General features: G+C 72.5%; 36 protein-coding genes and 4 pseudogenes (1 of these 40 cut by a window edge). 27 read left to right on the forward strand and 13 right to left on the reverse strand.

Features of this window, described 5'->3' with window-relative positions:
* On the forward strand, positions 1 to 251 hold the 3' portion of the coding sequence (locus ABT360_RS06700) for an RICIN domain-containing protein (protein WP_351811757.1). It extends 1636 nt beyond the left edge of the window; 251 of the gene's 1887 nt are visible here — the last part of the coding sequence; its start codon lies beyond the left edge, outside the window; the stop codon is at positions 249 to 251.
* 564 nt (positions 252 to 815) lie between these two features.
* Here the strand turns inward: ABT360_RS06700 and ABT360_RS06710 are convergent.
* Positions 816 to 1775: a trypsin-like serine peptidase gene (locus ABT360_RS06710; RefSeq protein ID WP_351811760.1), complete on the reverse strand. Its 960-nt coding sequence runs from the start codon at positions 1773 to 1775 to the stop codon at positions 816 to 818.
* A 172-nt stretch (positions 1776 to 1947) separates the two neighbouring features.
* Positions 1948 to 2427 (reverse strand): GNAT family N-acetyltransferase, encoded by a 480-nt coding sequence (locus tag ABT360_RS06715; protein ID WP_351811763.1) that lies wholly within the window; start codon positions 2425 to 2427, stop codon positions 1948 to 1950.
* Between the two features lie 59 nt (positions 2428 to 2486).
* Here ABT360_RS06715 and ABT360_RS06720 point away from each other — a divergent pair, with 59 nt between their 5' ends.
* Together ABT360_RS06720 and ABT360_RS06725 are read left to right on the forward strand one after the other, a co-directional pair.
* Positions 2487 to 3284, forward strand: coding sequence for an exodeoxyribonuclease III (locus tag ABT360_RS06720; RefSeq protein WP_351811765.1), 798 nt, complete (start codon positions 2487 to 2489; stop codon positions 3282 to 3284).
* Between the two features lie 468 nt (positions 3285 to 3752).
* Positions 3753 to 4358 (forward strand): annotated as a pseudogene (locus ABT360_RS06725) (DUF6528 family protein); the annotation flags it as partial.
* 41 nt (positions 4359 to 4399) lie between these two features.
* On the opposite strand, the gene ABT360_RS06730 reads toward ABT360_RS06725, so the two are convergent.
* Entirely contained in the window at positions 4400 to 5101 is a 702-nt protein-coding gene (locus tag ABT360_RS06730; RefSeq protein WP_351811768.1) for a TetR/AcrR family transcriptional regulator, read from the reverse strand.
* Positions 5102 to 5164: 63 nt separating this feature from the next.
* Here ABT360_RS06730 and ABT360_RS06735 point away from each other — a divergent pair, with 63 nt between their 5' ends.
* On the forward strand, positions 5165 to 5551 hold the full coding sequence (locus ABT360_RS06735; protein ID WP_351811771.1) for a DUF6463 family protein: 387 nt from the start codon (positions 5165 to 5167) through the stop codon (positions 5549 to 5551).
* On the opposite strand, the gene ABT360_RS06740 is transcribed toward ABT360_RS06735, so the two are convergent.
* On the reverse strand, positions 5541 to 6167 hold the full coding sequence (locus ABT360_RS06740) for a MerR family transcriptional regulator (protein WP_351811871.1): 627 nt from the start codon (positions 6165 to 6167) through the stop codon (positions 5541 to 5543). The two genes, ABT360_RS06735 and ABT360_RS06740, sit on opposite strands and share 11 nt — an antisense overlap.
* A gap of 303 nt (positions 6168 to 6470) precedes the next feature.
* Between ABT360_RS06740 and ABT360_RS06745 the strand changes: the two genes are divergently transcribed.
* From ABT360_RS06745 to ABT360_RS06760, 4 genes are all read left to right on the forward strand, one after another.
* Positions 6471 to 7988: a flavin-containing monooxygenase gene (locus ABT360_RS06745; RefSeq protein WP_351811774.1), complete on the forward strand. Its 1518-nt coding sequence runs from the start codon at positions 6471 to 6473 to the stop codon at positions 7986 to 7988.
* Entirely contained in the window at positions 7985 to 8863 is an 879-nt protein-coding gene (locus ABT360_RS06750; RefSeq protein ID WP_351811777.1) for an alpha/beta fold hydrolase, read from the forward strand. Before ABT360_RS06745 ends, ABT360_RS06750 begins: the two co-directional genes overlap by 4 nt.
* Complete coding sequence (locus ABT360_RS06755) at positions 8860 to 9741, forward strand: SDR family oxidoreductase (RefSeq protein ID WP_351811780.1); 882 nt, start codon at positions 8860 to 8862, stop codon at positions 9739 to 9741. The genes ABT360_RS06750 and ABT360_RS06755 overlap by 4 nt, the downstream gene beginning before the upstream one ends.
* A 112-nt stretch (positions 9742 to 9853) precedes the next feature.
* Positions 9854 to 10060 (forward strand): hypothetical protein, encoded by a 207-nt coding sequence (locus tag ABT360_RS06760; protein ID WP_351811783.1) that lies wholly within the window; start codon positions 9854 to 9856, stop codon positions 10058 to 10060.
* A gap of 241 nt (positions 10061 to 10301) precedes the next feature.
* Here ABT360_RS06760 and ABT360_RS06765 read toward each other — a convergent pair whose 3' ends face one another.
* Entirely contained in the window at positions 10302 to 13658 is a 3357-nt protein-coding gene (locus ABT360_RS06765; RefSeq protein ID WP_351811786.1) for a S41 family peptidase, read from the reverse strand.
* A 141-nt stretch (positions 13659 to 13799) separates the two neighbouring features.
* On the opposite strand from ABT360_RS06765, the gene ABT360_RS06770 reads away from it, so the two are divergent.
* Positions 13800 to 14372 (forward strand): TetR/AcrR family transcriptional regulator, encoded by a 573-nt coding sequence (locus tag ABT360_RS06770; protein WP_351811789.1) that lies wholly within the window; start codon positions 13800 to 13802, stop codon positions 14370 to 14372.
* 127 nt (positions 14373 to 14499) lie between these two features.
* Positions 14500 to 16696, forward strand: a pseudogene (locus ABT360_RS06775) (MMPL family transporter).
* A gap of 140 nt (positions 16697 to 16836) precedes the next feature.
* Here the strand turns inward: ABT360_RS06775 and ABT360_RS06780 are convergent.
* On the reverse strand, positions 16837 to 17193 hold the full coding sequence (locus ABT360_RS06780; protein ID WP_351811792.1) for an SsgA family sporulation/cell division regulator: 357 nt from the start codon (positions 17191 to 17193) through the stop codon (positions 16837 to 16839).
* Positions 17194 to 17353: 160 nt separating this feature from the next.
* Here ABT360_RS06780 and ABT360_RS06785 point away from each other — a divergent pair, with 160 nt between their 5' ends.
* From ABT360_RS06785 to ABT360_RS06800, 4 genes are read left to right on the forward strand one after another with little or no spacing between them, the layout of a single operon-like run.
* Positions 17354 to 18424, forward strand: coding sequence for an energy-coupling factor ABC transporter permease (locus ABT360_RS06785; RefSeq protein WP_351811795.1), 1071 nt, complete (start codon positions 17354 to 17356; stop codon positions 18422 to 18424).
* Between the two features lies 1 nt (position 18425).
* Positions 18426 to 19187, forward strand: a complete 762-nt coding sequence (gene cbiQ, locus ABT360_RS06790; protein ID WP_351811798.1) for a cobalt ECF transporter T component CbiQ — start codon at positions 18426 to 18428, stop codon at positions 19185 to 19187.
* Positions 19184 to 19957, forward strand: coding sequence for an energy-coupling factor ABC transporter ATP-binding protein (locus ABT360_RS06795; protein WP_351811801.1), 774 nt, complete (start codon positions 19184 to 19186; stop codon positions 19955 to 19957). Before cbiQ ends, ABT360_RS06795 begins: the two co-directional genes overlap by 4 nt.
* Positions 19958 to 20002: 45 nt before the next feature.
* Positions 20003 to 21169, forward strand: a complete 1167-nt coding sequence (locus ABT360_RS06800) for a serine hydrolase domain-containing protein (protein ID WP_351811804.1) — start codon at positions 20003 to 20005, stop codon at positions 21167 to 21169.
* Here the strand turns inward: ABT360_RS06800 and ABT360_RS06805 are convergent.
* The gene (locus ABT360_RS06805) at positions 21159 to 21584 is read right to left on the reverse strand and encodes a hypothetical protein (RefSeq protein ID WP_351811807.1); all 426 of its coding nucleotides are present in this window, start codon (positions 21582 to 21584) and stop codon (positions 21159 to 21161) included. The two genes, ABT360_RS06800 and ABT360_RS06805, sit on opposite strands and share 11 nt — an antisense overlap.
* Positions 21585 to 21683: 99 nt before the next feature.
* Between ABT360_RS06805 and ABT360_RS06810 the strand changes: the two genes are divergently transcribed.
* On the forward strand, positions 21684 to 22460 hold the full coding sequence (locus tag ABT360_RS06810; protein WP_351811809.1) for a hypothetical protein: 777 nt from the start codon (positions 21684 to 21686) through the stop codon (positions 22458 to 22460).
* Positions 22461 to 22474: 14 nt separating this feature from the next.
* Here ABT360_RS06810 and ABT360_RS06815 read toward each other — a convergent pair whose 3' ends face one another.
* The 3 genes from ABT360_RS06815 to ABT360_RS06825 form a co-directional block, all read right to left on the reverse strand.
* Positions 22475 to 22675, reverse strand: a complete 201-nt coding sequence (locus tag ABT360_RS06815) for a type II toxin-antitoxin system VapB family antitoxin (RefSeq protein WP_351811812.1) — start codon at positions 22673 to 22675, stop codon at positions 22475 to 22477.
* Positions 22676 to 22798: 123 nt separating this feature from the next.
* The gene (locus ABT360_RS06820) at positions 22799 to 24442 is read right to left on the reverse strand and encodes a penicillin-binding transpeptidase domain-containing protein (RefSeq protein ID WP_351811815.1); all 1644 of its coding nucleotides are present in this window, start codon (positions 24440 to 24442) and stop codon (positions 22799 to 22801) included.
* Positions 24443 to 24855: 413 nt separating this feature from the next.
* On the reverse strand, positions 24856 to 25431 hold the full coding sequence (locus ABT360_RS06825) for a TetR/AcrR family transcriptional regulator (protein WP_351811818.1): 576 nt from the start codon (positions 25429 to 25431) through the stop codon (positions 24856 to 24858).
* A gap of 105 nt (positions 25432 to 25536) precedes the next feature.
* Here ABT360_RS06825 and ABT360_RS06830 point away from each other — a divergent pair.
* Positions 25537 to 26103, forward strand: a pseudogene (locus ABT360_RS06830) (DUF2867 domain-containing protein); the annotation flags it as partial.
* A 501-nt stretch (positions 26104 to 26604) separates the two neighbouring features.
* Here the strand turns inward: ABT360_RS06830 and ABT360_RS06835 are convergent.
* Both ABT360_RS06835 and ABT360_RS06840 read right to left on the reverse strand, forming a co-directional pair.
* Positions 26605 to 26793 (reverse strand): annotated as a pseudogene (locus tag ABT360_RS06835) (transposase); the annotation flags it as partial.
* Positions 26794 to 26911: 118 nt separating this feature from the next.
* Positions 26912 to 28645: a dolichyl-phosphate-mannose--protein mannosyltransferase gene (locus ABT360_RS06840; protein WP_351811821.1), complete on the reverse strand. Its 1734-nt coding sequence runs from the start codon at positions 28643 to 28645 to the stop codon at positions 26912 to 26914.
* Positions 28646 to 28697: 52 nt separating this feature from the next.
* Here ABT360_RS06840 and rsmI point away from each other — a divergent pair, with 52 nt between their 5' ends.
* From rsmI to ABT360_RS06875, 7 genes are all read left to right on the forward strand, one after another.
* Positions 28698 to 29597, forward strand: coding sequence for a 16S rRNA (cytidine(1402)-2'-O)-methyltransferase (rsmI, locus tag ABT360_RS06845; RefSeq protein WP_351811824.1), 900 nt, complete (start codon positions 28698 to 28700; stop codon positions 29595 to 29597).
* Between the two features lie 128 nt (positions 29598 to 29725).
* On the forward strand, positions 29726 to 30136 hold the full coding sequence (locus ABT360_RS06850; protein ID WP_351811827.1) for a hypothetical protein: 411 nt from the start codon (positions 29726 to 29728) through the stop codon (positions 30134 to 30136).
* A gap of 28 nt (positions 30137 to 30164) precedes the next feature.
* The gene (locus ABT360_RS06855) at positions 30165 to 31064 is read left to right on the forward strand and encodes a TatD family hydrolase (RefSeq protein ID WP_351811829.1); all 900 of its coding nucleotides are present in this window, start codon (positions 30165 to 30167) and stop codon (positions 31062 to 31064) included.
* 98 nt (positions 31065 to 31162) lie between these two features.
* Positions 31163 to 32680: a ubiquitin-like domain-containing protein gene (locus ABT360_RS06860; protein WP_351811833.1), complete on the forward strand. Its 1518-nt coding sequence runs from the start codon at positions 31163 to 31165 to the stop codon at positions 32678 to 32680.
* Positions 32677 to 33540 (forward strand): 16S rRNA (adenine(1518)-N(6)/adenine(1519)-N(6))-dimethyltransferase RsmA, encoded by an 864-nt coding sequence (rsmA, locus tag ABT360_RS06865; RefSeq protein WP_351811836.1) that lies wholly within the window; start codon positions 32677 to 32679, stop codon positions 33538 to 33540. The genes ABT360_RS06860 and rsmA overlap by 4 nt, the downstream gene beginning before the upstream one ends.
* On the forward strand, positions 33537 to 34442 hold the full coding sequence (locus ABT360_RS06870; protein ID WP_351811839.1) for a 4-(cytidine 5'-diphospho)-2-C-methyl-D-erythritol kinase: 906 nt from the start codon (positions 33537 to 33539) through the stop codon (positions 34440 to 34442). Before rsmA ends, ABT360_RS06870 begins: the two co-directional genes overlap by 4 nt.
* Positions 34443 to 34490: 48 nt before the next feature.
* Positions 34491 to 35777: an acyltransferase family protein gene (locus ABT360_RS06875; RefSeq protein ID WP_351811841.1), complete on the forward strand. Its 1287-nt coding sequence runs from the start codon at positions 34491 to 34493 to the stop codon at positions 35775 to 35777.
* Between the two features lie 354 nt (positions 35778 to 36131).
* Here the strand turns inward: ABT360_RS06875 and ABT360_RS06880 are convergent, their stop codons facing one another.
* On the reverse strand, positions 36132 to 36782 hold the full coding sequence (locus ABT360_RS06880; protein ID WP_351811844.1) for a lipoprotein: 651 nt from the start codon (positions 36780 to 36782) through the stop codon (positions 36132 to 36134).
* 106 nt (positions 36783 to 36888) lie between these two features.
* Here ABT360_RS06880 and ABT360_RS06885 point away from each other — a divergent pair, with 106 nt between their 5' ends.
* The 4 genes from ABT360_RS06885 (at position 36889) to ABT360_RS06900 (ending at position 44434) form a co-directional block, all read left to right on the forward strand.
* A complete protein-coding gene (locus ABT360_RS06885; RefSeq protein ID WP_351811847.1) occupies positions 36889 to 38691 on the forward strand; it encodes an ABC-F family ATP-binding cassette domain-containing protein in 1803 nt (600 codons plus the stop codon).
* Between the two features lie 245 nt (positions 38692 to 38936).
* Entirely contained in the window at positions 38937 to 40871 is a 1935-nt protein-coding gene (locus ABT360_RS06890) for an outer membrane protein assembly factor BamB family protein (protein WP_351811850.1), read from the forward strand.
* Positions 40872 to 40887: 16 nt separating this feature from the next.
* Entirely contained in the window at positions 40888 to 42411 is a 1524-nt protein-coding gene (locus ABT360_RS06895) for an outer membrane protein assembly factor BamB family protein (protein WP_351811853.1), read from the forward strand.
* A 247-nt stretch (positions 42412 to 42658) separates the two neighbouring features.
* Positions 42659 to 44434, forward strand: coding sequence for an outer membrane protein assembly factor BamB family protein (locus tag ABT360_RS06900; protein ID WP_351811856.1), 1776 nt, complete (start codon positions 42659 to 42661; stop codon positions 44432 to 44434).
* The last annotated feature ends 73 nt before the right edge of the window (positions 44435 to 44507 follow it).

Raw genomic sequence — 44507 nt, forward strand, 5'->3', positions numbered from 1 at the left:
GCCCGTCACCGGACCGGCCGTCCGGCCCGCCGACGGCCGCCCCCGGGCGCGGAGCACCGCCCGGGACGCCCTCCGGCGAGCGGTACGGCGTCCGCGGCGTCAGCGACCAGGCCCCCGGCCCGCAGCCAGGACCGGACTCAGGCCCGGCACCCGCGCCGGACTCCCGTCAGGGCCCGGAACCGGTGCCCCTGGAGGGTGTCGCGGCATCCGTCCTCGCCCTCGTACCGGGGATCGTGGTCACCGCGGGCTGAGGACCGATGGCGTCCGGGCCGCGTGCCGCAGGATCGTCCCGATCGCCGCCCGTGACGGTGTGAGCCGGACCGCCGTGTTGCGCAGGGCGACGGCCACCGGGTGTGCCGGCTGCCGGCCCGTCCGCCCCGCCCCGCAGGGCCGCCAGGGCCACCGCCTGGCTGCGCGGGCGCCGTTCCGCGTCGTACCGGGCCGGGGCCCCAGGTCGGTGGATGCCGTGGCGGCCGGCGAGAGCGCGGCCCCCCGCGTCGGCCGGGGCGGCGGCGGTCCCTCGCCCGGTACGCGTGCGCCGTCGAGAGCGTGCGCCACTCGGAGCCGAGGGGAGATCCTCCTCCCGCGAGAACGCCGCGAGGGACGCCGTACGGAATCTCCTCGCCGTGCACGGGGTGCCCGACCCGGACGGGCGGACCGTGACGCTGCCCGCCCGCGTGGACGGGCTGGTCTTCGACCGGCTGATCGGGGGAGCGGGAGGGGGCTCCACCAGGACATCCGCGGCGTGGTGGACACGGCGCTGCCGCCGTGAGCCCGGCGGGTACGCGAACCCCCGCCGGGCACCGGGGCTCAGGTCAGGAGACCTGGGCCTTGTCGTACAGGGCCTTGGCCTCGTTGCCGAAGTACGGGCCGAACATCCGGTTCGGCAGGAACGTGTAGCCGAAGCTGTTCACCGAGACCTGGAGGCCCGTGCCGGCCGTCTCGCTGAATCCGGTGAACCAGGGGCCGCCGCTGGAGCCGCCCGTCATGTTGCAGCCCAGGCTGTGGTCCTGGGAGAAGAGGAAGTCCTTGGAGGAGTTCCCGCTGCAGTAGATCAGCTTCGAGCCGTCGTACGGGGACGCGGCCGGGAAGCCGAAGGCGTACATCTGCTTGTTGTAGCCGCCGTTGAACTGGATGCCCTGGGCGCCGGTGACGGAGGTGAGTTTCTGACCGTTGAGGGGGGCGACGACGGCCGCGCCGATGTCGTGGTTGATGTCCTCGCTCGCCTCCCACTGCGGGGTGGTCAGCGTCTTGGTGGCGGTCCACTGGCCGTAGGGGGCCTGGCCGTTGTTGTACGCGGGGACGAAGACCCAGTTGGTGTGCCAGCTGCCCTGGTACTTCACGCAGTGCCCGGCGGTGATGACCGTGCTGGCGTTCTGGCTGGTCACGGCATTGCCGGAGCAGGAGGCGGTACGGCCCTGGAAGGTGAAGAACACCCGCCCGGACGTCTTCACGACCGCTCCGCCACCACTCCAGGCCCCGCCCGCCTGCGGGAAGGCGGTGGGCGCGATGGTGGTCGGCGCCGAGCCGTTCGGCTTCGGGGCCTTGAGTTTCTTGACGGCCTGCGGGGTGAGGAGCAGGTCGAGCGGCGCGGCGCCGCGCATCCGCTCGGCGGTCCAGAAGGTCCGTGCCTTGTGCTGTTCGGCGGCGGTGACGGTCCTGGTGTCAGGGGCGGGTGCCGGCCCGGCCGCGGTGGCGGTGGTGGTCGACAGGGCGCCGGTGAGCAGGGCTCCGACGGTCAGCAGGACGCCCATGGCGGTGCGTTGGCCTCTCACGCATGTCTCCTTCTGCCGTGCCCGGGGCGCGGTCGGCGCGGCCGGGCAGGGTGGGGGAACGAAGAGCGGTGCGGATCGACGTGCGTGAGGCAGGGTGCCACGGGCGGCGGTACTTTGTCAGGAGCGCGTCACGATGACTTCTGTTGTCCGCCGTCACGGGGGGCGTGCGTCGTCACGTGAGTGGCTTCGCGAAACAGCGGCTGCTCTCGTACTCGCGGTAGTAGCCGAACTTGGCGCACGGCTCGTATCCGCTGGACGTGTAGAGCGCGATGGCCTCCGGCTGGGCGTCACCCGTCTCCAGCACCATGCGGGTGCGGCCGGCGGCCCGGGCGTCGTCCTCCAGGGCGGCGAGGATGCGGCGCGCGAGGCCCAGGCCCCGCGCCTCGGGAACCACGTACATGCGCTTGAGCTCGGCGTCGCCGTCCGCGTACCCCTCGTCGTTCGCGTCCTGGGTGCGCCAGCCGCCGGTGGCGACGGGACGGTCGTCCGTGTCGTACGCGATGAGGTACAGCCCGCGCGGCGGGCGGAACATCGTCGGGTCCAGCGGCGTGAGGTCGCCCTCGTCGCCGTACCGCTCGGCGTACTCCAGCTGCACCATGTCGTTGAGTTTGCGGGCGTCGGGGTGGTCGAACGGCCGAGACTGAATAATCATGCGAGGTGTCGTACAATCATGCGAAGCGATCTTCGAGGCGTTGTCGGTAGGGTGCGCGGATGCTCATTGTGACGTCCGTGAACGTGAACGGTCTGCGCGCCGCCGCCAAGAAGGGCTTCGTGGAGTGGCTGGCCGCCACCGAGGCCGACGTGGTGTGCCTCCAGGAGGTACGGGCCGAGGAGTCCCAGCTCCCCGAGGCGGTCCGGGCGCCCGAGGGGTGGCACACCTTCCACGCCCCGGCCGCCGCCAAGGGCCGCGCGGGCGTCGCCCTCTACACGCGGCGTGAGCCCGACGCCGTACGGACCGGGTTCGGGTCGAGCGAGTTCGACGGCACCGGCCGGTACGTGGAGGCCGACCTGCCCGGCGTCACCGTCGCCAGCCTCTACCTCCCCTCGGGCGAGGTCGGCACGGAACGGCAGGACGAGAAGATCCGCTTCATGGGCGAGTTCCTGCCGTACCTCAAGGAGCTCAGGGAGCGCGCCGCCGCCGACGGCCGCGAGGTGGTCGTCTGCGGCGACTGGAACATCGCCCACCGCGAGGCCGACCTGAAGAACTGGAAGGCCAACCGGAAGAGCTCCGGCTTCCTCCCCGAGGAGCGGGAGTGGCTGACCCGCGTCTTCGACGAGGCGTCGTACGTGGACGTCGTGCGGGCCCTCCACCCCGACCTGGAGGGGCCGTACTCGTGGTGGTCCTACCGGGGCCGCGCCTTCGACAACGACGCGGGCTGGCGCATCGACCTCCAGGTGGCGACGCCCGGCCTCGCCGCCCGCGCGGTCAAGGCGTGGGTGGAACGCGCCGCGACGCACGGCGAGCGGTGGAGCGACCACGCCCCGGTGACGGCGGCGTACGACCTGTAGGGCAGGCGGGCACGCGGGCAGCGGCAAGCGGGATGGCGTGATCCGGAAGTGAGGGTGTGTCACTGCTTGTGTGGCGAGCCCGGGTTCGGGGGAAACCTTCTGGCAAGGTAAGGCGGTGTGCGCATCACCGCCGTACGTACGCCGCTGAAGTCCGTCCTGATCGCGGCCGTCACGTGCGGACTGCTGAGCGCCGCCACCGTACCGACGTCGGCCACCGTCCCGGTTCCCGCTGCCGAGATCCCCGCCGGGACGCCCGACGTCCTCCTCACCGATCAGGCCTCCAGGCGCGTCCTGCTCCTCGACGGCCGGCGTCGCGACTGGGACCCGGGCGCTGATCCGGCGGTCGTGAAGTGGGCGTTCTCGCCGGTCGGGGACGCCCGGTACGCGGACCTGGAGCCGGACGTCAGCTGGGTGCACCCGAGTGAGGCCAAGGTGCGGACGTGGCGCGGCCGGACGTATGTGCTGACCGTGGCCTCGTACGGCTTCGCGGCGGTGGTCGCCCACCCGTCGGGCGAGCGGTACTGGGGCGCGACGCTCTCGCCGGGCACCATCCGCGACAACCCGCACAGCATCGAGCTGCTGCCGGACGGCAATGTCGCCGTGGCGGGCAGCACCGGCGGCGTCGTACGGCTCTACGCGGCCTCGGCCTCCCGGGGGCGCGCGGACGTGCCGTATGCGACGTACCGGCTGAAGGACGCCCACGGGCTCCAGTGGGACGCCGGGCGGCGGGTGCTGTGGGCGCTGGGCGGGGACCGGCTGGTGGCGCTGAGGGTGGGCGGTACGGCGGCGGAGCCGACCCTCGACGAGTCCTACGAGGCGCGGCTGCCGAGTCCGCACGGCCACGACCTGGGGCAGGTGGCGGGCGACCCGGACCGGCTGTGGGTGAGCAGCGGCTCGGCCGTGTACCAGTACGTGAAGAGCACCGGGCAGTTCCTGCGGGACTTCCCGGGCGCGGCGGGGATCAGCCGGGCGCGGGTCAAGGCGGTGGGGGACGACCCGGCCACCGGCCAGGTGATCTCGACGGTGCCGGAACGGGGCCTGGGGGAGACCTGGTGGACCCGGCACGTGGCGGTGCACCGGCCGGCCGGGAGCTACCGGCTGGCGGACGGGGGCATCTACAAGGCGCGGTGGTGGCGGCCCTCGCCCTGCGCCCGGCCGGGCGTGCCGGATGCGGCGGGTGCGGCGGCCGTGTCCAGCGCGGTGCCGGGGTCGGTACCGGCGTCCGTGCCGCCGTCAGCCGCAGCGTCGGCGTCCGCTTCTGCCAGGAGCGCGTGTGCGACGAGCGAACCCAGCCGTGCCGCCACACCGTCCGGCCGGCGGTGCTGTACGTAGAGCGTGGTGAACACCGGGCCGGTGAGCAGCGCGTGGACCAGCGCCACATCCGGAACGGCGGGCAGCTCGCCCCGCTCCACCGCGCGCTCCAGGACCGCGGTGACGACCTCCTGCTCGCGCACGACGAAGGTGTCGTGGATGCGGGCGGCGAGGTCCGAGGAGGCGCCCACGTCGGCGAGCAGGCCCGGCACGGCGGCGGCCGCGGCGGGGGTCGCCATGTGGTCGACGATCTCCTGGGCGAGGGCCGCCAGGTCGCCTCGCAGGGAGCCGGTGTCCGGGGGCGGCGGGAGGTCCGGGGTGTGCACCGCCGCCGCGAACACCATGTCCTGTTTGGTGCTGTACCGCCGGTAGATCGCCGCCTTCCCGATGCCCGCGCGCTGCGCCACGGCGTCCACCGTCAGTCCGCCGTATCCGTGGGTGGAGAGAAGTTCGCGGGTGGTGCGGAGGATCGCTTCGTCCACCCTGCTGTCCCTGGGGCGTGCCATGTGCCCCATGATACGGTACTTACAGTTCCGAAACTATCGGTACCGTAAAGGGGGATGGCGGACATGGCTGCTCTGTGGGCGGGACGGATACTGGTGGCGCTGGGTGCCCTGCACCTGGTCGTCACGGGTGCGCAGAACACGCGGTACCTCGACGAGTGGTTCACCGGCGCGCTCTGGGGTTTGCCGCGCGACGAGTTCGTGCACCCGGGCGGTGCCGTCGGTGCGTTCTGGTTCGTCCTGGGGAGCTTCGCGGTCCCGATGCTCCTGCTGGGTGTGCTCGTCGCCCACCTGGCCCGCCGCCGGGTCGCGGTGCCGCGGTCGGTCGGCTGGCTGCTGGGCGCCTGGTGTCTGGTGGCGGCGGCGATCCTGGAGCCGACGCCCATGCTGCTCGGCCTCGTACCGGCGGTGCTGCTGATCCGGGCGCCCCGCGCGCCGCGCGCTACTGCCTGAGGGCGCGCAGGCGGCGGTCCAGGGCCATCGAGACCTCCGCCTCCACCACGCTCTTCGCCAGCGGGCGCAGCCGTACGACATCGGCGTCACTCACCGCGTGGGTGTGCAGCAGCTCGGCGAAGAGGGCTGCGAGGCCGTCGGCGTGTTCCCGGACACGCGCCGCGGCGGCCAGGACCGCGGACAGCGGGACGCCCTCCTTGACGAGGGCGGCCGAGACCTCCAGCAGGCGGCGGCTGACGTGGACGATCTCCTCGCCGTCGGTGGCCAGGTAGCCGAGCTCCAGGGCGGCGGCGAAGTTCTCGGGTGTGACCTGGTCGCCGAAGTGGTCGGCCAGTTCCTCGGGGGTGAGCCGGACCGGCTCCTCCTCGGTCGGTTCGCCGAGCCCGAGCACCTCGCCGACGTCGCGTCCGCTCTCGAAGGCGGCGGCAAGGTCGGCGATGCCGTTGAGGGTGTGGCCCCGTTCCAGCAGGGCGGCGATCGTCCGCAGCCGGGCCAGGTGGCGGGGCCCGTACCAGGCGATGCGGCCCTCGCGGCGGGGCGGTGGTATCAGGCCGCGCTCGCGGTAGAAGCGCAGGGTGCGGGCGGTGATGCCGGCCTCTTCGGCCAGCTCCTCCATGCGGTACTCGCGGGTGTCGGCGGCCCGGTGGGCCGGTCCGTCCCCGTCGGCGTGCGTCGGTCCCTGTGCGGGGCGGTTGCTCTTCCGGTCGTTCGTCCGGCTGTTCGTCCGGCCGTCCGCAGGTTCGTCCGCCCGCCCGTTCGCCCGCTGGTTCGTCACGTCCGCAACCTTATGTCGTACCGCCGGTAACTTCCTTGGCCCGACCCCTACCGCTCGGTAAGGACCTGCTCTACTCTCCCAACAACCGTGCCAGTGATTGCTGGCAGAGTATTGCGGATCTCGGATTTCCGATGCGGAGGCGGCATGAGCCAGCACGAGCATGTACGAGTGGCGGTGATCGGATCCGGATTCGGCGGCCTCGGAGCCGCCGTCCGGCTGCGCCGCGAGGGGATCACCGACTTCGTCGTCCTTGAGCGGGCCGACTCCGTCGGCGGCACCTGGCGCGACAACAGCTACCCCGGCTGTGCCTGTGACGTACCGTCACACCTCTACTCGTTCTCCTTCGCGCCCAACCCCGACTGGCCGCGCACCTTCTCCGGGCAGCGGCACATCCGCGCCTACCTGGAGCACGTCACCGACACCTTCCAGTTGCGCCCGCACATCCGCCTGAACCACGAGGTGCTGATGATGCGCTGGGACAACGACGAGCTCCGGTGGGAGATCGAGACCTCCGGCGGGACGCTCACCGCCGACGTCGTCGTCTCCGCGACCGGTCCGCTGTCCGACCCCAGGATCCCGGACATCCCGGGGCTCGCCGCCTTCGAGGAGGCGGGCGGCAAGGTCTTCCACTCCGCCCGCTGGGACCACGACTACGACCTGACCGGCAAGCGCGTCGCCATGATCGGCACCGGCGCCTCCGCCATCCAGATCGTGCCGGCGATCCAGCCGAAGGCCGGCCGGCTGACGCTGTTCCAGCGCACTCCGGCCTGGGTCATGCCCCGCATGGACCGCCCCATCAGCGGCGCCGAGCGGTGGCTGCACCGGCAGCTGCCGTTCACCGGGAAGGCGCGGCGCGGACTGCTCTGGGGTATCCGGGAGTTGCAGGTCAGCGCGTTCACCAAGCGGCCGAACGAACTGCGGCTGGTCGAGTCGATCGCCAAGTCCAACATGGCCAGGGCCATCAAGGACCCCGCGCTGCGGGCCAAGCTGACCCCCTCGTACCGCATCGGCTGCAAGCGGATCCTGCTGTCCAGCGAGTACTACCCGGCCCTGGCGCAGCCCAATGTGGACGTCGTCGCCTCCGGGCTGGCGGAGGTGCGCGGCTCGGCCGTCGTCGCCGCCGACGGGACGGAGGCCGAGGTCGACGCCATCATCTTCGGCACCGGGTTCCGCGTCACCGACATGCCGATCGCCGAGCGTGTGGTGGGCGCGGACGGCATCACGCTCGCCGAGGCGTGGAAGGACGGCATGGAGTCGCTGCGCGGCGCGACCGCAGCCGGGTTCCCCAACTGGATGACGATCATCGGGCCGAACACCGGCCTCGGGAACTCCTCCATGATCCTCATGATCGAGTCACAGCTGAACTACATGGCCAGCTACCTGCGGCAGCTGAACCTGCTCGGCGAGCGTGCCGCCCTCGCCGCCCGTCCCTCGGCGGTCGCCGCGTGGAACCGGCGCGTACAGGCCCGGATGGAGCGGACGGTGTGGAAGGCGGGTGGCTGCGACAGCTGGTACCTGGACGCCAACGGACGCAACACCACGCTGTGGCCGGGCACGACGTCCGAGTTCCGGCGGGCGACACGGGCGGTGGACCTGTCGGAGTACGAGGTCGTCCGCGCCCGCTCGCTCCGGGCCGCGAAGCCGAAGGAGGCCGCGGCATGAGGATCGTCCCCGCCGTCTCCGCCGACGGATCGACGCTGCACGTCGAGGTGTACGGGCCCGACGGCGCCCCGGCGGTGGTGCTGGCCCACGGCTGGACCTGCTCGACGGAGTTCTGGGCCGCCCAGATACGGGACCTGTCCGCCGACCACCGGGTGATCGTCTACGACCAGCGCGGTCACGGGCGCACGCCCGCGGTGGGGCGGTCCGGGTACTCGACGGACGCCCTCGCCGACGACCTGGAGGCCGTGCTGGCCGCCACGCTGGCGCCGGGTGAGAAGGTCGTGCTCGCCGGGCACTCCATGGGCGGTATGACGCTCATGGCCGCCGCAGGGCGACGGGGGCTGCGCGAGCACGCGGCGGCCGTCCTGCTGTGCAGCACGGGCCCCTCGCGGCTGGCCGCCGAGTCGCTGGTGCTGCCGCTGCGGGCCGGCCGGCTGCGGACCCGGCTGACCCGTGCCGTGCTGGGCGCCCGGGCGCCCCTCGGGCCGGTGACCCCCGTGTCGAAGGCCCTCCTCAAGTACGCCACGATGGGCCCCGGTTCGGCCGCCGAGCGGGTCGCGGAGTGCGCCCGGATCGTGCACGCCTGCCCGCGCGCGGTGCGGGTGGCGTGGTCGCACGTGCTCGCCGAGCTCGATGTCGAGTCGGGCGTACGGGAGTTGACCGTGCCGACGGCCGTGCTCGTCGGTACCGCCGACCGGCTCACGCCGCCCGTGCACGCGCGGGCTTTGGCCGCCGCGCTGCCCGAGTGCGTCGGGCTGGAGGAACTGGCGGGCGTCGGGCACATGACGCCGGTCGAGGCGCCGGAGGCCGTGACGGCCCGGATCCGCGCCCTGGTGACGACGTACGCCCGTACCGAGCAGGAGGAAGTGGCATGAGCAGGGTGAGCCTGGAGGGACAGGTCGCCGTCGTCACGGGCGGGGCGCGGGGTGTCGGCGAACTGCTGGCGCGCAAGCTGTCCGCGCGGGGCGCGAAGGTCGCGCTGCTGGGCCTGGAACCGGAGTTGCTGAAGGAGGTCTCCGGGCGGCTGCACACCGAGAGCGACTGGTGGCACGTCGACGTCACCGACCACGAGGCGATGGCCCAGGTGGCGAGTGAGGTGAAGGAGCGCTTCGGCAAGGTGGACATCGTCGTCGCCAACGCGGGCGTGGCGGCGGGCGGTCCGTTCGTGGACTCCGACCCCGTCGCATGGCGGCGGGTCATCGAGGTCAATCTGATCGGCGGCGCGGTGACGGGGCGGGCGTTCCTGCCGGTGCTGATGGAGAGCCGGGGCTACTTCCTCCAGATCGCGTCGCTGGCGGCGATCACCCCGGCGCCGATGATGACCGCCTACTGCGCGTCCAAGTCGGGCGTGGAGGCGTTCGCGCACAGCCTGCGCGCGGAGGTCGGCTACAAGGGCGTGCGGGTCGGCGTGGGCTACCTGTCGTGGACCGACACCGACATGGTGCGCGGCGCCGACGAGGACGACGTGATGCGGGAGTTGCGGCAGCGGCTGCCGTGGCCGTCGAACCGTACGTACCCGCTGGGCCCGGCGGTGGACCGGATCGTCGCGGGCATCGAGCGGCGCTCGGCCCACGTGTACGCGCAGTGGTGGCTGCGGGGCATGCAGTCGGTGCGCGGCTACCTGCCGGGGCTCATCGCCACCGTCGGGCAGCGCGAGATGCGGCGCTTCGAGCCGCGGCTGGCGAATGTGCGGAAGGGGCTGGTCGGGGCGGGCGGCGCGGCGGACGAACTGGCGCGTACGCAGAGTGACTGAACCGTCACCGCTTGATCGAAATGCGCGCTATGTCCGGGCGTGTCAGGCTGGTCGACGCCGGGAGCCGATCGCGGCTCCCGCAGTCCCCCACACCCTTTCAGGAGAAACCTCGATGGGTATCGCAGACCAGTTCAACGACAAGGCGCAGGAGATGAAGGACCAGGCCAAGCGCCGGGCCCAGGACGCGAAGCGCGAGGCGCAGGAGCGTACGCAGAAGGGCCAGCAGAAGGGCCAGCAGAAGGACCGCCAGCCGCGCGACGAGCGGCGGCAGGGCCTGCAGGACGCGCAGGGCATGCCGCGGGACCCGATGGACGTCTGACGACGCGGCCACTGTGAGGGCGCACCCGGGACGCCGGGTGCGCCCTTGCGCGGTGGGAGCTGCCGCGCCCCGGCGCGGTGGGGGTCGGGGCAAGGTACCGCCGGTGCTCCTGATCAGCTCCTTGAGGCCGGCGCGCGCGTCGTCCGGTTCACCCGGGCACAGCAGGCCGCGCCGGGCTTCACCCCGCCCCGAATACCGGCGGCTGTGCGACCTCTCGCTGTCAGGGAAGGCGCCCCGGCCCTCAGGAGTTCGGCCTCGGGGGGAGCTTCGGCCGGGCCAGGGAGGGGACCTGGGAGTAGTCCGGGGGGCGGGAGGCCGGGTGGGTGGACAGCAGGTCGAGCGCGACCTCCACCGCGTCCGCGAGCTGGCGGTGGCGGCCCTCCGCCCAGTCGAGCGGGGTGCGCAGGATCTCGATGTCGGGGGCCACGCCGTGGTTCTCGACGGACCAGCCGTACTCGTCGAACCAGGCCGCGTTCATCGGCACCGTGATCACCGTGCCGTCCCCCAGCCGGTGGCGGCCCGTCATGCCGACGACACCGCCCCAGGTGCGCTGCCCGACCACGGGGCCGAGGCCCAGCAGTTTGAACGCGGCCGTGATCATGTCGCCGTCCGACGCCGTGGCCTCGTCCGCGAGCGCGACGACCGGGCCGCGCGGGGCGCTCGACGCGTACGAGACGGGCTGGGCGCCCCGCGTGAGGTCCCAGCCCAGGATCCTCCGGGTGAGCTTCTCGACGACGAGCTCGCTGATGTGCCCGCCCGCGTTGCCCCGGACGTCCACGATCAGGGCGGGCCGGGCCACCTCCATCCGCAGGTCCCGGTTGAACTGGGCCCACCCCGAGCCGCCCATGTCAGGGATGTGCAGGTATCCGCACTTGCCGCCGCTCAGCTCCCGCACCACCTCCCGGCGCTTGGCGACCCAGTCCTGGTACCGCAGCGGCCGCTCGTCGACCAGCGGCACGACGGCCACCCGCCGCGGGCGGCCCTCGCCCCCGGCGGGGCGGAACGTCAGCTCGACCGTCGTCCCGCCCGCCCCGGCCAGCAGCGGGTACGGGCCCGCCACGGGGTCCACCGGGCGGCCGTCCACGTGGGTGAGGACCGCGCCCTCCCGGATGCCCGTACCGGCCAGCGGGGAACGCGCCTTGGAGTCGGACGACTCGCCCGGGAGGATCCGCTTCACCACCCACCCGCCGTCCCGGCACACGAAGTTGGCCCCCAGCAGGCCCTGGGCGCGCTGGTAGTGCGGCGGGCCCTCGTTGCGGCGCGCGGGCGTGACGTACGCGTGCGAGGTGCCCAGCTCGCCGAGCACCTCCCGCAGCAGGTCGGCGAACTCGTCGGGCGAGGCGACCCGTTCGACGAGCGGGCGGTACTGGTCGAGGACGGCGTCCCAGTCGATGCCGCTCATGCCCGGGTCCCAGAAGTAGGCGCGGATGATCCGCCCCGCCTCGTCGTACGCCTGGCGCCATTCCGCGCCCGGGTCCACCTCGTGCAGGATGCGGCGGGAGTCGACGTACACGGTGGAGTCGCTGTCGCCGGGCTCGGTCGCCGGGACCGCCCGCAGGTCGCCCTCGTCGACCACGACGAGCCGTGTCCCGTCGCCGCTCACGGCGTACCAGTCGAGGTGGTCGACCAGCTCGGTCCTGCGGGCCTTCGCGAGGTTGAAGTGTTCGAGGGTGGGCCGCCCGGAGGTGTCGGCCGGGTTGACGAACGTCTCGCCCAGCGCGCCCGAGATGGGCCACCGCAGCCACACCAGGCCACCGCCGCTCACCGGGTGCAGGGACGAGTACTTGGAGGCGGCGACCGGGAAGGGCGTCACCCGGTTCTCCAGCCCCTCGAACTCGACGACCACCGTCCCGTCGCCCTCCGTCGCCTCCTCCGCGAGGTCCAGTCCGCCCGCCGCCGGCCGCCCCTCGGGCGACAGCGCGAACGGGGACGGCGTGGTGGAGGCGAGGGGCACGAGGTAGGGGCGGCAGCCGAGCGGGAAGGACAGGTCCCCGGTGTGGACGTCGTACACCGGGTCGAAGCCCCGCCAGGACAGGAAGGCGAGGTAGCGGCCGTCCCTGGTGAACACCGGGCTCTCGTCCTCGAAACGGCCGTTGGTGACGTCCACGATCGTCCGGTCCTTGATCCGGGCGATCTTGATCTGGCGCAGCGACCGCCCGATGCCCGGGTGCGACCAGGTGAGCCAGGCGCCGTCGGGGGAGAACGCCATGTCCCGCACGGGGCCGTTGATCGAGCGGATCAGCTCCGTCAGCCCATGGGCCGGCCCGCCCTCCGGCCCGCTGCCCGGCTCGGCGTCCGGCTGACCCTCCGGCCCGCTGCCCGGCTCGCCGTCCGGCTCCTCGGAGCCCCCGGGCTCGCCGGACTCCTCCGGCACGTCCAGCAGCAGCAGCCGTCCGTCGTTCGACGCGATGGCCAGCCGCTCGCCGTCCGGGTCGGCCACCATCTCCGTGACGTGCCCCAGTCCGCCGGCCGCGAGCCGCCTCGGCCGGCGGTCGCCGCTCGCCCGCGGCAGGTGGGCCACCTCGACGGCCTCCTCGCCCTCGGCGTCGGTGACGTACGCGATCCGCCCGCTGCTGCCGAGCATCTCCGGCATCCGCACCCGCACGCCCGGGGTGTCGGCGATCGTCCGGGCGGGCCCGTCCCGGTGGGTGAGCCAGTACAGGCTGCCGCGTACGGAGACGGCGCTGGCCCGGCCCGTCTCGTCCACCGACACGGCGTCCACGTTGTTCGCCGCGGGCACCTGGTACGTGCGCCGCCCGGCGCGGGGGCCGCCGAGCCGTACCGCCAGCTTCCGGGGCTCGGAGTCGGGCGTCAGGGCGTCCACGATCCACAGGTCGCCGGCGCACTGGTAGACGACGCGGCGCCCGTCGGAGGAGGCGTGCCGGGCGTAGAAGTCGTCGTGGTCGGTGTGGCGCCGGAGGTCGGTGCCGTCCGGGAGGCACGAGTAGAGGTTGCCGACGCCCTCGTGGTCGGAGAGGAAGGCGATCCGGCCGTCCACGAACATCGCGCAGTCCAGGTGGCCCTCGAGGTCCGGCAGCAGCCGCTCCCCGTGCAGCCACAGCCGCCCCGTCGCCCCGCCCCAGTACCGCTTCCACGCGGCGGGCTCGTGCGGCGGCTTGCCGGTCAGCAGGAGGGTGAGGTGCTTGCCGTCGACGTCCGCGACCGCGATGTCGGAGACCGGCCCCCAGGGCAGGCGCCCGCCGGGGGAGCCGTCGACCGGGACCTTGTAGGCCCACGAGAAGTGCGAGAACGGCTGACCGTGCGAGGCGACGGCCAGGATCTCGCCGTCCGGCGTCCAGCCGCACACGCGCGTGTCGAGCGATCCCCAGTAGGTCAGCCGGCGCGCGGGCCCGCCGTCGACCGGCGCCAGGTGGATCTCCGGGTCCAGGCTGCGCCAGGTCGTGTACGCGATGTGCCGCCCGTCCGGCGAGAAGCGCGGGTGTCCCACGCGCGTCCGGTCGACCGTCACGCGCCAGGCACGGCCGGGCGGATCGCCCTCGGGGGCCAGGGGCGCGACCCACAGGTCGTCCTCGGCCGCGAAGCACAGCAGGCCGTCGTGGAGGTGGGGATAGCGGAGGTATGCGCCGTCGCTGCTCACACAGTCATGCTTTCCGCGCTCGGGGGGCCCGGCAACCCGATCACGTGATCCAGTCCACGTACGAAACAGTTTCGTTTCGCAGCGGGCTGTCGTAGGCTCGTATGTGTACGAAACCGTTTCGTCTCGATGGGAGCCGAAGGCATGGCACGCGGCAGGCTCACCCCGGAGCGCGAGGCCGAGCTGTACGAAGCCGTGCTCGCCCTGCTCCGCGAGGTCGGTTACGACGCCCTCACCATGGACGCCGTCGCCGCCCGCACCCGCTCCAGCAAGGCCACCCTCTACCGCCAGTGGGGGAGCAAGCCCGAGCTGGTCGCCCACGCCCTGCGGCACAACAAGCCGGTCGACATCTCCGGGATCGACACCGGCTCTCTGCGCGGCGACTTCCACGAGATCCTCGCGCGCTCCGACGACTGCCAGATGGAGCGGGACTCCGCGCTGATGCGGGGCCTCGCCCATGCCGTCCACGACAACCCCGACCTGCTCCAGGCGCTGCGCGAGCTGCTCGTCGAACCCGAGATGACCGGGCTCGCCGAGGTACTGGGCCGCGCGGTGCGGCGCGGTGAGGTCGCCGCGGACAACCCGGCGCTGAAGCTCGTCCCGCACATGGTCATCGGCGCCTTCGTCGCCCGGCCCTTCATCGAGGACCGCCCGGTCGACCAGGCCTTCCTCACCGATTACGTCGACGCCGTGGTCCTCCCCGCCCTGGGCGTCTGACACTCCACCGCACCACCAGCGCCACCACGTACACCCCGTACGACCCAGCAACACCTGACACGTACCGCTCACGCTGTCGGGCCGACTCCCCATGTCCTTGTCCCACTCATCACCGGGAGACGCCCCCGTGGCAACGTTCCTCTACCGACTCGGCCGGTCCGCCTTCCGGTGCCGCCATCTCGTGGCCCTCATATGGGTCGCACTGCTGGCGCTCGCCGGCGTCGGCGCCGCCTCCGCACCCGTCGCGACGTCCAGCTCCTTCTCCATACCGGGTACGGAGGCGCAGAAGGCCTTCGACCTGCTCGAAGAGCGCTTCCCGGCCGCCGGTGCCGACGGCGCCACCGCCCGTGTCGTCTTCAAGGCCCCCGAGGGCCGGAAGATGACCGACCCGGCCAACAAGGCCACGGTCGGCAAGGCCGTCGGTGAGCTGAAGAGCGGCTCCGACCAGGTCGCGAACGTCACCGACCCGTACACCGTCCAGGCGGTCTCGCGGGACGGCGCCATCGCCTACGTGCAGGTGTCCTACAAGGTCAGCGGCATGGAGCTGACCGACGCGACGCGCCAGGCGCTGAAGGAGGCCGGTGAGGAGGCGCGCAAGAGCGGGCTCACCGTCGAGATCGGCGGCGACGCCCTGCAGACCGCCCCGGAGACCGGGGCGGGCGAGATCATCGGCGTGATCGTCGCCGGGATCGTCCTCGTCATCACCTTCGGGTCCCTGGTCGCGGCCGGGCTGCCGCTGCTCACCGCGATCATCGGCGTCGGCATCGGCGTCTCCACGATCACTGCTCTCGCCTCCGTCCTGGACCTCGGCTCCACCACCTCCACCCTCGCGATGATGATCGGCCTCGCGGTCGGCATCGACTACGCGCTGTTCATCGTCTCCCGCTACCGCGCCGAGCTGACCGAGGGCCGCGAGCAGGAGGAGGCGGCCGGACGGGCCGTCGGCACGGCGGGCTCCGCCGTCGTCTTCGCGGGCCTCACCGTGGTCATCGCCCTGGCGGGCCTCGCCGTCGTCAACATCCCGATGCTGACGAAGATGGGCTTCGCGGCGGCCGGTACGGTCCTCATCGCCGTCCTGATCGCCCTCACCCTCATCCCGGCGCTGCTCGGCTACGCGGGCATGGGGGTACCTCCCAGCGGTAGCTGGGGGAGCGTCGTCGGCCGCAAGGCCCGCAGGAACCCCCGGCCGGCCGGCGAGGACAAGCCCAACATGGGCACCCGCTGGGCCCGCTTCGTGCTGCGCCGCCCGGTCGCCGTACTGCTCGTCGGCGTCCTCGGCCTCGGCGCGATCGCCGTCCCGGCGGCGTCGCTGGAGATGGGCCTGCCCGACGACGGCGCCCAGCCGACCTCCACCAGCCAGCGCCGCGCCTACGACCTGCTGTCGGACGGTTTCGGGCCGGGCTCCAACGGCCCGCTGATGGTCGTCGTCGATGGCGACAAGGCCGCCGCGGACCGTACCGTCACCGACATCAAGGGCCTGGACGGGGTCGCGGCCGTCACCCCGGCCACCCCCAACAAGGCCCGGCGACACCTCGATCATCACCGTCGTACCGAAGGACCGCCCCTCCTCCGCCGAGACGGAGAACCTGGTCCGCTCGATCCGCGACACCACCGGTGACGACGTGCTGGTCACGGGCGCGACCGCGATGAACATCGACTTCTCGCAGAAGATGAACGACGCGCTCCTTCCCTACCTGGCGCTCGTCGTCGGCCTCGCCTTCCTGCTGCTGATGGTGGTCTTCCGGTCGGTGCTGGTGCCGCTCAAGGCCGCGCTCGGCTTCCTGCTGTCGGTGGTCGCCGCCCTCGGCGCCGTCGTGGCCGTGTTCCAGTGGGGCTGGCTCGGGTCGCTCTTCGGCGTCGAGCAGACCGGCCCGATCATGAGCATGATGCCGATCTTCATGGTGGGCGTCGTCTTCGGCCTGGCGATGGACTACGAGGTCTTCCTCGTCACCCGGATGCGTGAGGCGTACGTCCACGGGGAACGGCCCGGCGAGGCGATCGTGACCGGCTTCCGGCACGGGGCGCGGGTCGTCACGGCCGCCGCCGTGATCATGATCGCGGTGTTCGCCGGCTTCATCGGCTCCAGCGAGCAGATGGTGAAGATGATCGGGTTCGGACTCGCGGTCGCCGTCTTCTTCGACGCGTTCGTGGTGCGGATGGCGATCGTTCCCGCCGTGCTCGCCCTGCTGGGCAGCAAGGCCTGGTGGCTGCCGCGCCGGCTGGACCGCGCCCTGCCGAACGTGGACGTCGAGGGCGAGGGCCTGCGCAAGGAACTGGCCTCCGAAGCCCCCGAGGGCGGCGAGCGGGAGCTCGTCCGCGCCTGAGGAGAACTCCGGGGCGGCCGCTCGATCGGAGCCGCCGCCCCGGGCGGGCCGGAGACGGCCTACGCGCCCGGGACCGCCGTGGGGACGGCGGCCCCGGGCGCATCCATGTCACAGCGCGCCGACCGCGCCCGGCGCGTTCGTCAGCGGGTGACGGGCGACGAGGTGGCGGCGTACGAGCGCCGGAGGAAGCGCAGCAGCGCCGAGGAGTCGAACTGCACCACGGCCACGCCCTCCGGGGCGTGGAACTCCACGATCGTCTGCACGCGGCCGCACGGCCAGATCCCGATGTCACCGTCCCGGGCGGGGGCGCGCAGGCCGGTCTCCAGCAGCGCGCGGGGGAAGCTCCACTCGGTGCCGCCCGGGAAGCACAGCTGGACGACGGGCTCAGGGGTGCTCGGCTCGTAGCGGATCGCGACGGGCACAGGGCGGGAGAGAGGACCGTCGGTCACGATCAGGGCCTTGGTGTGGACTACGACACCTTCCTCAGCGGGATACATCGGCCGACTCCTCACGATCGCCTCGTTTGTCTCTAATGTCCCACCATTCCGCAGTACGCGCCCCCGCCCGCTTCTGTGATGTGGACGCTCTTGCAAGTCGTTCGCAAAAGGACCCATCATCGAAGCCGTTCCTGTCCGCCTGTCCGAAAGCGGTCCCCGCATGCATGTCCCCGACGGATTCATCAACGCGCCGGTCTCCGCGGCCGCCGGTCTCGTCGCCGCCGGCGCCGTCGCGGTCAGCCTGCGCGGAGCGCGGAAGGAGCTCGGGGGCACCAGCCGTGCCGAGGGCCACGGGGGAGAGCGGACCGCGCCGCTCGCCGGGCTGGTCGCGGCGTTCATCTTCGCCGTGCAGATGCTGAACTTTCCCGTGGCGGCCGGAACCAGCGGGCACCTCCTGGGCGGCGCGCTGGCCGCGATCCTGGTGGGGCCCTGGACCGGGGTGCTGTGTATCGCGGTGGTCCTGCTGATGCAGGGCGTCCTGTTCGCGGACGGCGGGCTCACCGCGCTCGGCGTCAACATCACGGTCATGGGCGCGGTGACCGTCCTCGTCGCGTACGGGCTCTTCCGCGGCCTGGTGAAGGTCCTGCCGCGGACCCGCCGGTCGGTGACCGTCGCCTCGTTCGTCGCCTCGCTGGTGTCCGTACCGGCCGCGGCCGCCGCGTTCACGGCCGTCTACGCGGTCGGCGGGACCACCGACGTACCCCTGGCCAAGGTCCTCACCGCCATGGTCGGCGTCCATGTCCTGATCGGTATCGGCGAGGCGCTGATCACCACGGCCACCGTCGGTGCCGTCATCGCCGTCCGGCCGGACCTGGTGTACGGGGCGCGCGGCCTGACCACGCCGCTGAAGCTGCGGGTGGGCGGCGAGCTGGTCGACGCGACCCCGGCGCCGGTGGAACCGGTGACCGCCCGGTCCACGAAGAAGGTCTGGGCCACCGGCCTCGCCGCCGCCCTCGTCCTGGCCGGATTCGTCTCCTTCTACGCCTCCGCCAGCCCCGACGGCCTGGAGAAGGTCGCCGCCGACCAGGGCATCGACCGGAAGGTCGAGGAGCACGCCACCGCCGACTCGCCGCTCGCCGACTACGGCGTCAGCGGCCTCACCGACGCCCGCCTGTCCGGGGGGCTGGCGGGCACCATCGGCGTGGGCGCGACCGTCCTGGCCGGTACGGGCGTCTTCTGGGCGGTACGCCGCCGCCGTACGGACGACGCCCGTACCGAGGAAACCGTCTGACATGGGCGCCGGCCACTCCCACAAGCTCTACCGGCACGGGCACTCGCCCGTGCACCGGCTGCCGCCGCACTGCAAGCTCGCCGCCGTCTTCTGCTTCGTCGTGGTCGTCGTCTCCACCCCCCGCGAGGCGGTGTGGGCCTTCGCCGCGTACGCCGTGCTGCTCGGCGCGGTCGCGGCGGTGGCGCGGGTGTCGCCGGGGTTCGTGCTGCGGCGCCTGGTGATCGAGGTGCCGTTCGTCGCGTTCGCGTTCCTGATGCCGTTCGTGGTGCCCGGCGAGCAGACGCAGCTCCTCGGCGTCTCCGTCTCCGTACCGGGCCTGTGGGACGCCTGGAACGTGCTCGCCAAGGGCACCCTGGGCGTCGCCGCGTCCGTGCTGCTCGCCGCCACCACCGAGCTGCGGGCCCTGCTGCTCGGCCTGCAACGGCTGAAGCTCCCGCCCCTCCTCGTGCAGATCGCCTCCTTCATGATCCGGTACGGCGACCTCATCACCGACGAAATGCGGCGCATGTCGATCGCCCGGCGCTCGCGCGGCTTCGAGGCGAAGGGCGTACGGCACTGGGGGGTGCTCGCGAAGTCGGCGGGCGCCTTGTTCATCCGCTCCTACGAGCGCGGCGAACGCGTCCACCTGGCGATGGTGAGCCGGGGGTACGCCGGTTCCATGCCGGTCATCGACGAGGTCACCGCATCCCGGGCGCAGTGGTCGTCGGCCGCCGCCCTCCCGCTCACCGCCCTGCTCATCTGTCTGCTGGGATGGACGCTATGAGTCTCAGTTTCGTGCCGTCGCTCGACGTCCGCGGCCTCGCGTACGCCTACCCCGACGGCCACCAGGCGCTGTTCGGCGTCGACCTGACCGTCGAACGCGGCGAACGGGTCGCCCTGCTCGGCCCCAACGGCGCCGGCAAGACCACCCTGGTGCTCCACCTCAACGGCATCCTCACCGGCGGCGCCGGGACGGTGACCGTCGCCGGGCTGCCCGTCGCCAAGGCCAACCTCGCGGAGATCCGCCGCCGGGTCGGCATCGTCTTCCAGGACCCGGACGACCAGCTGTTCATGCCGACCGTGCGCGAGGACGTCGCCTTCGGCCCGGCGGCGGCCGGACTGCGCGGCCCCGAGCTGGAGGCGGTCGTGCACCAGGCCCTCGCCCGGGTCGGCATGGAGAGGTACGCCGACCGGCCCCCGCACCACCTGTCCTTCGGCCAGCGGCGGCGGGTCGCGGTGGCGACCGTCCTCGCGATGGAGCCGGAGATCCTCGTCCTCGACGAGCCGTCCTCCAACCTGGACCCGGCCTCGCGCCGCGAACTCGCCGACATCCTCCGCTCATTGGACGTGACCGTCCTGATGGTCACCCACGACCTGCCGTACGCCCTCGAACTGTGCCCCCGCGCGGTGGTGCTGAGCGAGGGCGTGATCGCGGCCGACGGACCGACGAGCGAACTGCTCGGGGACGAGGAACTGATGCGCCGGCACCGCCTGGAGCTGCCCTTCGGCTTCGACCCGGCCGCGAGGCCCACCCGGAAGCCGGCCGCGCGGTAGCGCGTTGCACCATGGGGTGAACGAACGGGTAAGGAGCGTGGGAGCGTGGACGTCCAGGACATCCAGGGCACGGTGCAGGCGGGTTTCGAGCCGGTCAGGGACGCGTTCCTGCGCAACTTCCAGCAGCGCGGCGAGCGGGGCGCGGCGGTCGCCGTCTACCGGGACGGCCGCAAGGTCGTCGACCTGTGGGCGGGCACGCGTGACGTCGACGGGACCGCCCCATGGGCCGTGGACACCGCCCAGGTCGTCCGCTCGGCCACCAAGGGCGTCGCCGCCGCCGTACCGCTGCTGCTGCACCAGCGCGGGCAGCTGGACCTGGACGCCCCGGTCGGCACGTACTGGCCGGAGTTCAAGGCGGCGGGCAAGGAGCGGGCGCTGGTGCGCCACCTGCTGTCGCACCAGGCGGGCGTCCCGGTCCTGGACCGGCCCCTGACCCTGGCGGAGGCGGCCGACCTCGCCGTGGCGTCGGACGCCATCGCCGCCCAGGCACCGGCCTGGGAGCCGGGCACCGACCACGGCTACCACGCGCACACGTACGGCTTCCTGCTGAGCGCCCTCGTCCAGCGGGTCACCGGCCGCTCCATAGGCCGCTGGGTCGCCGAGGAGATCGCCCGCCCGCTCGGCCTCGACCTGTGGGTCGGCCTTCCGGTCGACGAGGCCCACCGGGTCGGCCGTACCGGCCCGGTCGGGGAACCGGCCGACGGCGGGGCGCTCAAGCTCCGACCCAAGCGCTCGGTCGCCGACGCCTACGCCGACCCGGACTCGCTCACGCGCCGCGCCTTCCGCGTCATCGACCCGGCACCGGACGAGAACGACCCGGCGTACCGCGCCGCCGAACTCCCCGCCTCCGCGGGCATCTCCACCGCCCGAGCCCTGGCCCGCTTCTACGCGGCGACGCTCGGCCCCGTGGACGGGCACCGCCTCTTCGCGCCCGCGACCCTCGCGATGGCCCGCACCGAGGAGTCCGCCGGCCCCGACCGGGTCCTGGTGGTCTCCACCCGCTTCGGCCTCGGCTACATGCTCCACGGCCCCGCGTCCCCGCTGCTCGCCCCCGGCTCCTTCGGCCATCCCGGCCGGGGCGGCTCGCTCGGCTTCGCCGACCCGGAGTCCGGCATCGCCCTCGGCTACGTCACCAACGGCATGCGCAAGGGCGTCACGGCGGACCCCCGGGCCCAGGCGCTGGTGCGGGCGGTCAAGGCCTCTATCGGGTAGGCGTCTGCCGGCCCGTCAGCAGACCGAGCAGGTGATCCATCTCGCCCCGCCAGATCCGGTGCACGTTCATCCGCGTCGGCTTCGTCTGCCCGGGCAGCAGCACCCGGAACGAGCTCCACATCGCGTTGCGCCGCACATCGCCGATCGTCGCGCCCACCTGGGCGGGCGGCAGGGCGAACGCGATCTCCTGCGGGCGGTTGCTCATCCGGCTCGCCTTGTGGATGACGACGCTCTGCTCGGTCAGGGTGATGAAGTAGTACGTCAGGAACGCCTGCCCGATCAGCCCCAGCATGCTCATCAGCCATACGCTGGGCCCGGCGACGGCCTGAAGGGTGACGATCGGCCGGTCGGCCGGATTGGCCTGCGCGATGGCCTGTGCCACCTGCTGTTGAATGGTCGCCTTCTTGATGGCCATGAGAGCCCTCCCCAGGATGCGGAATGTGTGCCCCCGCTTTGGGAGCACCGCAGAATACCCATGCGCCGGGCCCGGGTGAACATCCGTACGATGTCGCGCATGATCCCCCAGTACGTGGACACCACGTCGGAGAGTTACGCCTCGGGCCAATCCTTCGGCGTCCTCCTCGTCACCGCCGGCGTGGCGGCCCTCGTGTGGCGCCTGTCGGCCGGGTGGCGGCGCGCGGCCGGCCCGGACGCGTCACGGGCGCGGCGGCGCCGGACCGTCGTCCTGGGGGTGCTGGCCCTCATCGGGGCGGGCGGGTTCACCAAGGCGATGACCGTGTACGACCCCGAACCACGCGCCGCCGAGACCTCCCGTCCCGCGCCCGGGAACGAAAACGGGACGGGGACCAAGGACGGAGCACCGGCGTGGGCGGCCGACGAGCCGGACCCGCCCGCCGGGCCCCGTACCGTCGTCGCGCCCGCGAAGGTCGGGGACTACCGGCTCCTGCCCACCCCGGCACCCGGCCCGAAGGCGGCGGGCAAGCGGTGGCTCTACGGCAAGGGCGAGGACGAAGGCACCGACGCCGTCCTCCACGTCAACACCGTCGACTGGGATCCCGGACTCGCCGAGGAGAAGCGCCGTGACTCCATCACCCAGGAGTTCCGCAACTTCTTCGCGGGGGCGAAGGCCCTCGAGGCGTCCTCGTTCGAACCGGGCCCCCTGGGCGGCCGCATGAGCTGCGCCTACCTGGACCGCTACGGCACCAAGCCGGCCCTCTGCGCCTGGAGCGACGCCACCACCTTCGGCTCCCTGCTGCTGAGGACACCCACGACCCTCGACGCCGCCGCCGACACGGCCCGCGACTTCCGTACGGCCGCCGAACGCCCCTGAGCCACCGGACTCCCTCAGCCCTGCGGTTCCTGCGGCCGTGCGTCCACCTCACGCAGGCCCTGCTCCTTGAGCTCGGACCGGGCCTCTGTGCGGTGACCCCGGGCGATGTAGTCGCGTACGACGAGCTCGACGGCGTCCTGCGGCGAGCCGACGCCGGCCAGCACCATCACCTCCACCACCAGTTCGGCATCCAGACTGATGTTGACCTTGGCCACGCCGGCCCCCTTCGTCGCGTCGTACCCGGACCACCCGGACCACCCGGACTCCCCGGACCCTAGCGGTTCGTGACCCGGCGACCGCGGCTGCCCCGTCACGGCCGCCACCGGCAGCGCGAGCGCTCATCGGGCGTTGAGCACGGAGGCGACGAGCGGGCCCGCCGCGTCCCCGCCGTGGCCGCCGGACTGGACGACCGCCGCGGCCGCCAGGTCGTCGGCGAAGCCGGCGAACCAGCTGTTGGAGTCGGCCTGGCCGCCGACCTCGGCCGAGCCGGTCTTGGCGCCCTTGTCGCCACCGACCCCGCTCATGGCCTTCGCGGCCGTCCCGCTGGTCGCGGTGGCGCGCATCATCTCGCGCAACTGCTGGGCCACGGAGGGCTCCAGGCTCCGGGAGGCGGTGGCGATCTGCCGGTCGTCCAGGTCGCGCGGCACGATGACCGGCTGCTTGAAGCTGCCGTTCTTCGCGGTCGCGGTGATGGACGCGACGTTGAGGACGTTCATCTGGATGGTGCCCTGCCCGATGTACTGGGCGGCCGCCTCGCCGCCCGTCGCCTCGGGCACGGAACCGTCCTCGGTGGCGACGCCCGTCTGCCAGTTCAGGCCGATGCCGAAGACGTCCCGGGCCGTCTTGCCCAGCGCCGCGTCGTCGCCGACGTCGTCGATCAACTTGATGAGGGCGGTGTTGCAGGACCTCTTGAAGCTCTCCTTGAAGGTGCTTCCCTCCGGGAGGTCGAAGTGGTTCAGGTTGTGGAAGGTACGGCTCTGGTACATCACGTTCTTCGGACACGGCGTCGGGCGGTCCGCGCTCACCAGGCCCTTCTCCAGCAGCATGGCCGCCGTCACGATCTTCATCGTGGAGCCGGGCGCCTGTCGGCCCTTGAGTGCCGCGTTGAACGCGTCCTCGCGGTTGTTGGCGACCGCCCGTATCTCCCCGGTGCTCGGCTTGATGGCCACCACCGACGACTCGGCGTACCGCTTCACCGCCTGCTCGGCCGCCGCCTGCACATCCGCGTCCAGCGTCGTTCGCAGTTTGCCCGGCTCGCCCTTGGTGAGCGTCAGCAGCGTCCGGGCCGCACCGCCCTCGCCGCCCGTGGAGTCGATCCACGTCTCGATGCCGGGCTTCCCGCCCGCTTCGGAGCCGTACTTCTCGCGCAACTGGTCCAGGACCGGCGCGAGCGACGGGTACTTCTCGGCCGTCAGCTCCACCCCGTTGCGGTCGACCGCCAGGACCGGCGGATCGGGCGCCTCGCCCGTGCGCAGCACCGACTGGTCGGTCAGCTTCGGGTGGATCACCGACGGCGCCCAGTCGACCAGCGGCTTCCCGGTGGTGACGCCCCGTACGACGGTGAGCTCGGAGGCGTACTTCAGATGCTTGGTCCGCCCCTCGTACGTCACCGTCGCGTCGACCGTGAACGGCACCTTCGGGCCCACCGGTGTACCCGAGGTGATGACCGCCTTCGAGACGTGGGCGTCCTTCCGGAAGCCCGCGACGGCCGGGGTCGCGGTGGCCGCGTCGTTGGTCAGCTCGCCGGCCGCCGCCTCGTCCCCTTCCGCCCACGCCGCGAGGAAGTCCTTCGCCGTCCCCGCGACCTCCTCGGCGGTCACCGGCCCGCTGCCCGCCTTCCGCGGCGCCGCGGCCGACGTGGTGGTGACCCCGTCCGTCCCGCCCGTGATGCCGTTCCAGAGGTTGTACCCCCCGTACCCCACGACACCCGCCACGACGGTGAACACCCCGCCGACGACGGCGACCTTCGCTCCACTGCGCATCGTGCAGTCCCCCTCCCCAGGAGCCCACTTGAACACGTTCAAGCACGTAACTGGAGCCACCCTACGGGACGGTAAAGACCGGAGGGACGACTGTTACCCGACCGGAACGTCAGCGGGCGGTACCTGCCATCACACCCACGTATCCAGCCACATCCGGTCCCGCCAGTCGTCCATCGGGATCGACTCGCCCGTGTACAGGGCCGGAAGTGGACGAAGTCTGCGAGACGGGCCCGGCGAGGTCCCGACCAGGGCTTCTGCCCGTAGTTGGGGCAGGATCAGGCGGCTCGGGCCGCCTCTGGGCCGTGATCTTGTGGGTTCCGTGCAGACGGAAGCTCTCGACGGCCTTCCTGGCGCGCTCGCCCGCCGAGGTGTACCGCTCCCGGCTCCTGTTCGGGAGGCCGTGGCCGCGGCCCTCAACTGGTACCGCCACGGCTGGGGCGGTCGAGCAGTAGATCGCCGGCGCGGGCGAGGACCTGGGCTCGGGAGCGGCCGTCGTGGTCGGCAACGAGGAAGTGCGCGCCGATCGCCACGCAGAAGGCGAGCAGGCTGCGGGCCTCGACCTCGTCGGGATCGGCGCAGAAGGTGCCGATCATCTCGCGCAGCAGCGCCATGCGCCGGTTGTCCACCCGGCGCAACCGTTCGGCGACCGCCTCGTCGCGGCGGGCCCAGTCGCGGATCGCGAGGTCGATGGGGAGCAGGCGGTCGCTGGAGAAGGTGAGCACGCCCGCGCGATGGATCTTGGTCTTCGGGTCGCCGCCCTCACGCTCGACGCGATCGATCACCTCGTCGGTGCTCTCCCGCTCCCAGCTGTCCAGCATCGCCCCGAGCAGCGCGTCACGGTCGGCGAAGTAGCCGTAGAAGCCGCCCTTGGTGACGCCCAGCCGCTTCGCCAGCGCCTCCACTCGAACGGCGTCCGGGCCGCCGGCGGCCAGCATCCGCAGCCCCTCCTCGACCCATCGCTCACGAGGGGTGCGAACCGCGCCCACCATGTGCGTCACCTCACTTCCCGGCCATATATACGCCACCGCATAATGCGGGCTAACCTCGCCTTATACGCCAGCGTATATCTTGAGGTAGGGAAGGCTGCAGTGGCAATGAGGCTCCCTGACACAGCCCACACCGATCAGCCGTGGCGGATCCACGAGCTCACCCCCGACTTCCGGCTGGAGGATGTGTGGGCCTTCCGCACGCCCGGAGCCGGGCCGGACGACTTCCCGGTGATGCTCGCCGCGATCAAGGCGGCCGGCGGACCGGGGACCGGCTCCTGGCCGGTACGGTTCCTGTTCGCGGCGCGCTGGAAGCGTGGTGCCCTCTTCGGATGGGACGAACCCAGGGCGGCGCGCGTGGCGCCGCTGCGCGACCGTCTGCCGCGCGATCTCCGCGAGACCCCCGGCGGCTCGGTCGCCGGGGACTCGCCGTTCACCTCGGTGTACGAGCTCGGCAACGAGTGCGCCCGCGAGCTGGCGAACAAGACCGTCCACGCGGTCATGCACCTCGGCTGGGCCCCGGATGCCACCGGCGGGCACGAGCTGCGCATGGCCGTCCTCGTCAAGCCCAACGGCCTGCTCGGACGCCTGTACATGGCCGCCATCGCCCCGTTCCGGCATCTCGTCGTCTACCCGGCGCTGACCCGCCAGTGGGAACGCGCGTGGCAGAACCGCAACGGCTCGGCCACGGTCGACGGCGCCGTGGGGACGCACAACGTCGCGGCGTCCGTCCTCGCCCTCAGCTCGCTGCCTGACATCGACTACGTCGACTTGTTCACCCTCGAAACCGACCTCGAGGCGACCCCGGAGCAGTGGGCCCGGGCGATGTTCGGCGATGTCCCCAGCGCCGCCGAAAAGCTGATCTGGCGCGGGTTTCTCGGTCTCCGCCTCAGCCCGGGCCGTTCCCCGCACACGGTGGCCGGCTGGCGCATCGCCGAACGCGGCGACAACTGGATCCGTCTCGAAACCGCCTCCTGGTTCCTGAGCTGCAACCTCGTGGTCCACACCGCCGAAGGGCAGGTCTCGCTGGCCACCTACCTGCACTACGACAAGCCGGTCGGCCGCCTCATCTGGCCCCCGCTCTCTGCCATCCACCGCCGCCTGGCCCCGGGCCTGCTGCACGAGGCTGCAGCAAAAGTAGCCACAACGGCAGAGCCCAACCAAGAAGTCGTAACGGAATGACTTCAGGCGTCGCCGGTAGATGAGTGCACATCCGAGAGTGAGGAAAGCTTCATGGATGTCGTCGCGTATCTCCCAGCGGATCCGTAGGCGGCGGAACCAGTGCAGGTGGGCGAACGCACGTTCCACGACCCAGCGTTGGGTGCCCAGGCCGGAGCCGTGCTCAGTGCCACGGGCCACGGCGGGCGATCAGCGGCTTCCCGCCGAGCCCCCGGACCAGGCGGCACCAACGACGGCCACCGATGACCAACAACGACCGGCATGGCGTGACGTGGTCCGTCACGCCATGACGGTGTCAACGCAGCTACACCCAGGTGTCCAGCCACATCCGGTCCCGCCAGTCGTCCATCGGGATCGACTCGCCCGTGTACAGGGGCCAGAAGTAGATGAAGTTCCACACGATGAGCAGTACCAGCACCCCCGCGCCGACCGCGCCGATCGTCCGGCGGCGTTCGGCCGCTTCGTCGGTGCCCGGGGGGCCCAGCAGGGCGCCGATCATCATGGCCACCGCGAGGCACAGGAACGGCAGGAACACCACCGCGTAGAAGAGGAAGATGGTGCGCTCCTGGTAGTGGAACCACGGCGCCCAGCCGGCCGCGACGGCGCACGCGATCGCGCCCGCCCGCCAGTCGCGCCGGAAGAACCAGCGCCACAGGACGTACAGGACCGCGAAGCACGCCGCCCACCACAGCAGGGGTGTACCGATCGCCAGCACTTCGCGGGCGCACTTCTCCGTGGCGCTCGCCGGGCAGCCGTCCTGTCCGGGCGGCGGGTCCTCGTAGAAGTACGAGACGGGCCGGCCCAGGACGATCCAGCTCCACGGGTTGGACTCGTAGGTGTGACCCGACGTCAGGTTGACGTGGAAGCTGTACACCTCGGACTCGTAGTGCCACAGGCTGCGCCACCAGTCGGGGAACAGCCACGACCACGAACTGTCCTTGCCCTCGGTGGTGGCCCAGTTCCGGAAGTACCCCTTGTCCGTGAAGATCCAGCCCGACCAGGACACGAGGTACGTCACGATCGCCACCGGCACCGTCGAGACGAACGCCGGCACCAGGTCACGCTTCAGGACGCTCTCGTACGGCCGGAAGGCACCGGCCGTGCGGCGGGCGCCCACGTCCCACAGGACCGTCATGACCCCGAACGCGGCCATGATGTACAGCCCGTTCCACTTGGTGGCCGCCGCCAGGCCCAGCATCACGCCCGCCGCGATCCGCCACGGCCGCCACCCCAGGCGCAGCGTCTCCGCGACCGCCGCGTCCGGCCGCAGCAGCCCGTCCGCGTCCACCGGCAGCGCGGCGGCGAGCCTGCTCCGCGCCCCGTCCCGGTCGATCAGCAGGCACCCGAACGCCGCCAGGACGAAGAACATCAGCACCTGGTCGAGCAGCGCCGTGCGGCTCATCACGAAGTGCAGCCCGTCCACGGCCATCAGGGCACCCGCCAGGCACCCCAGGAACGTCGACCGGAACAGCCGCCGCCCGATCCGGCACAGCATCAGCACCGACAGCGTGCCCAGCACCGCCACCATGAAGCGCCAGCCGAACGGGGTGAACCCGAAGAAGTGCTCGCCGAGCCCGATGACCCACTTGCCCACCGGCGGGTGCACCACATAGCCCGGGTCGGTGGGCACGGTCACCGCGCCGGGGTCGTTCAGGACGGCCTTGTCGACGTCCTTCGGCCACGACCCCTCGTACCCCTGGTTGATCAGCGCCCAGGCGTCCTTGGCGTAGTACGTCTCATCGAATATCACCGCGTGCGGCTGACCCAGGTTCCAGAACCGCAGCAGCCCCGCGACGAGTGCCACCAGCAGCGGCCCGCCCCACGCCGCCAGCCGCCACAGCCTCTCGGCCACGACGGGCGGGGCGCCGAGCACCGTCCACACCCGGTCCGAGGGCCGGGCGTACGGAGGCGCCAACCGCTCGCGCAGGCCCGTCACCGGCCTCGGCACGTAGCCGAAACGGTGCAGGCGCTGCTGCCACGGGGGCGGCTCTTTCCCGGCGTCCTGCCCGTGCAGGGCCCTATGAGCAGTACTGGTCACCGCGCCATCGTAGGGAACGCGCCTGTGCGAGTCGCCCGTCCGGGCTGCGAGGATGACCCCTGTGACAGGAACGGTGACCGGAACGCTCGTACTCGCAGGAACCCCGATCGGGGACGTCCAGGACGCCCCGCCCCGCCTCGCCGCCGAGTTGGAGAGGGCCGACATCGTCGCCGCGGAGGACACCAGGCGGCTGCGCCGGCTGACCCAGGCGCTCGGCGTGCACACGAGCGGCCGGGTCGTGTCGTACTTCGAGGGCAACGAGTCCGCCCGTACACCCGAACTCGTCGAAGCCCTCGCGGGCGGCGCGCGCGTCCTGCTGGTCACCGACGCGGGCATGCCGTCCGTCTCCGACCCCGGCTACCGGCTGGTCGCCGCCGCCGTGGAGCGGGACATCAAGGTCACCGCCGTACCCGGCCCGTCCGCCGTCCTGACCGCGCTCGCGCTGTCCGGGCTGCCCGTCGACCGGTTCTGCTTCGAGGGCTTCCTGCCCCGCAAGGCGGGCGAGCGCCTGTCCCGGCTCCGGGAGGTCGCCGCCGAGCGGCGCACGCTCGTCTACTTCGAGGCCCCGCACCGCCTCGACGACACGCTCGCCGCGATGGCCGAGGCGTTCGGCGCGGACCGGCGGGCCGCGGTCTGCCGGGAGCTGACCAAGACGTACGAGGAGGTCAAGCGCGGCGGCGTCGGCGAGCTGGCCGCGTGGGCGGCCGAAGGCGTACGCGGCGAGATCACCATCGTCGTGGAGGGCGCCCCCGAGACGGGGCCCGCCGAACTGGACGCGGCAGAGCTGGTGCGCCGGGTGCGGGTGCGCGAGGAGGCGGGGGAGCGCCGCAAAGAAGCCATCGCCGCGGTCGCCGCAGAGGCGGGCCTGCCCAAGCGGGAGGTCTTCGACGCCGTCGTCGCGGCAAAGAACGCCTCTCGCGAGGGCTCGGCGGAGGGTAAAGGGCTATCGTGAAAAGCAAAGACCAGACCGCGCGGCAGGCCTTTCGGCATGGGAAGCCCCAAAACCGGTCCATCATTCGACAGGTGCCTACGCACTCCCGCCCGTAAAGGCGTCCACTGGTTCAGTGGAAAGGAGCTGGCATGAGCGAGACGACAAGCACTCCGGTCGGCCATGAGGCGTATGCCTTCGCCTGTATGAACTGCGGGTACGGCTGGGAGCAGGCGTACGACATCGAGCACCACACCGACATCAGCGGACACCAGTTCGTCGTGTACAAGGCGGGGGGTCGCCGGGTGCCGTCACCGCTCTCCAACCCCACCTGCGTGAACTGCGGGCGGCACCGCGTCCGGATCATGCGGGCCGGCCAGGTCTCCTCGGTGCTCGACCTGCTCGCCCAGCACCAGGCCGAGCCGACGAAGGGCTCCGTCGGGTCCGCCGGGCCGACCCTCGGCCAGGAGCGGACCGCGGCCGAGGCAGCGGAAGCGCCGCCTGCCAGGGAGCCGCACCACTGGCACCTGTCCGATCTGCTGCACGCCTTCCACCGCAAGTAGCGTCCGGCCGCTTCCGTACGATCGGGGCATGAGTTCCAAGGACGCCCCGCCGCCGATGCCCGAGCCCCTCGGGGTGCCGGTCGCCGATTCCCACACCCACCTGGACATGCAGTCCGGCACCGTCGAGGAGGCCCTCGCCAAGGCCGCCGCAGTCGGTGTCGACACGGTGGTCCAGGTGGGCTGCGACCTCAAGGGCTCCCGCTGGGCCGCGGAGACCGCCGCCGCGCATCCCCAGGTGCACGCGGCGGTCGCCCTGCACCCCAACGAGGCGCCGCGCATCGTGCTGGGGGACCCTGGGGGCACCTCCCAGCCCCCTGGGGCTGGGGGAGGCTGGTCGCGGCAGGGCGCCCGCGAGGCCGGCGGCGACGCGGCGCTCGACGACGCGCTCGCCGAGATCGACCGGCTCGCCGCGCTGCCGGAGGTCAAGGCGGTCGGCGAGACCGGCCTCGACTACTTCCGTACGGGTCCGGAGGGCATGGCCGCCCAGGAGCGCTCCTTCCGCGCCCACATCGAGATCGCCAAGCGGCACGGCAAGGCGCTCGTCATCCACGACCGGGACGCGCACGACGACGTCCTGCGCGTCCTCGCCGAGGAGGGCGCCCCGGAGCGGACCGTCTTCCACTGCTACTCCGGCGACGCGGACATGGCGCGGATCTGCGCGGACGCCGGATACTTCATGTCCTTCGCCGGAAACGTCACCTTCAAGAACGCCCAGCCGCTGCGCGACGCGCTCGCCGTCGCCCCGCTGGACCTGGTACTCGTCGAAACGGACGCCCCGTTCCTGACGCCCGTGCCGTACCGCGGACGGCCCAACGCCCCGTATCTCGTTCCGATCACGGTCCGGGCGATGGCTCAGGTGCGCGGGATCGACGAGGAGGCCATGTCCACCGCGATCGCCGTCAACACCGCGCGAGCCTTTGATTACTGACTGATAACGGACACGCCGACCGCTCAGCGTAGCGCCGCGACACAGCGTGGTCGAATCGCTTTGGAGAGTGACCGGCGCTCCGCTAGGGTCCCGGCCTCGTGAGCAACTCCCAGGGCAGTCACGCCGCCGCCACGCCGGTGGCCGGGGGGTACGAGGCGTGGGACGCACCGCAGACGTCGACCGCGCCCGGTTTCCCCTTCCCGACTCCGGCGCCGGCTCCCGCGGCCACCCCCGAGTCCCCGGACGACTCCTCACCGGACGCCGTGTACCGGGCGCTCCCCCGCCAGGGCGCCCTGACCGGCACCGGCACCGGGGCCGGGACCGGAAGTGGAAGTGGAAGTGGCACCGGGGCCGGGGCGGGATCCCGACACCGGTCCGTGCCGGGCACGGGGTACGGCCCGGGAGCCGGGTGCGCGCCGGACGCCGGCGTCGACCCCGAGGCGCCGACCCTCACGGCCGTGGCCACCGGCGGCCGCGCCCAGGCCCGCCGTGCCGCCCGCCGCAAGGCGGCCGGTACCGGCGGCCCCGAAGGGCTGCGGCGGCTGGTCCCGCAGGCCCTCGTCGTGGCGTTCCTCGCCGGCGGCACCACCGCGTTCGTCGCCGACGACAAGGCCGTGCGGCTCAGTGTCGACGGCGTACCCCGCACCATGCACACCTTCGCCGACGACGTCTCCGAGCTCCTCGCCGACGAGGGGCTGGCCCTGGGGGAGCACGACCTCGTGGCGCCCGCGCCGCACGAGGCGCTCGCCAGCGGTGACGAGGTCGTCCTCCGCTACGGCCGCCCCGTCACCCTGACCCTCGACGGGCAGCGCCGGCGTATCTGGACCACCGCCCGGACCGTCGACGAGGCGCTGCGCGCCCTCGGTGTCCGCGCCGAGGGCGCCTACCTGTCGGTGTCCCGCTCCGCCGCCATCTCACGGCGCGGCCTCGCCCTCGACGTACGCACCGAACGCACCGTGACCTTCATGGCCGACGGCCGCGAGCGCACCATCCGCACCAACGCCGCCACCGTCCGCGAGGCCGTCGAGCAGGCGGGGCTCACCCTCAGCGGCCGGGACACCACCTCGGTGCCACCCGGGAGCTTCCCGCGCGACGGACAGACGATCACCATCATGCGGATCACCGACACCAAGGAGGTCCGCGAGGAGCCCATCCCCTACGACGTGGAAAGGGTCGAGGACCCCTCCCTCTACAAGGGCACCGAAGTCGTCGAACGCCAGGGGCGGCCGGGCTCGCGCCGGGTGACGTACTCCCTGCGGACGGTCAACGGCGTCAAGCAGAAGCCCCGGAAGATCGCCGACGAGGTGGTGCGGGAGCCGGTCGACCGACGGGTGCTGATCGGCACCAAGCCCCAGCCCACCTCCGTCGAGGGCGCCGACCACCTGGACTGGGGCGCCCTCGCCCAGTGCGAGTCCGGCGGCCGGGCCGACGCCGTGGACGCCTCCGGCACCTATGGCGGGCTGTACCAGTTCGACCCCGGCACCTGGCGCTCCCTGGGCGGCAGCGGTGTGGCCCAGGACGCCCCCGCCTCCGAACAGACATACCGGGCGAAGAAGCTCTACGTGCAACGGGGGGCGAGCCCGTGGCCGCACTGCGGCCGTAGGCTGTATCGGTGAGCACCACTGAGCCCGACGCCCTCCTCGGCCCCGCCGACATCCGTGAACTGGCCGCCGCGCTGGGCGTACGCCCCACCAAGCAGCGCGGCCAGAACTTCGTCATCGACGCCAACACCGTCCGGCGCATCGTCCGCACGGCCGAGGTCCGTCCCGAGGACGTCGTCGTGGAGGTCGGGCCCGGGCTCGGGTCGCTGACCCTGGCGCTGCTGGAGGCGGCGGACCGGGTGATCGCCGTCGAGATCGACGACGTCCTGGCGGGCGCCCTGCCCGCCACGATCGCCGCCCGCATGCCGGCGAAGAAGGACCGTTTCGCGCTGGTCCACTCCGACGCGATGCACGTCCAGGAGCTGCCCGGCCCGCCGCCGACCGCGCTCGTGGCGAACCTTCCGTACAACGTCGCCGTGCCCGTGCTGCTGCACATGCTCGACCGCTTCCCGACCATCGAGCGGACCCTCGTCATGGTCCAGGCCGAGGTCGCCGACCGGCTGGCGGCGCGGCCCGGCAACAAGGTGTACGGCGTGCCGTCGGTGAAGGCCAACTGGTATGCGGAGGTCAAGCGGGCCGGCGCCATCGGCCGCAACGTCTTCTGGCCCGCGCCCAACGTCGACTCGGGCCTCGTGTCCCTGGTGCGCCGCTCGGAGCCGCTGAAGACCACGGCCACGAAGGCGGAGGTCTTCGCGGTCGTCGACGCCGCCTTCGCCCAGCGCCGCAAGACGCTGCGCGCCGCGCTGGCCGGCTGGGCCGGTTCGCCGGCGGCCGCCGAGGCGGCACTGGTCGCCGCCGGGGTCTCCCCGCAGGCGCGGGGCGAAGCGCTCACCGTCGAAGAGTTCGCACGCATCGCGGAGGCCAAGGCAGCGTGACCGAGAGCATCACCGTACGAGTCCCGGCGAAGGTCAACGTCCAGCTGGCGGTCGGCGCCGCCCGCCCGGACGGTTTCCACGACCTGGCCAACGTCTTCCTCGCCGTATCGCTGTACGACGAGGTGACGGTGACCCCCGCCGACGAGCTGCGGATCACCTGCTCGGGCCCCGACGCCGACCAGGTGCCGCTGGACACCACCAACCTCGCGGCCCGGGCGGCCGTCGCGCTGGCGTCCCGGCACGGCATCTCCCCGGACGTCCACATCCACATCGCCAAGGACATCCCCGTCGCCGGCGGCATGGCGGGCGGCAGCGCGGACGGCGCGGGCGCGCTCCTCGCCTGCGACGCCCTGTGGGGCACGGGAGCGTCCCGGGAGGAACTGCTCGCCATCTGCGCCGAGCTCGGCAGCGACGTGCCGTTCTCACTGATCGGCGGGGCGGCGCTGGGCACCGGGCGCGGCGAGCGGCTGACCCCGCTGGAGGTGGGCGGCACCTTCCACTGGGTGTTCGCGGTCGCCGACGGCGGACTGTCGACGCCCGCGGTGTACGGGGAGTTCGACCGGCTCGTGGACGGCACGGACGTGCCCGCCCCGGCCGCCTCGCCCGCGCTGCTGGACGCGCTGCGCACCGGTGACGCCGCGCTGCTGGCGGGCGCCCTCGCCAACGACCTCCAGGCCGCCGCCCTCTCCCTGCGCCCGTCGCTCGCCGCCACGCTGGAGGCGGGCACGGCGGCCGGCGCCCTGGCGGGCCTGGTCTCCGGATCCGGACCGACGACCGCGTTCCTGGTCAAGGACGAGGACGCGGCCCGCACGGTCGCCGACGCCCTGCTCGCCTCCGGCACCTGCCGCACCGCCCGGGTCGCGACCTCCCCCGCCCCCGGAGCTACTCAGATTCGTACCTGAGTACGAGAGCGCTGACGCCGGTACGGCCCCGTCCAGGACCGTACCGGCATGGCAATCAGCGTCTCGGAGCTCGCCGCCCGCACCCCCGACACCCGCGACCGGTACGTCGACCTGCTGCGGGTCGCGTCCCTCGCCACCGTCGTGCTCGGCCACTGGCTGATGGCCGCCGTCACCGCCGACGGCTCCATCGGCAACCTGCTGGCCGTCGTCCCCGAGCTGCAACTGCTCACCTGGGCGCTCCAGATCATGCCGGTGTTCTTCTTCGTCGGCGGCTTCTCACACGCCCTGTCGTACCGCTCGCGCCCCGGCTACGCCACGTTCCTGCGGTCCCGGCTCCAGCGGCTGCTGCGCCCGACGATGGTGTTCATCGGCGTGTGGACGGCCGCCGCGCTCGTCGTCCAACTGCTGGGCGGCGACGGCGGCCTGACCGGCGTGGCGCTGCGCCTGGTCGCCCAGCCGCTGTGGTTCATCGGCATCTACCTCGCGATGGTGGCGTTCACCCCGCCGCTGCTGAAGCTGCACGAGCGGTACGGGTGGGGCGCGTTCGCCGTGCTGGTCGCGGGGGCGGCCATGGTGGACGTACTGCGGTTCGCGGCCGGGGTGCCGTACGTCGAGTTCCTGAACTTCGCCTTCGTGTGGCTGGCCGTGCACCAGCTGGGCTTCCTGCGGGCGGACGGCCGCATCACGCTGCCCGCCGTGCTCGCGGCGACCGGCCTGGTGGGCGCCGCCGCCCTGGTGGCCCTCGGGCCGTATCCGCTGTCCATGGTCGGCATGCCGGGCGAGAAGGTCTCCAACATGGCCCCGCCCACCCTGGCCCTGCTGTGCCACGGCCTGTGGCTGGTGGGCGCGGTGGAACTGCTGCGGGCCCCGGGCGCGCGCCTGGCGCGGCGACCAGCCGTGTGGCGGGCGGTCATCACGGCGAACGGCATCGCCATGACGGCGTTCCTGTGGCACCTGACGGCCATGCTCGGGGTGTACGGCGCGATGCTCGCGCTGGACGTGCCGCTCCCGGAGCCGGCGTCCGCCGCGTGGTGGGCGCAGGTGCCGGTGCGGCTGGCGGTCGCGGCGGCGGTGACGGCCCTGCTGGTCGCCGCGTTCCGCGCCTTCGAGCGCCCCGGGTCCCGCCCGGCCGCCGCCGGGGGCTCGTCGCCCATGGCGGCGCTCGGCATCACGCTGTGCCTGCTCGGCGTGCTCGGCCTGTCGATGGTCGGCTTCGGCGGCCTGCTGGAGGGCCGCTCGGCACTCCTCATCGCCGTCCCCGTCACCGCCCCGGTGGCGGTCGGCATGGCCCTGGCGGGCTGGCTCCTGGTGGAGCGGGCGAGCCGCGCGTCCTGACGAGGCCGCCTCGGCCGCCGGTCGGTGCGGGTGGCCGTTCGGTCCGTGCGGGTGAGCGGCTCCGGAGGGCGGCCGGTGGGGCGGCCGAGTCCGGAGGGCGGCCGGTCGGTGCGGGTGGGCGGCTCCGGAGGGCGGCCGGCCCGTGCGGGCGCTCGGTCCCGCGCGCGGCGGCCGCGACGGAGCCGGGTCCGGTCGGCCCGCGGGCGGGGCCGGGCCGCGGGCGGGCGGCACCGCACCCTGGTGGGCCGTGCGGGACCGGCCGGTCCCAGGAGGGTGCGCCCCCGCGCGGCCGTGCCCGGGTGGCGCACCGCGCGCGGGGGCGCCCTGCCGACCCGGGCGGCGCACCGCGCGGGGTCAGCCCGCGACCGCGGTCGTCCGCTTCGCCAGCTCGTACGCGGGGAGCATCGCCTTGTGCTCCTCGCCGTCCAGCCCGCCCAGGTGCACCACGACCGCGCCGCGCGGCGTGGTGACGGCGTAGGCCCGCTCGGGCTTGGGCCCGTCACCGAACTCACTGGTGAGGGTGTAGGTCACCTCGGTGGCCGCCAGGGCGCCCGCCTTCGTCTCCTCGTACGCGACCTTCGAGGCGTTCTTCTCGTCGCCCACGAACGCCTCCAGGGCCTCGCGCGGCGTCGCCTTGGCGTCGTCGCCCGTCCAGACGCGGAGGAAACCGATGTTCCCGGCCGGCTTGGCGTCGACCTCGCAGACGAGGGTGACCGTGCCCTGCTTCAGCAGCTCGGCGAAGTCGGGGTTCTCGGTGCCCGTCACCTTCTCCGCCGTCCACCGGGGTGCCGTCTCGAACGTCACCGGCAGTACGCACGGCGTGCCCTTGCCACCGATCGCCACGCCCTTGACCGGCTCGGCGCCGGCGTCCGTCGCCGCGGTGGCCCCGGGCGCCTTCGCGGAGGGCTTCGCCTCGGGCGCCTCCGGCTCGGACGAGCACCCCGTCAGCACCGCTCCCGCCACCGCCGCCACGACAACGCCCCGCAGCATCCCGTACCGCCCCATGACCATCCCCACCCCTGCCTGACCGATCGATCGAACGCCGCACGCTAGCGCACCGCCCGCGGCGGCTACCCTGGTAGGTCGGCCCGTCCCCCTGCACAGGAGTGAAATGGCAGTCAACCTCGTCAATGTCGAGGCAGTCAGCAAGGTGTACGGCACCCGTGCCCTGCTCGACGGTGTTTCCCTCGGCGTCTCGGAGGGGGACCGGATCGGTGTCGTCGGGCGCAACGGGGACGGCAAGACCACCCTCATCCGGATGATCGCCAAGCTGGAGGAGGCCGACTCCGGACGGGTCACGCACAGCGGCGGGCTGCGCACCGGGGTGCTCACGCAGCACGACTCGCTCGACCCGGCCGCCACCGTCCGGCACGAGGTCATCGGCGACCTCGCCGACCACGAGTGGGCCGGCAGCGCCAAGATCCGGGACGTGCTCACCGGGCTGTTCGGCGGGCTCGACCTGCCGGGCTTCCCGCAGGGCCTCGACACCGTCATCGGCCCGCTGTCCGGTGGCGAGCGGCGCCGGATCGCGCTCGCGAAGCTGCTGATCGCCGAGCAGGACCTGATCGTCCTCGACGAGCCGACGAACCACCTCGACGTCGAGGGCATCGCCTGGCTGGCCGGGCACCTCCAGGCGCGGCGTTCCGCGCTCGTCTGCGTCACCCACGACCGCTGGTTCCTCGACCAGGTCTGCACGCGCATGTGGGACGTCCAGCGCGGCACGGTCCACGAGTACGAGGGCGGCTACTCGGACTACGTCTTCGCGCGCGCCGAGCGCGAGCGCATCGCCGCCACGGAGGAGGCCAAGCGGCAGAACCTGATGCGCAAGGAGCTGGCCTGGCTGCGGCGCGGTGCCCCCGCCCGTACGTCCAAGCCGCGCTACCGCATCGAGGCCGCCAACGAGCTGATCGCCGACGTACCGCCGCCGCGCGACACCAGCGAGCTGATGAAGTTCGCCAACGCCCGGCTCGGCAGGACCGTCTTCGACCTGGAGGACGTGACCGTCACCGCCGGTCCGAAGGTGCTGCTCAAGCACCTGACCTGGCAGCTCGGCCCCGGCGACCGCATCGGTCTGGTCGGCGTCAACGGCGCCGGCAAGACGTCCCTGCTGCGCGCCCTCGCCGACGCCGCCACCACGCGGGGCGAGGCGCAGCCGGCCGGCGGGCGGATCGTCGTCGGCAAGACGGTGCGCCTGGCGTACCTGTCGCAGGACGTCGCCGAGCTGCCGCCCGCGCTGCGCGTGCTGGAGGCCGTCCAGCAGGTGCGCGACCGCGTCGACCTCGGCAAGGGCCGGGAGATGACGGCGGGGCAGCTGTGCGAGCAGTTCGGCTTCACCAAGGAGAAGCAGTGGACGCCGGTCGGCGACCTGTCCGGTGGTGAGCGCCGCCGCCTCCAGCTGCTGCGACTGCTGATGGACGAGCCGAACGTCCTCTTCCTCGACGAGCCGACCAACGACCTCGACATCGAGACGCTCACGCAGTTGGAGGACCTCCTCGACGGCTGGCCCGGCTCGATGGTCGTCATCTCCCACGACCGGTTCTTCATCGAGCGGACGACGGACAAGACGTACGCGCTGCTCGGCGACGCCACGCTGCGGATGCTGCCGCGCGGCATCGACGAGTACCTGGAGCGGCGCCGGCGGATGATCGAGACGGCCGTCCCCGTACCGGCCGCCGTCTCCGCGCCCGCCAAGGAGAAGTCGGCGGGCGACGCCCGTGCCGCGAAGAAGGAGCTGCAGAAGATCGAGCGCCAGCTCGACAAGGTCTCCGAGAAGGAGGCCAAGCTGCACACCCAAATCGCCGACAACGCCACGGACTTCGAGAAGGTGGCGAAACTGGACGCGGAGCTCCGGGAACTCGCCGCACAGCGCGAGGACTTGGAGCTGCGCTGGCTGGAACTCGCCGAAGACGCCTGACCCTCAGGGGCGCGTGGCGAAGGCGTGGAGAGCGGGTAACGAGGGCATCACGGGCCGGTCCTCCCTTGGGAACAGGGGCGGACCGGCCCCTTTCGTGTCGGTGCCGAGTGATAGAAAGAAGCCCCGCTCGACTCACGCAACACTGCGGAATCCATGTCCGATTCGCTCCTTTCCGGTGGTACGTGCGCGCCGGAATCGCGGGGGAGGCCGGTCGGGCAGCGGACCGCACGAAGGGGGAAGCGCTGATGACTCAGCCGCCCAGCCAGCAACCGCCGCAGGGGGGCTTCGGGTCTCCGCAGGACCCGCACCAGCAGCCTCCCGAGGCTCCGCAACCGCCGGCCGCCGCGCCCGGTCAGGGCGCCCCGCAGGACCTGTCCAAGCAGCCGGGCCACCCCCCGGCCGGTCAGTCGGCCCAGCCGCCGGTGCCGCCGCAGGCACCGCCGGCCCAGCCCCCTGCCGCTCCCGCTTACGGTGCCCCTCAGCCGCCCGCCGGCCCGCCGCCGGTGCCGCCGCAGGCGCCGTCGGCCGCGCCCGGTTACGGCTACCCCCAGACCCCTCCCGGGGGACCCGGCTACGGCTACCCGCAGCAGCCCGGCCAGCAGCCCGGTCCGTACGCCGCGCAGCCCGGCCCGTACGCCGCGCAGCCCGGGCCCTACGGCCAGCAGCCCAACCCCTACGGCGGCCACCCGACCCAGCCGCAGTACCCCGGGGTGCCCACCCCGCCCCCCACCGGCACGGGCGGCCCCTTCAAGGGCAAGCCCGCCGTCATCATCGGCGCGGCCGTCGCCGCCCTGCTCGTCATCGGCGGCGGCACGTACTTCGCCCTCAGCGGGGACGACACCGACCCCAAGAAGCCCGTGGCCAACGGTTCCAGCGCCGCGCCGGACCCGACCGGTTCCGTCGACCAGGGCGACGGCAGCGGCGGCGACCGCGAGGCCAATGACGATCTGAACGCCGGGCGCAAGCCGGGCGAGGCCAAGGTCGAGTGGCTGATGACCAACGACGTGGACCTGCCGCGCAACGGCGCGGACGTCTACGGCCCGTGGGTCGTCGGCGACACCGTCGTCAAGGCCATGTACAAGAGCGTCGTGGGCTATTCGGTGGCCGACGGCAAGAAGAAGTGGGAGGTGCCGTTCACCACCGAGGTGTGCACCGCCCCGGCCCAGCCCGCCACCGACGGCACGATCGTCATCGGTGTCAATGACAAGGCCGGTGAGAAGGCCGACTGCACCGTGCTCCAGCAGATCGACCTGAAGACCGGCAAGGCGGGGTGGAAGAAGCCCGTCCCCCAGGGGACCGGCTTCAACGCGCTGTCCGACATGACGCTCGCCATCAGCGGCACCACCGTCACGGCCGCGGGCACCGGCAACTCCCACGGTTTCTCCCTCGCCGACGGCAAGCAGCTGTTCGGCACGCCGGACGCCGACTGCAAGCCGTTCGCCTACGCGGGCGGGCCGAAGCTGATCGCGGCGGCCCAGTGCCGCACAGGGGACTACAAGAAGACGCAGCACGAGGTCAGCGAGGTCGACCCGGCGACCGGCAAGCCGAAGTGGACGTACAAGCTGCCTCCGAACTGGGAGGTCACCAAGGTCTTCTCGGTCAGCCCGCTGGTCATCTCCACCGAGGAGCCCGACAGCAAGAAGTGGAGCATCATCGCGCTCACGGACGCGGGCAAGCTCCGCTCGACGCTCGACGGCGGCAAGGACAAGTTCAACCCCAAGTGCGGCGGCAGCTTCGTCGTCTTCGGTGAGAACCTCCAGGGTTGCATCGGTGTCGCCGCCGACGCGGGCACCTTCTACATGTCGACGGAGCCCACCCAGCTCACCAGGGGCACCAATGACGTCGTGGCGTTCGACCTGAACACCGGCAAGCCCAAGTGGCGCGCCCCCGCGGGCCCGGAGCGGACGATGACCCCGCTGCGCATGGAGGGCGGAGAGGTCCTGCTCTACATGGAGGGCTCCTGGGACCGCGGTGGCGCCGTCGCCACTCTCGCCCCGACGGGCGGCAGCCCGAAGGTGCTGCTCCAGCACCCGGCATCGACGGCCAAGATCGAGAGCGACTTCTACTCGCCGCGGTACGCGTACGCCGACGGACGCTTCTTCATCGCCAGCGGCCGCGTCAGCGCCCGTAACGACACCGAGGAGAAGCAGACGAAGACGATGATGGCCTTCGGCAAGTGACGGCAGGGTCCGCTCGATGAACCAGCCGATCCAGCCGTCGTCCGACCCGGCCGGGCCGTACGCCACGCTCAACCCGTACGGGGGCGGCCCCCAGCCGCCCCCGCCCCCGCCGCCGCCGTCCTCCGCCCGCCGCCGAAGGGGCCGGGCCCTGCTAGCCGCCGCCGCGGCCCTGCTCGTCCTCGGCGGCGCCGGGGCCTGGTACGCCACGTCCGGCGACGCCCGGGACGACAAGCGGCCCACGGCGGCCGGCTCCGGCCCGTCGCCCGCCGCGGCGCCGTCCGGTTCCGCCTCCGCCTCCGCCACCCCGTCCGGCCTGGACGCGGCGGCGGCCGGCCGGGTCAACGCCGCCCGCAAGGCGGACGAGGCGAAGCTGCTGTACCTCCGCAGGAATGCCGTCGACGTCCCGAACATGGGCGCCGACAACCTCGGCCCCTGGCAGGTGGGTGACACGGTCGTCACTGCCATGTACCGCACGGTCACGGCGTACTCGGCCGCCGACGGCCGAGAGAAGTGGAGCCTCCCGCTCCGGGCTGACCTGTGCACCGCGACGCCCCACATGACGGCCGACAACCGGATCGTCGTGGTCACCAAGGAGGGCCCCGGCCGCAAGGGCGAATGCCGCCGGCTGCAGGTGGTGGACCTCAAGACCGGCCGGGCGGGCTGGGAACGGATCGTCGCCCAGGAGCACCGGTCGGACAGCCTGATGGACTTCTCCCTGGCGTTCGTCGGCGACACGCTCGCCGTCGGCCGCCCGGGCGCCTTCAGCACGTACCGGATGAGCGACGGCGAGCGGCTGTACGGCTCACCGGCCGGCAGTTGTACGCCGAGCACCTTCGCCGGCGGGCCCAAGTTGATCGCGGCGGTCTCGTGCCTCGTCGGCGGTGCCGACAAGGAGGTCCAGGAGCTGGATCCGGCCACCGGCAAAGCCCGCTGGTCGTACCGCCTTCCGCCCGGCTCCCGGGTCGAGGGCGTTCTCTCCGTCAAGCCGCTGGTGGTCGTCTTCGCGGACAACGAGACCGGGGAGAACCGGAGGGCGGTCGCCCTCACGGAGGACGGGGCGCTGCGTTCCACGCTCGCGGACGCGGCCGAGTTCCAGCCGTACTGCGCCGAGGACATGCTGGACGACTGCCGGGCCGTCGTGGACTCCGGCACGCTCTACGTGGCCACGGACGGCGCCCCGGACGGGAGCAAGGGGGACGAGATCCTCGCCGTCGACCTCGCGACCGGCAAGACCGCGCGCCGCATCTCCCTGCCCGTGGAGGCGATCTCCTCCCCGATCGGGATGTCCGGACGCGACCTGCTGATCAACGTGTCACCGCTGGACGGGGGGTGGGAAGGGGTGGCGAGCGTCGCCCCCGGTGCCACCGAGCCACGCGTCCTGATGCGGGCTCCGGTGGAGCGCGTCCGGAAGGACTGGCGCCTGTCCGGCTCGACGCCTCTCTACGCCGACGGCCGCTACATCCTCGTCGCCGAGCGGGTCTCCGGCTTCACCGACGCCGAAGAGCGGGACGTGGTGCTCATGACGGCGTTCGGCACGTGACGGCAGGGCCTGTGCGATGACTCAGAAGTCACCACCGCCGTACGGCCGTAAGGCCCGGGTCCTGCTCGCCGTCGTCGGCGGCGGTACCCGGTACGCCGCCACGAGCGGCGCCGGTGACCGGGAACCCAAGCCGTCCGCCGCCCCGGCAGGAGAAGGAGAGTGCCATCCTCGTGGCCTTCGGCCCCTGACCGCGTGCTGACCCCCACCCACCCGATAGACATCCTTCCCTTTCAGAGGTACGCACACCATGACGCAGCCACCGCCGCCGCCCAACCAGCCGCCCTCGGGAGGCTTCGGCGCCCCGCAGGACCCTCCCCCCGGCTTCGGCGCCCCGACTCCGCCGCCGCAGGGCCCCGGGTACGGATACCCGCAGGCGCCCGCGACGCCCCAGCCGCCCCAGACGCCTCCGCCCGCCCAGCCGCCCGGCTACGGGTACCCGCAGGCACCGGGACAGGTTCCCGGCCAGCCGCCCACGCAGCCTCCCGGCGGGTACGGCTACCAGCAGCCGGGGTACGGCTACCCGAACGCTCCCATGCAGCAGCCGACGGCGCCGCAGGGTGGGTCCGGCGGTAAGAAGCTGTCCGCCCAGATGCAGATCATCATCGCCGCGGCCGTCGCCGTGGTCCTGATCATCGCGGGCGGAGTCTGGTACGCGAGCTCCGGGAAGGACGACCCCGCGAACGACGCCAAGGGGTCCTCCGGGGCCACCGAGGGCGGCGGCAAGGACGGCGGAGGCAGCGCCCCGGACGGTGGCGGCAAGGAGAAGGTGCCCGCCAACACCCAGGCCAAGGTGGCGTTCCAGCTGCCGCTGCCCAAGGTCAACGACATCACGAGCGTGACCGGCTCCTGGGTCACCGACAAGGCGTACGTCAAGACGGGCATCCAGTCGGTCGTCGGTTACGACATCGCCAAGGGCACTCCCCTGTGGACGACTCCGCTGCCCGGCCAGGTCTGCGCGGCCTCCCGCCACGTCAAGGACAACAAGACCGCCATCGTCTTCGAGGCGGCCAAGCGCGTGCCGCCGAAGAACTTCCAGCCCTGCACCGAGGTCGGCGCCCTCGACCTGACCACCGGCAAGCTGCTGTGGCGCAAGTCGGTCACGAGCCCCGACTCCGGTGACGAGAAGGCCTCGTTCGACGAGGTGACCATCGGCGCCACCACCGTCGGGGCCGGCGGCCTGGACGGCGGCGCCGCGTGGGACCTGGCCACCGGCAAGGAGCTGTGGAGGCCCCAGGTCAACGCCGAGGAGTGCGAGGACCGCGGTTACGGCGGTGGCGAGGCCCTGGTCGCGGCACGTCTCTGCGGTTCGATCGACAGCCCGTACCTGCTCATCCAGAACCTCGACCCGAAGAGCGGCGCTCCCCTGTCGACGTTCAAGATGCCGGCCGGCGTCGAGGACGCGGGCATCGTCTCCACCAAGCCGCTGGTGGTCGCCGCCGACGTCGGTGACACCGCCGGTGACGGCTCCGGCATCTCGGACTTCTTCTCCATCGACGAGAAGACCGGCAAGCTCAAGGTGAAGATCGCGGCGAACGCCGAACGGTACTCGGCCGAGTGCGACTCGACCGGCGTGGAGGTCTGCCACCGGGTGGTCGTCGGCAACAACAAGCTCTACCTGCCCACCGAGGACCACGAGGGCGGCGGCGAGTACGGTGACACCAACGAGATCGTCTCCTTCGACCTCACCACCGGCAAGCCCACCGCCGACAAGGCCGACGCGGGCGACCGGTACTCGATGTTCCCGCTGCGGATGGACGGCGGCAACATCATCGCGTACAAGAAGCCGCCGTACGACAAGGGCGGCCAGGTCGTGAGCATCGACGGCGGGACGTTCAAGCAGACCGTCCTGCTGGAGAACCCGTCCGACGAGTCCGTGCGCGACGCGGAGTCGTCCTTCGTCCTGGACTCCGCCGAGATCCGGTACACCGACGGCAGGCTGTTCATCGCGGACAACATGTTCGACGCGCCGAGCGGCACGTCCGACCGCAAGGAGTACCTGGCGATCGCGTTCACCACGCACTGACCGGCGCTCCCACGCACAGCGGACCTTCTACGACCGCCCGCACCCGCTCGAGAACCGCGCGCAGATCCTGGAG

It is taken from the genome of Streptomyces sp. NPDC000229 (assembly GCF_040300825.1).
In the GTDB taxonomy this organism is placed as follows: domain Bacteria; phylum Actinomycetota; class Actinomycetes; order Streptomycetales; family Streptomycetaceae; genus Streptomyces.

Excerpts from the sequence above, each read along its gene's own strand:
- ABT360_RS06755 (WP_351811780.1), top strand. The coding sequence starts at position 8,860 with ATGAGCAGGGTGAGCCTGGAGGGACAGGTCGCCGTCGTCACGGGCGGG.
- ABT360_RS06825 (WP_351811818.1), bottom strand. The coding sequence starts at position 25,431 with ATGGTGGGCGCGGTTCGCACCCCTCGTGAGCGATGGGTCGAGGAGGGG.
- ABT360_RS06780 (WP_351811792.1), bottom strand. The coding sequence starts at position 17,193 with ATGTATCCCGCTGAGGAAGGTGTCGTAGTCCACACCAAGGCCCTGATC.
- ABT360_RS06750 (WP_351811777.1), top strand. The coding sequence starts at position 7,985 with ATGAGGATCGTCCCCGCCGTCTCCGCCGACGGATCGACGCTGCACGTC.
- ABT360_RS06885 (WP_351811847.1), top strand. The coding sequence starts at position 36,889 with ATGGCAGTCAACCTCGTCAATGTCGAGGCAGTCAGCAAGGTGTACGGC.
- ABT360_RS06715 (WP_351811763.1), bottom strand. The coding sequence starts at position 2,427 with ATGATTATTCAGTCTCGGCCGTTCGACCACCCCGACGCCCGCAAACTC.
- ABT360_RS06805 (WP_351811807.1), bottom strand. The coding sequence starts at position 21,584 with ATGGCCATCAAGAAGGCGACCATTCAACAGCAGGTGGCACAGGCCATC.
- rsmI (WP_351811824.1), top strand. The coding sequence starts at position 28,698 with ATGACCCCTGTGACAGGAACGGTGACCGGAACGCTCGTACTCGCAGGA.
- ABT360_RS06900 (WP_351811856.1), top strand. The coding sequence starts at position 42,659 with ATGACGCAGCCACCGCCGCCGCCCAACCAGCCGCCCTCGGGAGGCTTC.
- ABT360_RS06795 (WP_351811801.1), top strand. The coding sequence starts at position 19,184 with ATGAGTCTCAGTTTCGTGCCGTCGCTCGACGTCCGCGGCCTCGCGTAC.
- ABT360_RS06735 (WP_351811771.1), top strand. The coding sequence starts at position 5,165 with ATGGCTGCTCTGTGGGCGGGACGGATACTGGTGGCGCTGGGTGCCCTG.
- cbiQ (WP_351811798.1), top strand. The coding sequence starts at position 18,426 with ATGGGCGCCGGCCACTCCCACAAGCTCTACCGGCACGGGCACTCGCCC.
- ABT360_RS06760 (WP_351811783.1), top strand. The coding sequence starts at position 9,854 with ATGGGTATCGCAGACCAGTTCAACGACAAGGCGCAGGAGATGAAGGAC.
- ABT360_RS06810 (WP_351811809.1), top strand. The coding sequence starts at position 21,684 with ATGATCCCCCAGTACGTGGACACCACGTCGGAGAGTTACGCCTCGGGC.
- ABT360_RS06745 (WP_351811774.1), top strand. The coding sequence starts at position 6,471 with ATGAGCCAGCACGAGCATGTACGAGTGGCGGTGATCGGATCCGGATTC.
- ABT360_RS06850 (WP_351811827.1), top strand. The coding sequence starts at position 29,726 with ATGAGCGAGACGACAAGCACTCCGGTCGGCCATGAGGCGTATGCCTTC.
- ABT360_RS06720 (WP_351811765.1), top strand. The coding sequence starts at position 2,487 with ATGCTCATTGTGACGTCCGTGAACGTGAACGGTCTGCGCGCCGCCGCC.
- ABT360_RS06730 (WP_351811768.1), bottom strand. The coding sequence starts at position 5,101 with ATGGCACGCCCCAGGGACAGCAGGGTGGACGAAGCGATCCTCCGCACC.
- ABT360_RS06820 (WP_351811815.1), bottom strand. The coding sequence starts at position 24,442 with ATGCGCAGTGGAGCGAAGGTCGCCGTCGTCGGCGGGGTGTTCACCGTC.
- ABT360_RS06895 (WP_351811853.1), top strand. The coding sequence starts at position 40,888 with ATGAACCAGCCGATCCAGCCGTCGTCCGACCCGGCCGGGCCGTACGCC.
- ABT360_RS06855 (WP_351811829.1), top strand. The coding sequence starts at position 30,165 with ATGAGTTCCAAGGACGCCCCGCCGCCGATGCCCGAGCCCCTCGGGGTG.
- ABT360_RS06770 (WP_351811789.1), top strand. The coding sequence starts at position 13,800 with ATGGCACGCGGCAGGCTCACCCCGGAGCGCGAGGCCGAGCTGTACGAA.
- ABT360_RS06875 (WP_351811841.1), top strand. The coding sequence starts at position 34,491 with ATGGCAATCAGCGTCTCGGAGCTCGCCGCCCGCACCCCCGACACCCGC.
- ABT360_RS06880 (WP_351811844.1), bottom strand. The coding sequence starts at position 36,782 with ATGGGGCGGTACGGGATGCTGCGGGGCGTTGTCGTGGCGGCGGTGGCG.
- ABT360_RS06740 (WP_351811871.1), bottom strand. The coding sequence starts at position 6,167 with ATGGAGGAGCTGGCCGAAGAGGCCGGCATCACCGCCCGCACCCTGCGC.
- ABT360_RS06890 (WP_351811850.1), top strand. The coding sequence starts at position 38,937 with ATGACTCAGCCGCCCAGCCAGCAACCGCCGCAGGGGGGCTTCGGGTCT.
- ABT360_RS06785 (WP_351811795.1), top strand. The coding sequence starts at position 17,354 with ATGCATGTCCCCGACGGATTCATCAACGCGCCGGTCTCCGCGGCCGCC.